The sequence below is a fragment of the uncultured Anaerobiospirillum sp. genome (assembly GCF_902485895.1).
Lineage (GTDB): Bacteria > Pseudomonadota > Gammaproteobacteria > Enterobacterales > Succinivibrionaceae > Anaerobiospirillum > Anaerobiospirillum succiniciproducens.
Window position 1 is genome coordinate 1 of sequence record NZ_CABTML010000012.1, and the last position, 57,671, is coordinate 57,671.

Sequence of the window (57,671 nt, forward strand, 5' to 3'; positions counted from 1 at the left end):
TAAGATTAATATCATTAGAAAAGTATTCAAAAATGCTTCTGTAAAGAAGCTATTTGATAGCGGCTGCGTGTTTCAGCCGATATGGGTAACTTGTTAACCGTATGAGATTTGGCGCAACGACGCCATGAAGCTCACGCCATAATCGTAAGATTTGGCTGGAGCAATTCACGGTGCGTAAGTAAGGCATTGCAAAGGGAATGACTATGAGCCAAGTAACTCGTCCAAACATTATTTTCTACTTCACCGATCAGCAGCGTGCCGACACCTGCGGATGCTTTGGTCAACCTCTTAACATCACCCCAAACTTAGATAAGCTTGCATCTGAGGGTGTAAAGTTCAACAAGGCTTTCTCCCCACAGCCAGTTTGTGGTCCATGCCGTGCTCTGTTCCAAACCGGTAAGTACGCCACCGACACCAACTGCTTTAGAAACAACAAGATGCTGCCTCATGACGTTAAGACCCTGGCTAACTACATCGAAGAGGCCGGTTATGAGACTGCCTACATCGGTAAGTGGCACTTAGCCTCTGAAGGCGAGCTTGAGCAAAAGCCTACTGTAGACCACACTGTTACCGCTATTCCTAAGGAGTACCGTGGTGGCTATACTGGTTTCTGGCGTGCCGCTGACGTATTAGAGTTTACCTCTCACGGCTATGATGGCTTTGTGTTCGACGAGAACAACAATCAGATCGACTTTAAGGGCTACCGTCCAGATTGCATCACCGACATGGCCTTAGACTTCTTTGCAGTGCGCGACAAGTCCAAGCCTTTCTTCATGACCATTTCTCAAATTGAGCCACATCACCAGAACGATCACGCTCACTACGAAGGTCCAAATGGTTCTAAGGAGAAGTACAAGAACTTCACATTGCCACACGATCTTGAAGTATTAAAGGGCAATGCTGCTGAGGAATATCCAGATTACTTAGGTCAGTGCGCATCATTAGATGAGAACTTAGGCCGTCTCGTTCAGAAATTAAAGGATGAGGGTATCTACGATAACACCGTTATCATCTTTGCCTCTGACCACGGCTCTCACTTCAAGACCCGTAACACCGATGCTCACTTAAACGGCTACGATGATTACAAGCGCTCCTGCCACGATGCTTGCCTGCGCGTACCTTTAGTTATCGCTGGCGGCCCATACAAGGGTGGCATTAGCTTAGATGACGTAGTTTCAACCGACTCTCTGCCAAAGACCATCTTATCCTTAGCCGGTGTTAATGTTGGCGACAAGATGATTGGTGAAGACCTCATCGACGTAGTTGAGCACAAGGATCCAAGCCGTAAGCAAGAAGCTTTTGCTCAGATCTCTGAAAGCCGTATCGGCCGTTGCCTACGTACAGACAAGTACACTTACTCAGTCTACGCTCCAGGCGTTAACGGCGGTGAGAAGGGCTCAGCTGATCTTTACCGTGATGACTTCCTCTACGATCTTGACAAGGATCCATATCAGCTCAATAACCTCATTGCAGATCCAGCTTATAAGGACATTAAGCTTGAGATGCGTGAGCGCCTGCTTGCATGGATTGAGAAGGCTGAGCACACTCGCCCAACCATCGAGGACTAATTCCTTTTCTTAATAACTCTGAGTAGACCTCTTACTCAGTGCAACTACCCAAAGCCCAGATCGATTAATCGCTCTGGGCTTTCTTATCTAGACACACAACAACAGCAATCATCCCAGGCCCAGTAATCAGCAAGGACCAGCAATCTGCCCATACACAACAGTCTGGTAAGGTACAGTAATCGGCAGGGCTCAGGAGTCTGCCTAGGCACAGTAATCAGTCAGGATCAGTACTCTGCCAGGATCAGTAATCTGCCATGGCTCATTACATCGCCACAGTAACAGAGCAAAAGATCTTGGCTTTGAAATGATTTTATCAAGGGAGATTGGGTTGTATTTGTCGTCGTCTGACCCTTAATTAAGGGCTCTATCTGTGTTTTAATAGCTGCACGCCTTTGCCGCACAGACATTGCCCCTGCATTGCCACAGCATTGCTGTTGTTGCCTTTAAGGTCACTCTTTCGTGACCGCTTTTGTCATTTTGACCATCGGAGACACTCATGGCCCACCTGCAGTTTTTAGTGAAACCAGTCTCTTCACTGTGCAATTTAGAATGTGAGTATTGCTTCTATCTTGATTTGGCAACTCATCAGCACGATAAACCACGCAAGATGACCCGTGAAGTGTTATCTCTCTTGATGGATAGAGCCGCTGAGTACTTTATTCAAGAGTCAAATGGCAAGGAAGGCACTCAGGTGACTGCCAATGGCGCAGCTACTGCTGACAATGGCTCTGATATTAAGATCATGGATGGTGAGCACTCAATAAGTTTCTTGTTTCAAGGCGGTGAACCTACTCTAGCTGGTGTCGAGTTTTTTAAGGCGGTAATTGAAGAGCAGCAACGCGCTTTTGCTAAGTTTAATGGTCGTGTTCCGGTATTCAATAGTATTCAGACTAATGCCTGTCGCTTAAGCGAGGAGCTAGTCTCATTGCTTACCGCCAACCACTTTTTCTTTGGTGTCTCCTTAGATGGCCCTGCTCATGTCCATGATGCGATGCGCTTTTACAAAAACGGCCGAGGCTCCTTTGACGAGGTCATGAAAGGCATTGAGCTCTTACGCCGCTACCATGCTGAGTTCAACATCTTATGTGTGGTCACCGATATTGTGGTTAAGCATATTACAGAGGTCTATGCCTTTTACAAAGATCACGGCTTCTACAATATTCAGTTTATTGCCTGTCTTGACGCATTTGCTGCCATGCCACCGCATCCATGCACCACTGACCCCAAGCCAAGTGCCATTCCATTTAAAGCAGTTGAGCAAGCAGAGCACTACCACGACTGCAGCTGCGCAAGTAACAGCTCATTAGGTGCAGCCAATCATGCATCCCACTCTTGTGGCTGTGCAGATAATGCCACAGCTCTCGAAGTTGCTTCTAATACGCCAGCTTCATGCGCTAGCGATGCAGCTAAAGACGCGTCAGCGGTATCTGATGGCAAGCGCTTCTTGTCAGATGAGGCCTATAGTGAGTTTTTGGTCAAGGTCTTTGACCTCTTCTATGATGATCTCATCAACAAAGGCGAATACGTCTCTATTAGGCATATCGAAAACTATATTGCACTTTTGCTCAATATGGAGATCAACGCCTGCAATATGACGGGTGTATGCCGTATTCAGAATGTTATTGAAGCATCAGGCAAGGTCTATCCATGTGATTTCTATGCCCACGATGACTTTGTGCTCGGCGATCTTAAAGATAATACTCTTGCTCAGATCATGAACTGTCAAAGGGCTCAGCAATTTATAAACACCTCACGCATTGAAAACGGCTCATGCCTCAAGTGCGACTACTTTAAGCTCTGTCGTGGCGGTTGCGTACGTGAAAGAGAAAACAACGTCAACATCAGATGCGCTGCCTTTAAGAACTTCTTTGCTGCTCGTCTACCTAAACTACAACACGCTGCAGCTATCCTTAGCGGCATGCAAGGCTAAAACAAAAGGCCAGATACTTAGAGGCAATGCGTAAGCTTACTCATGATCTTTTCTTTGGCTCATGATCTTTAGTTTAGCTAATGAGCTTTAGTTTGAATCATGAGCTTGCAAGGATGTGCTGTACATTAAGCTGCGTAGTGTCGAGCCTATGAGACTGTGAAGGCGCTTTTTGAGGTGGTTTTGCAGGGCTCGTTAGCAATTAGCCTTAGTCGCTGAGGGGTGCTTGCAGCGCAATGAAGCAGCACGATAGTGCAGCGCGATAGAACGGTGCGATGGCGCGGCGCTGCAGGAGCAATTATCAGCAATCACAATATGAGTATTTAAGGGGTTTGCTACTTCGTTGGCTCTGGTAGCTTGCCTTCCTTGATGAGCTTACGGGCAATACGAATAGCAGTTTCGGTTTCGCATCCGGCAAACTCTGCTACCTCACGGTATGACCATGGGTACATGGGATAACGAGTTTTCAAGAAGTTAAGAGCATCGGAGACTCGTGTTAAGCTCTTATCGTATGACATATGGGCCAGACGGCTTTCGGCATTAGCAAGCTCATCTGAAATTGCAGCCATGAAATGCTCCATGAGATCGGTATTATCAGCTAAAAAATTGCTGCCATATGGAGTAATGCGCCATACCTTTGCAGGAATTAACATCTTGGCTGAGCAATGATAAGTTTTTTGACTAGAAAACCAAGTTCTATAGCCAAAGAACTGTCCGCTTTCGTATAGACGAATCAGACTTTCCTTACCGTTGTCAACAACATGGTATAGACCAATCAGTCCTGACTCAGCAAAGAAAAATGCATCTGCAGTATCACCTTGATGGTAAAGATAGCTGCCCTTAGTTAAGTTTTCACAAACACTTACATCGCAGGACTTAAGTGACTGCAAAAATGAGGGGTCTAAAGTAGTAACGTTAACTTTAATATCGCTCTTTTCTAGCGTCATAGTTCAACCGACATTCATAGACAAGAAAACATAGCCAAAGCTTGTGCTCTTGTAATCACTCACACTCAAATACTGTCTTATGTACAGACTGTCATTAGTATATAGGCATAGCGCTATGCTGCAAGAGTAAATTTAGTGATCTAACAAGCATGCATGCTCATTAATCAAAAGATCCAATAACATTTTGTACTAACATCATACCTACCTTGATCTAGTTGAAGCTATGTATCCCTCACAGTACTGTACACTTCCAAAAGAACAAGCTACGCCAGCTCTGGTTAGCTATCTACCCTGTTGAGCTTGTTTTAGCACTTACCTACTTTTAGCATGCATTAACACAGCATTATCAACGACTTGTGCTGCATGAAAGCAATATTCTTATGCCTATCAACGTTCATCTTGATACTGCTTATGCGCACACTATGCTGCATCGCTTTGACGCTGCCTAGATTCTTTGCTTAGGCTAAAGCTGCACAGCCTAGATCCTTTGCTTAGGCACTTGCCGTTGCCTTGATTTCTTGGCCTAGACGCTTGCTGCGTTGTGTAGGTTGCTGCGTAGGACACTGCCTACGGCGCTGCTGAGCTTATTGACCCAAGTGCGCTACGTAGGCTCATGCGCTCTGCTTCCAGCTTGCGGTGCTAGTTGCTTATTTTGCCTGTGGCCTTGTTTATACGTATCTTGTATCACGGGCATTATGAGAGCTGTTCTTATCTTTGTTGGATTACAAGTTAGCACAGAATCTCTAAGGCAAAAGTGTAGATGCCGATAGATAAGAGAATGCAGCCAAGGATGATATTGGCAAGTTTCGGAGATAATAAGCGCGAAATACGAATAGAGAAGAATGAGGTTACAAATGAGGCTGCCACCACAGTCATCACTACGGTAAGGTTGATATAACCAAGCTGCCACATGCCCTCAGCTACATAATCAATTGGCTTAGTGATGTAGCCGTACATAGAGCCAAGACCACCGATCACCATCATGTAGTTGGTGTATACCGGAACCTGCTTTTTGGTAACAAAGTTCAGCTGATTGATGAGTGGAGCCATAATGGAGCCACCGCCAATACCAGTGAAGCCAGCTATGGCACCGCCTAAAGCGCAATAACAAGTACCTTTAGCAGTCTCACTTTTTGTTGGATTTGCAGACTCCTTTTCTGGACCTGGTCGTTTTAAGAAGGTCTTAATGGAGAGGACTAACATAGTAAGCACAAAGAAGCCTACGATGTATTCGCGCTGCACATAAAAAGACAGCTCAAAGCCTGCCTGAACGCCAACAATCATGGCAACACACCAAAAGGCAAGGCTCTTATAGCTAAGTGGGATGCGCAGTCTTACAAAGTTCACGAGGTTAATACAGGCCGTTGCAATCACAATAGACAGTGAAGTAGCTGCAACCATCTGAATTGGAAACATTGGGAACAAGGTCAAGAAGATCGGCACCATCAGCACACCGCCGCCAATACCAAAGACGGCCGACATCATATTGGTAACTACGCCACAAGCAATTAAAGTAGCTATAAGCATATAGTCCATAACCATGACCTCAGAAGTGCTAAACCTAAGCTCAGAAGCTGACTTACAAGCTAGCTAATGGGCACTTGTTAACTGGTGTCTTCTCAAACGACATGGTTATTGTTGCATATGGATTCTAAATACTCTTATGACCTTTGTCATATAAGGCTTGATAAAGCGACAAATCTCGCTGGATTTTGTATTTTGCTACCTCAAGATACGCAAAAGCCCATCATATGATGGGCTCTTTTCATCTTGTAGCGTATCTCTTAGCGCTAGATAGCTGCACATAATAGGCTCAATAAGTAGCTGCCTTAGGCTAGAGCTACCATGGCCTTATCTGCCTACGAAGCTTTCATTGCTACATGCGCACATGCAAAGACATTAGGCTGCAGCGCTGTATTGACTGCATCATAGCCTCTTGCATCTTTCAAAATGCACGCTCTGGCCTACTGCCTTGCTAAGCTCTGTGGCTATTTACGTGGGGAGATGGTGTAGGCTGGAGAGGACAGACGTACAAAGTTAACCTCTTGGTAACCCTCTTCTCTGTCCTTTGGCATGTAGTCAGTGAACTTTAAGTTAGTCTTAACCCAGCCGCGCTTAACCTCATCACGATCGCTTGGCTCTAAGCTGCAGTCATGATAGACAAAGACCTCGTGAATATCGTTAGCGCCTTTTAAGATGACAGGGCTTTCTTCACCAGGCACAAATACATACCAGCCAATGGTGAGCCACTTGGTTTTATCGATGCGAGCATTGAAAGCAACGGAGCAATCTTCAGAAGTATCGTTCTTAACATCAATGCGAACATCCGCAGCTGCAAAAGGCATACATAAGAGTGATGCGCAGGTTAAAACAGCTGCTGCCACTGTCTTCTTTAACAGACTCATTTAAAGGAAATCCCTTGAAACACACCTAATAATATGGAACTAAGCATAGCATCTCACGAGCTAGCTTAGATTGCTAACAATTCTAGCATTAAGCATCATTCAAAATCACGCATCCTTGCACATATAGCCCAAAACTTAGTGATTATATTGATACTTGTCCCATTAGTTGGGCAAAGATGATGGCGGCAAAGCTAGCACTATTTCACAGTTTGTATGTGCTAGCTTGTATGTTGCTGTGCCTAAGATGATGCAAGAAAAGCTAGCACTATTTCACAGTTTGTATGTGCTAGCTTGCATGTTGCTGTGCCAAAGATGGTGTTGGCAAAGCTAGCACTATTTCACAGTTTGTATGTGCTAGCTTGCATGTTGCTGTGCTTATGGAGCTATGGTCGGAGCTATTTTTATGAGCTCGCTTGCTTAGCTACCTTTGGAACATTGGCTATGCATTTGAGCAATGAGTTCGGTATCGATATAAACAATCGCATCGTTACCTTCCCCCTCAAGCTCAAGAACCGGCACATCATACTCATCGTATGTGTAGTTATTGATCTCCTCAATTGCATAATTGCCTGAGAGCAGACCATGGCTTACACAGATACCGTTAAACTCCGAGAAGACCATAGCATCGGTACCTTGAACTGCCACTGCACCAATCACTTCACGCAGCTTTGCGTTCAAGATCTGATTGATCTTGTGCTCGCCTGCAGCGCTATCAGCTGCAGCAGATGCGCCACTTGCGCTTTGATCAGCAGATGATGCACTTGTGTCGCTTGCGTCTGCTGATGATCCTTTCGCGTCTGTGGCATCAGATGCGGATGCATCATTGTTTGCAGATGCGCTGTCATCTTTAGCGCTTGCCTCTGCTTGTTCGCTGAGGATTTCAAGCTTGGTGACGAGAGCTTCAGCGGCGGCCTCAGAAATGGCAATGGCCAGGGCTGATGCTCGCTTAACAGGAATCTGCTCTTTTGATAAGGCCTCGAGGTCTTGTTTGATCTCGTCATTTACGGTGGTGAGAGCGGCCTCTGCGCGGTTGGCATCCATCACACGCTTAATACGCTCAGCTCGTAGAGCTTCCTCTTCTTCCTTTTCTCGTAAGGTAGTGATTACCGCTTGGACTTGCTCACTTTCTTTGATCTTGGCGCGAATCTTATCCATGTCAAACTTGACTGGCTTTGGAATATTGCCGGCGACCTCATCAAATGACTTAAAGTTCTGCTCAGATCCTGATGATGTGCTATTTGTGAAAGTGATAAAGCGCAGCTTAGCCATGAGTAAGGTAAAGCGACGTGCATCTAGTTCACTGCAGCGATTGATGGCGCACTCATAGCCAAAGGCCATAGCGCTCAAGGGACGCAGACGAGCTGGCTTTTGTCCACCCACTAAAATGGCTTGTAAATCACCCTCTACTTGGAACCAAGCATTAAAATCAATTGGTTCTTCTCGCTTTATCACCTCAAAGCAAGCAGCTAAGTACTCATAGACAAAGCGGATGCAGTTATCAGAGCCCTGTATTTTGTGAATACGCACTATCTCACTTGCTAACAGAGGCACTAATCCCTTTAAATCGGCCTTTGGAATGATGGATTGAACCATCTCTAAAGCCATATATCCACAGTAAAGAGTGTAGGTTAAGTCTATATGCTGAACATTGCCATCAGCCGTTCTTAACTCAGCTGGAATATTGATGAGTTTGATGCAGTTATATCTTTCTCTTAAGAAGGTGAGCTTACTGCATAAGATAGCAGTGGTGGTGGATGGTACGAGCTGTAAGTTGAGATTAGCCCTAAAAAGAGCACTTGCCTCTTTAAGTCCTTCCATCTCAATGCCATCAGCAAAACCTAAATCATAGGCAGTCTCTGCATGCAAGGCAAAATCAATGAGCTCAGCAAATCGCTGCTCATCGCTTTGATAGACATAAGAGTCAATAATAAAGCGATTGAAGCATAGACCCTCAAGCTGATACTCACAGTTATCAGCATACTTGCGTTTAATCGCCTTAAAGTCAAAGACCTCAGATAAATCCACGCCAGCACTGAGGCTGTAGTAGCTTAAGTAATCATCACAAAGCATGGTACGCAGCACTGGCTTAACAAAACCATCGTAAAGCTGACCAATATGCTCATCGATAAAAGGTGAGTTCTTATCGTCGTAATGACTATCGTAGCAGTTATTAACCAAAGTAGGATTTGGCACGCACACCGCATCCTTAATGACAGCTACATCCATTTCTTGGCTGCTAATGGCAGAGAGCTTATCTACATACTTTAAAAGGCTTAAGCAAATACTGCATGAGGTCAGTCTAGAGATAATGTGCTCATCGATGTCTTTAACCGAAGTTATCTCAATCTTATTGGTGCCATTATTAACATGGCTGTACTCAAAAGAGGCCTTACGGGTCATGTCTTTTGGAATAACTAAGGACTTAGTTTTCATAAGTCCTCGCAGCGCTACCGCCACATTAGTAATAAACTTCAGGGCATACTTTAACACTAATGGCGAAGAGGACAGACGTGCATTACTAATAGAGCTTGAGAGCAATAATAAAGTGAGTAAAGCACCACCCTCTTGATTTGGAACCAAGCGGTTCAGGATATTGCTAGCACTTAAGGCCATATCCTTAATTAAATCAGGATAACGAACTGCGCCTACAGTGCATAAGTTCTGAATAAACTCAGTATCCTGAGATCCAAAGCGATCGGTCTCAAGGCTATTAATATCAAAAGCCTCGCCTAATTTGATCTCTTCATTAGCGCTGTTTTGGAAGATGAAATTGAGTGTCGACTCATCAAACTTCACTAAGCAATCATTAAAGTTTGGGGCGTCGGACATCTTGGCAAAGACCGAGGCTAACAAAGATGCTGCATCAGTAATAAAGCTTGCTGCAGTCTTTAATGCAGCTGAGTGATTGCCCTTGAAAAACTCATCAGCAAAACGAGCACAGCCTGAGATATAGACACGTGAATTGTCCTTATCTACAACATCTGAGACTAAGCTTGTAGACTCATCTAATAGCTGAGTTTCTAGCTCACTAGCATGTAGTACGCACTCAAGCATTGGCTTAGGCAGTAGTCTTAGCGCATTGTTAAAGACCTTTTTAGCGTACTTGTCCTTAAGCTCTTCATACTCGCTATATGTAGCATCCTCAGCAATATCTTCACTGCTAGCATTTGGGTTTTCTGGAGGAGAGGCATTGGCAACTAAGTTTAAGCATAAATCCTTAGCTTCATCATGCTTATGCTCCTCTACCCACATGTACAGTCTATGAGCTAACTCTCTCAGCACTAAGACATTGTGTAGCTGAGTGTGTTCACTCCCTCCACGGGTCTTTAAGAGGCTTAGTAAGTCTTGCGCTTCAACCACTTGATCAGCTTGCGGAAAGAGCAACAGCCACAGAGCAAGCAATGAGTAGAACTCTTTTGGAATGTCCAAAAGACGATTGCCATACTTACGAGTAATACGACTTAAGTACATGTTGATGGCAAACGGTTCTTTAGACAAGAGCGCAATATAGAAGAGCTCATTGTTAAAGTGCGTATGCGGAATCTGCAGATACTTATCAAAGTAGATGGTGCTGTGATAGTACAAATATGGCAGCGGATTAGCTTCACTAAGCAGAGCAAAATCACGACTGGTTAATGAGAAGAAACGCTGCAGCTCACTAGCATCTGAGTCACCCGCATTATTAAGCGCACAAGCAAGACGCCCATAACCAAAGAAGTTACGTAAGATAAGCTCAAAAGAGGCAATCTTATTAAAACGTTCTTCTTGAGAGATTGGATTATTTAAGAAGCGCTCAATGCTATAGCCATAGTCTTCATCTAAATTGATCTGAGCCTCAGATGGGTTATTGAGTACCACATCCTTTTGGCTCGACCATACTAAATAGCTATGGTACAGATGAGTTAAGCGATCAAAGACAAAAGGCACAATACGATATTTGCGTGCCTTAGAGTTATGGCTAGGCTTTGATGCTTGAGTTTTCTTAGAGCCTTTAGACAGACTATCTAGCTTATCGTTACTAGTATTACCGAAGCTTGGCAGAATAATGTTTTCTACCTCGGCAGTAACTGTACTCTTAGATTTATGTTTATTGGCTGCTGCCTTCTTATACTCAGGCTTTCCACCCTCATAAATATCAACTTTTGCAAGCTCAGCTAAAGAAGATAAAGCGAGCTCATCGCTTGATTTAGCGCGTCCATTTAATAAGGAGACAGTGTTTTTAAAAGAGATTAAGGCCGCATCAGTGTACTCACCACGCTTTTCAATTTCCTCTTCACTAGATAAATTAGCTTTAAGCTTGGCAACGAGCTCATCATTCACCACAATGCTTGATGAAGAGCTATCAAACTTACTACCGCCTTTAAAATGGCCCTCTGCAGATTCTAAAGTTACATTCATAGCCGCAAAAGATGAGGCATCCTCATTAGCTACACGCGCAGAGCCATTGTATGCGCGAGCTACTAACTCACTCTTGCGTGTGTCGTTATCTGCATGAGAGCGATTTGGGGTATACACCACCAGACGTGTTTGCGAAAAATCAGGCAGCATCAGACGTGTCTTTTGATCGTTCTTAAGCTGATTATCTAGCTTGTGTACGAGTTTAGACAAACGATCGGATGATGAGATCGAAAGCTCTTTTATCGAGTTTAAGAATGACTCTGAATAACCCATGCGCTGTTGTAAATGCTTAGCGCGGTCATAGAGATTTGGGGTAACATCTTGATGCTTACTAGAGGCAGCGGCAGCATTGGTCTGTCCCTGTCCATTTTTCTCAAGCTCACTAATAAAGCTGGCAATCTTGCTACGTAATCTAGTGCGACGTTGTGCTGCAGTTAGAGCGCTTAAAGGACGATCGTAAAGCGGTACACGCACTGACTTTTCGCGCACTACAGTGCTTGAATCAGCGTATACATCAGGGCAGTACAGATTGTACAAACGCTCAAGGCGAGCTTTGTATGGGAAGTCCTGAGGCACATCAATAGAGTGATGTGAAGGTGCAATCGTCTTAGCGATGATAGTGAGAATTTGCTCAGTAGCGGTTTGATCTAAAGGCTTGGAGACATACTTAGGATTGTCAAAGTGGTAGTTAAAAGAACCACAATCACAAGCATAGGAATATAAAGAGCGCACATGTCGATCACAGTCATGTGGCAGCATCAGTTTAGAGATGTACTCGTTTAACACTGAGCGTTGATTGGCATCAAGTGGACGTAATTGCGCAGCGCCTAAATACTCAAAGATACGGATAGCTACATTGTAGTTGTGCAGCTTAAGTTGAGCTCTGGCAATAGCATCACGCTCACGATTGGTATGCGCACTTTTCTTTTGCGCAATGAGTTCTTGTACTTTGCAAATATCTGAATCAAGCTGCAGTGATGGCTTACGCATGAGATAGACAACATTGTTCTCACCAATGTTGCGAGGCACCTTTGGTGGAATCATGGTGACCTCAGAGTTATCTAAAAGCCATAAGAGCTTGTATAAATACTCACAATCAAAATAGCGGCTGTAATCACCCACCATTTCGCTTGGCATCTCAAGCTTTAATGCTTTAATTAAATCGCCAAGTCGTACGGTATAGATACCACGATTGTGAGCTGTATTAACTACAGTACGCAGTGCTCTAGAAAACTCAAATGGTAGAGGCTCCTTGCGATTGAGCAATGCAAGAATATTATCAATAGAAAACTCCACCTTTCTACCCCCATCCATAGAGCAGTTTGCATCCATAGGATCTAAGATAAGCGCCACATGGTCTTATCCTATTGCATACAACTACTGTACAAATCGTCTACTACACTTACAGCTCGCAACGTAAGTTAGTCGCTCATGTGAGCGCTATTTCTTATGCCAACAAGAAAACAAGCCATACTGACCTAGCAAAACAGCAGCGCAACAGCCACCTTTCAAGCAAAGTCAGCTCCCGCTCAAAAAGCGGATCCTTAAAATTGTAGCAAAGAAATAGCACTATCTAAGATTCATGCTCAGCTTTTCACTGTTTTTTGTAGCAAAATCCAAAAGCTTGCCCCAACGCACCCTCTACCACCTCAGATTGTGATAAAGTTATACCTTTTGCCCAAACGCCCCAAGCCAACCAATTCAAGCGCTATCAACCAGCGAGCCCTGCACTCAATAAGCTAGCATCGCACTCTCAACCAGATAGCACCTCCATCTCAACAATCTAGCACCGCACTCGCAAGAGGCCAGGCTCAGTGCTCATCAAAACGATAATCAAAGCGCCCACCGCACCAAACTACATACGATAAAGATGCAAACCTCAGCCGCAATACTACCTTGCTGACAGCAATCACAATGCGGCGCAGCTGATCTCTAATCAGCGTGACAGTCTCAATGATAAAGCGGCGCTACTGTAGTCTATTCAGCGTGCAGGTCTCACTGCGAAATTCGTGCGGAGCTGCTGTGGTCTATTCGGCGTGCATGGTCTCACTGCTAAATTTGTGCGGCTGTACATCAGTTACCTTTGAAGTAACTTTGTAGCCCTGCATCAAGGTGATGATGGTATCGCCGATTGCAAGATCTTCACCTTTGACGCTGTGCTTGCCATCTTTAGTGGTAAACGACAGGCCTAATTTGAGCTGATAGAACGGGTCTAATGTCACTAGCTTAGACTCAAGAGCAATGATTCTTGTTTGATAGTCATTAAGCTTGATGCTCAGCTCGCGATCGTAGTACGAATTGAGCAAACTATCGACACGATTGAGCTTCTCCTCACGCGCACTAATAGCATGAGTAATTGCGTTACTCATACGTGGCAGCAAGTTAGCATCTAAGGTGTAAGTATCCTGCTTGAGCTTTTGGTCGATATTTACAATATGCTGCTCAAGCGCATTAGTAAGACTGTAAGCACGAGACTTGGCAAAGTTAATTTGATTGCGCACCATCTCCAATTTGTTCATGGCATTATCAAGACGCAGTCTTATATCATGCACACGCTCAAGACCTGCTGCTTGCTCTAATCTAACTTGGGACTGATCTAAGCGCTCACGACGAGCATTAAAGAACCTGTCTTTAGCATGATCGATTCGAGCTAAGAGCTCAAAGAGTCTTGCCTTACGTCTATCTAAGTCAGTTGCTAATGGAGCGTTAACTAAACGATTAACTAAGTGCTCATAGCGTGATTGCAGATTATCAATGCGACGTAGCACACTATCTTCAGCTCGATTAATCTGGCTTTCTAAGAAAGCTAAGAGATCATCACGAGTAATCGGAGTAATAGTCTCAGCTGCAGCAGTTGGAGTACTTACTCGTAAGTCAGCAGATCTATCGCACAGAGGACAATCCTCATCGTGGCCTACTGCAGAAATGATTGGCACTGGTGACATTGCCACCTTACGTACCACACGCTCATCAGAAAAGCACAGCAAGTCCTCAAAAGAACCACCACCACGACCGATGATAATAACGTCGAGTTTCCACTTAGCAGCATTAGCATATGCATATGACAGTGCATTTAAAAGCTGTGGTACTGCCTCTTGTCCTTGTACCTTGGTATCTAAGAAGATAAGTTCCACTAGAGGATTACGACGATAAGCATTAGTTGCAATATCATCAATAACACGTCCATCCACCGAAGTTACGATGGCCACACGCTGAATGAGCGGCGGCATTGGCAGCTTACGATTAAACACGCCCTCTAACTCAAGCTTACGCTCAAGTGCTCTTAACTGCTCTAAGATCATGCCGCTACCAGCTAAGGCCATCTTAGTAACAATGAGCTTGAATTGACCGGTCAACTTGTACAAAGAGCTCTTGCCTTGAGCAAAGACCTTTTGTCCTTCAGTTGGAATAAAGTTCAGAGCTCTTCTGTCTCGACTAAACATCAAGCAGTCAACTTTAGAGTTCTGATCTTTAAGTGCAAAGTACATATGGTTGCGATCGCTGATCTGCGAGATTTCACCAGAGACAACTACCTCGCCTAAATTAGTGAGGAAGTTATGGGTTACATCCACAAAGTCAGAGACGCTTAATGCCTTAGCACGAGGGCCAGCCATATTACGCACAATCTGAGCATCGATCTCCGCCTCTTGTGCTGCAGATACATTACGATCTAGGCCATTAACCCCACTACGCTCCGGTGGCAAAACTTGATTGCCAGGCATAGGAGCTCCCATGCCTCTTTGACCACCATTAAACGCCCCAGGCTCGTTACCTTGCCATGGAGCTTGCGGCGCACCAAAGTTACGACCAGAATGCATAGCCCCATGCCCAGAAGGCCCACCGCGCGAGCCAAAACCACTAGGCTGGCTAAAACCACTAGGCTGGCTAAATCCGCCCTGCGGCGCAACAGCGCCATTCATCTGATTAAAGTTACGGCCTGGCTGTGCAAATGGAGGCTGCTGATGAGCAAAGCCGCCTTGCTCAGAGACATGAGGTGCTGATGGTGCAAAACCACCTTGACCAAAAGATCTATCTTGCATGCCAAAAGCCGCACCTTGATGAGCAAAGCCACGATCTTGCTGCCATGGCCCATCCTGCTGCCCCATGTTCATATTACGAGGCGCACCGCCTTGCCTTGCATGATGTCTAAAGGCACGAGCAGACTCTACAGGATCAACATAATCGTTAAATGGTGGCACATGTTGCTCAGCCATCATCGGAGCATGACGCGATGCCATGCTATTAGCACCAGCCATCCCCTGATTAACATTAGGCACAGCCCCATGCTGGACATAAGGCGCACTACCCTGCTGCAATGGAGGAGCAAAGCCCGGCTGATCCTGCGGCCCAAAGTGCTGAGGGCCATTTGGAGCAGCACCTCTATCATATGGAGGTACACCCATGCCCATATCATATGGCGGCGGAGCTTGATCGTCGTAAAAGTCGCTTGGTGGTGGAGGCACTACAACACCATCAAAAATATCACCGTCCATCTGATTATTAGCTTGTGGACTTTGTACTTTAGATGCATTAGACCTTGTACCTTTAGTGCTCTTGCTCATGCGCACACCTTTGCGCTTAGGTGCATCCTCACTGTGGCTTGGCGCTACTGTTGTATCATTGCTATCGTCAGAAAGGGCTGACAAGATCTCATCAAGATCGGCGTCCTCATCAATTGGGAATGCGCTAGTCTCAAAATCGTCTTGCATAAAAAACACTCCGAATAGCAAAAGCCATTACTGTTCAGTACCAGGGTTAAGTAGGATGCATTGAGAGAAACTATATGGCTACAGCATCAAGCCATAGCTTTGCAGTCACTCTTGTACCTGCAAAATGCGATAGCACAAGTTTAGCACCCAATAGCCTAGTTCCATACAAAGTGTGCAAAAAGTGCCTCAAGCCCTATCTAATGGGAAAATTACAATTACATCGTGGCAAACGATGGTGCTACAGCCCTCAAGATAAAGCGAGGCATTTTAGTTACTCTATCCTTAACAAAGCCCATATACATGCCTAATATAAGCATGTATTGCTAATTAATGAGTCTGCTTGCTGCCTCGTTTTTGGCAAAAAGTTAAGATTGTATGTTGACACCTATATGCAAATCCTTATAATGAGCATCACTTACAGCGAACCAAGTAGCAGTAAGTAATTTTTGGCGACTTAGCAAAGCGGTTATGCAGCGGATTGCAAATTCGTGTAGTCCGGTTCGACTCCGGAAGTCGCCTCCATCACAACTCATTTACGAGTGCCTTAAAGGCGACTTAGCAAAGCGGTTATGCAGCGGATTGCAAATTCGTGTAGTCCGGTTCGACTCCGGAAGTCGCCTCCATCCAAGAGCTGTTAAAGCTCTTTTTTTATCCCCTCATGTTGTATCTAGCAATAGCATACACACACTAATCTAAAAGCCCCATTCTCACAGCTACAAGATCAATGTGCAATTGCGCAATCCTATGACCTTGCTTTGATTACAGCGCCCGCACAAACTGCATAAGAACTGAAAAGCCCCGCAATTGCGAGGCTTAAATAAGGGATTGAGCTCAATTAATTGAGCTTAGCAATTAATAATTATTAGAGGCTAATGCGGCCTTCAAGCTTGGCAGAGAACTCACCACGGCTATCAGCTACACCCTTGAGACCTACCTTAATTTGCTTAAGGATCTCAACATCAGCGCCTAAGGAAGTAGTAAACAGACCGCCATCACGAGCGGAGTAGAGCTCACCAATGGAGTCGTACTTACGCTCTACAGACATAGAACGATATTCCTCATTCCAGTCATCAGCATCAGCAAGATCAATTGCGTACTTCATATCACCGTTGAAGGTAAGGTTAGCAAAGTCACTTAAAGCAATTGGCTTGCTGTTCCAAGCTGCCTTAACAAAAAGTTCGTGTGACTGCAGGTTAGATGCACGAATGGTTGCATTGTTAGCGCCTAACTGACCATTCTCACCAATACCCTCACCGCCTACTTCACGGAAGTCCTCGTGAGTAAAGAAGGTATTCACCATACCACCAGTCATTTCAACGTTGCCGTAGTTGCTTAAGTCGAAGTCTTTAAACAGCTCAGTTGAGAAAGATAATGAGAAGCTATCAAAATCAGCGGTCTTACCTAAACCTTCCTTGTTGTTACGCTTGAAGCTGTTATCAGAACCTACTGCAGCAACACCAGAGCGAATACCAACATAGTCAGTATCAATCTGTAATCTGTAGCCAGCAATTAAGCTTGAAACATCGTTCTCTGAGCCGTTGGCATAGTCGATGTTGGAATTCATGTAACCGAGCATAGCAGTGCCCTTGATGTTTTTGGCAAACTGCTGATCGATACCTGCAACTAAAGCTACATCAAAGGTATCGTACTCAACTACACCAGCATTCTCGCTATCTAAGTCATCATTCTGATAAACAAAGATACCGCCCTTAAGCGCACCTGCTGAGCCGATGATCTGACCACCTGCGCTATCTGAGCCAAAGGAGCCAGAGATATAGCCAGTCTCTTTTGCAAACTTGTCAGCAATACCGTTAACAGTATTAGCACGGTTGCGAATCTGGGTATTTAAGTTTGCATAGTCACGATGCTTCCAATCAATTGCCTTGAAGAAGATATCGTGCTGATCTAACGCACCCTCATACATCACGTAGATGTTGGAGTCATCATGGGTGATTGAGGTATAGCCCTCAGACAGAACATTAGATAAAGTAAGCTTAATACCAGTATTAGTTACTAATGTCTGACCTTGTCTACGATCTGGATTATTTGGCTCTGCTGGATTTTTCTTATGAGATGTATATCCCACCAGATAGACATCTTCAGTTAGATTATGGGTACTGGTCTCTACAACTGCAACATTCTTTGGAATGTATGGCTCGTCAATCTGAGTCCAGGTATCAGTAGCCTCATCGTACTCAAAGCAGAGACGTCGCATAGTTGGATCTTTTGCAGGATCTTTTTCTGCCAACTCATTACGTACAGCTAGACGAATCTTACCTTTGTAATAGAAGATATTGCTCTCTGAAGTATTTGATACAGTTGGGGCATTCATGGAGGTATTAATCATCTTAGATACTGTCCATGTCTCGCCATTATCTTCTGATACCATAAAGCCAGAAGTACTTACAGAGCCTTTTGGTGCTGTGTCTTTAGTGGTAGCAAATGCCTGAATCGGCACATAGATCTTATTGTTATAGACCATACCGCCACCGGGACCTTGGAAGACAATTGAATAGTTATTTCCTGCGGCTTGTCTGTTAATTTGCCCCTTGATGTCATCATAGATGCTCTTGCTTGACCAAGTCTTGCCTTGGTCTTTAGAAGTAAGCATCACAAAATCAGATTCCTGCTTTGTTGTATTCACGCCAGTTAGATTATCAGGATTCTTTTGAGCAAAGCCGCCATCGCCTAAATGAACATTGTTACGAAGACCAAACATTAAGACGGTATTGGTTGCTTTGTTATAAACTAATGCTGGATCAGTGGCCAATGACATATATTTTTTGCTACTTGCGCCATCACCACCAGTTTCAGCGTCAATGATAGATAAGTCACTCCAAGTTAAGCCTCCATCGTAAGAGATCTTGGTTGATAACTTAGTTTCACGTACAGCTCTATCAGAGAAAAGATCTGACCAAATTGAGCCTGCGTAACGAACGTCAGCTGCGGTGATCAGAACGCCATTGCCCATAGATGCAATTGCTGGGATACGAAAGGCGATGTTGGGTCCTACCTCGCCTACTGCAAAGAGCTTGGCACCGGCTCCATGGTAAATATCCTGGTAATCAAAGTAATTGGCTGCGTGGGCAGATGAAGCAGCAAGAAGTGATGCTCCTAAAGCAAAGGCTAAACGTGATCTTTTCATGACAATACTCTTATGCAAAACTTGATGGAAATTTTTTCCAAATTTTTCAAAAAACTTAGCATAAGATTTCATGTAGCCATGCTAATTGACTATTGCTCATTACACATATCGATCAAAAGTGTTATCTAGATCTAAATTTTGAGATTAAATTTATGTCGCCCTACTTCTGTGCAATGTAGTGTAACACCGGATTTTGTGAAACGTTTCCAATTTGCATACAGATACAATCATTATGTATCCATCTAGCAAAATCCTATATCTAAGCGATTTAATGGATGTACCGGCAATAATTTTTACAAATTCTTAGGCCATCATGTGCCACAATATTCTAAATTTAAGCACACTGTATTTTATTGATAGTGTTCCATGCTAGTGCACATCATTGTGTGGAAATAGCTCTCGTCGGGAGCTTTTAAAAAATTTACAACTTTTGTTTGCTAAGTACCAAAGGCTTTGTTACATTGTCACTGTTAGCTACAGCTAACTTAAATTAGCCTTAGCAAACGTACGCTAACCTGCTACAGCTAAACAGACTGACATTGCGAACATAGGCGGTATGGATTAAAACGACTCCAGGTGACTAAATCCATATTGATAGCAACATATGCTCTCCTGAAACTAAGAGCAACTCATCTTTGTAGCTATCCGACCGATGTACAGCTGTAGCAGGCTTCTTTATTAGACCCTAACCTGCCTAATCCCTTGTCTATAGTCGAGCCTATCTTTTTACCTAGCCATTGGCTCTTACGCTTCTTAGCTTACTCGCCTACTGCAATAGCTACCTTTACAATGCCCTTGCACTTGCAGTACCTGACTTATTTTCTGTAGTTGTACACGACACTAGCCTTAGACACATGAATGTCTAAAGCTAATGTATTTGAGTACAACACTGCTGTGTTATGAGCCGCTTGACGCAGTGTAGTGCTTTTAAGTGCTGTGTGATTTTGGCCTATTGTTTTAGATGTCGAGGTTCATGGCTTTGACGAGCTTGATGCCATTTTCAGTTAGTAAGGCGACCACGGCAATGCGGCGTACCTTGTAGTTGGCAACGAGCTCGGCTGAACGACCTAAGACCTCGGCAAGAGGATTATTGACGGTCATAATCAGCGACATCGCTCTTTTTACTGCATCTTGCACTTCAGAGAGATTCTTAATTGTCTGAATCTCTAAGATGATGGCACTATCGTTATTCCATACCGTAAAGTTGCTATGGCGCATCTTGCCTGTCTTAGGACCAGAGAAGACTGCTAACTGTCCTAATAAGCCTTGAGAGTCGAGCTTGCGCAGTGATTGCTGTCTACTATCATCAGTATGCTCGACAGGCTTATTTGAGAAGTTTAGTGAGTTAATCTTCACTGAGCTAATACGCTCTTGGAGTGCTCCTGGCTGCTCTATATCGATCTTCTCAATAGCTCGCTTAAGTACGGTAGCTGCCTTATCAAAGCAATCGCGGCGATTGTATTTACGCGCTAACATCATGTAACGGCGTAAATTCAAAATCTTATCGACCGACAATGGTAAAGAGTTTAAGTGCTCAAACTCAGCCTCAAGGTTCATAGTTGGCATACGCTTTTTAAGCAATGCCTCAACCACAGACTTCACTAAGAGCTCTTGCATACGACGACGCTCTTTGAGCTCTTCTTGTCGTGCGTTGAACATCGACTTAGATATTAATCGAGCATCCTTCAAGATGGTGTCGATATCAATATCTTCTTGTGGCTTATTGCTTCTAGCCTCGGTAATAGCGTACTTAACAGCTTGCGACAGATGGTACTCAGCCTCAATCGTGCTTAAGAAAGCTAAATGACTATCAGTTAAAGGCTCACCAGCTACACTTGCAGCCTTTAAGATGCGCCAAGTCTTGGCAATTCTAGCAATCGACTCTGGTGTTACCCATTTCATCTCTTGCTCATTTTGACGATCAAGAGGAGATAAGTCCTCGTAAGTAAGACCATTTATATCATCATAATGAGTCCTATAACCTACGATGGCATAGACGGCCTCTAAAATGAGTTCAAAGGTGCTTTCAAAATAGTCATCATAGAACTCTTCTACGAGATCTTCATCGGCATAAATATCATCAAACTCATAGTCAGCACCTGGCACTCCAACAATACGCAGATTGTTAGCTGAGATAGCCATAGATGCAGCCTTTTGTGAGCGATCATTGGCCTTGGCAATAGCCTCATCTTGAGCAATCGCAATCTCGCTTGGCAGACCCATGACATTATCATCAGGCTCATCTGACATTGCGCTATTGCGTGCAGCGGCTGTTATTGCTGAGGCTATAGCAGATGCTGTTGCTGCAGCATGTGCTGCTGCAGCAGTATGTGCTGCCTTCGCATCAGCTGTGGGATCAGCGGCAGTCAGTGCAGCTTGGGCGGTCTGCCCCGCTTTGGCTGGATTAGCTGCTTGTGCATGGCTTGCTTGGGATGCAAGAGCCTGGGCCTCGGCTTGGATTTGAGCAGAGGCTTTGCCTTGCTCAGCTTGCAGGGCCTTGGCGCTTTGATCTGAGAACTTGACGTACTCTTGCTGATGGTTCCAAATCCAGCCACTTAAGAAGAGTAAGCCTTGATTGGTAGCAATATCAGCGAGGTTTTGCAGTCTAAAGTACTTATCTTTAATGCTCTTAGAGGCGACGATCAGATGTACTTGATCCTCAATTACTGAGTACAAGTCACCACGATCACACCAATCAGGATTTCTATCACGCTCTAAGAACACCTCAATTTCAACCTGACGCTTAGACATGTCTAAGAAAGCATCCACGTCGATGGTATGGGCGATCTTATCTAGCATGAAATCTAGATAGTGAACTAATGAGAGCTGTTCTGTCTCCTGAGCTAAGGTCTTAAGACGATTTAACTCATAGTACAAGAGCTCATATGACTTAAAGTTCTCAAACAGATACTTAGCCTGACGACGTAAACCTAAGAATGGAGCATAGTCGATGATAAGTCTTTCTTCATCATTGCGTGCATGATCGATAATCTCAAACTGAGCATCAACATCTTCTTGCTCTTTATTAACCTCAGCTTCTAAGTTCACATACTCATATTCAGATCTAATACCTAAATTGCGGCACTTACGAATCGAGTTTGCTGCAATACCAGTACTTGGTGCTGTAGATGGATGAGCATTGACTGTAGTAGAGCTCTTTGCTGCCTCAGGCAGTGCTGATGGGGCTGCAGCTAAGCTAGTATCAGAACTTGCTAAATCCCTACTCTCTAATGCCATCTGAGTTGAGGCAGAGATGGCGGTGCTTTGAGCTTCTGTCTGTGGCTGTAGATTTGCAGCACTGTTAAAAGTGCTACCACGCTGTACACGCACACGACAAATAGTCAGATTGCTGTACTCATTAACTGGGTTAACGTTACTTGATTGACCTGATGCTGCCTCTTTAAGTGGGTTATTGGACTGAACCTCACTTACCTCAACTGAGTGGCCATTATCACCACTGTCGGTTGGTGCGGCAGTCTCCTGATTTTCACCCTTGATAAAGTCTTTAAGCAGAGCTACAGCAGTGTCATCCACGGCCTTTTGATAGACCGTATCTTTATCTTTGTCGCTTGCACTATTCTTTGCTTGCGCATTGACCTTGTCAGTGGCATCTGCTGATGCTGCTCCCTGATTGTTTGAAGCGTTTGATGCTAAGGCATTATCCGCATCGGACTCTTGAGTATTGATGGCCTCGCTTTGGTCAAAGGCAACGCCATCATTCTTTCTAGAGGCACTAATTTGCTCAGCAAAGTCTTTAAGAACAGTGATAGCCTCACGCAGATTGACGATCTTTTCAGACATAGCAATGCTGCGCATATGTGCGTCATGGGCCTCATCACGCTCTTTAGCATCGTCCTCTTCAGACATGGAGCTAGCAGATGCACGCAAGCTGGTATCTTGCATGTCAGGATCGGCACTAATCTCCATATGTGCCGAAGCGACGCCCTTGGAGGCTGTCTGCTCATGCTGGCGCTGTTGCTGGTGCGCATGCTGATTCTGGCGCTGAGGCTGCTTTGCATTGCTATTGCTGTTGCTATCGGCAGCTTGCTGGTCAGGGCTGTTTGCGCTTTGTGCAGCGGCATTGTTATCTACTGCTGGGGTATCAATGTCTTTAGCGTAATCGGCACCGCGCTTGAGGCGTGAAACAATGATATTGCCTAGTTCATTAATGGTGTTAACACCCTCTTCAACTATGGCCTCTTTTTCATTGTCGCTCTTACCATGGAGCTCTTCTTCAACCTTGAGAACCTTTTGGAATTCCTCATGGTTCTTGTTAAATTGCTCAAGGGTAAAGCTTGAAGCTTTTACGAACTTATCGTGCTCACTGACATAGTCTGCAAAGTTATCGCCACTAGCCACGAGCTCGCCTAATTGTTCTAATGCATCTAACTGAATAGCATCATCGGCACTACGAGCCTTCTTAGACTTACGCTTAGCGCTACGAACACGTTCTTGAGCACGGTCTTTAAAGGTCTCAATTACACCATCTTCAGGTACATCGACTACACGAGAAGCACCGGCGATATCGCTACGCTCTTCTTCAGCATTGCGCGTATCAAAGGCAATACCAATACTGCTAATCAGCCTCTCTAAAATGGCGTCTTGCTCATCAGAGACATTAACCTTACCTGAGTCTTTTAAGTTGGAATAAGCCTTCTTTAAGAGCTCTTTAATCTCTTGCTCTTCAGCTAGCAGCTCTTGCTTAGACATATAGCCTACAGGCATATCTGACTTATCGTCACTATCCTTATCTAAGCTCTCTTCTGCCTTGCCATCTGATAATTCGTCAAGCTCAAAGACTACAGGACAAACGACCTCATGACCTGCCTTGATAACATCAGCAAAAGCCTGGGCCTCTTGCTCTTTGGCAAGTAAAATCTCTTCATCCTTGCTTAAGCTAGAGTGCTCGTTACCAATAGCAGCATGCGCCATTGCTCTCTTGGAGTTAGCAGCATTACTCTTACACTTGCCATCTTGATCTAAGGCTTCATCATCTTGCTTGGCGGCATTAGCGTTTTGCTTAGCTCTTTGTTCGCTGAGTAAGACGATATCGCTTGCTTTGATCTTTGGATTATCCACAGCTGCGATAATTTCTTGGGCACGCTGATCATAAGCCTTAATATCTTCACGCGCCGCCTCAAGCATTTTGGCGGCATTAGCATCACCATTAGCCGCACGTTTAGCTAAAGCACGCTCTTGACGACAAGCATCATAAAACTCAAGCTTGGCATTAGCAGCAAGCTCAATCTTTAAGGAGCGATCATCGCTCTTATCATCGGTAGAGTCTTTAGTATCTGCTGAGTCTTTAGTATCAGCTGCAGCTTTGTTTTTGCCTAAGCGGTCATTGAGCTTACGCTGAATCTCCTCGTCATCCTTTAAGATGCGATCGGCTGCTTTCTTGGCAGTAGTAGAGACGCTATCGGCTAAGAATGGCACATTAGCACCAGTGGCAATACTTGGTGCAGTAGCGTGGTTCATGGCGTAATAGAGATTTAAACAGGCAGTGATGGCCTGAGAATCTACAAAGTCAGAACGTCTATAGCTAAAGCTATGCACCACAGTACGCAGATTGTTTAAGAAAGCCTTGAGATCGCCATTAAAGACAGTCTCATTATCTGCAATCTTTGGCAGTCGCTTGTAATCACTATGAGCATATAAAGTCTCTAATACCGCATGCTTTAACGACATATAGCTTTCGTAATTAGGCATTGTGGATAAGAGCTCATAGTTTTCGTAGCGACAAGTGGTTAAATAACCAAAAGCTACCATCAAATGGCTTAGCGTCATGCCTAAAGGCATACGACGCATCATCTCGCGCTCTTCAGGAGACTCCATGTTCTGGCCATTGCGGCCACGTACTGGCGCAATTAAATCGATTTTGCCATCAGCAAGCTCATCGGTGATAACACCCATGGTCTCTTCGCTAAAATCGCTTTGAGCGGCATTATCCTCATCCTTTACGGATGCATTAGACATGGCATTGTTGCTAGCGGCTGCTTGGCCATCTTGTGACTTGGCACTATTGGCACCACTAGTTTGTGCATTATCACTAGCAGATGGAGCTGCAGCTGCGTCTTGAGCGTTAGCGTTTGAGTCACTTGGCTCATTGGTCTTGTTGGTAGCAGCTGTGCCGTTACCCTCATCGATAGCATTGGCCTCTTGCACGTCTAAATTTGCATTGGCCATGGCTGCAGCGGCTTGTTGCTCGATTGCCTCAATGCTCTCACCAACTTCATCTAGATAGGCTTGGATAGTGTTGCTAGAACTATTGGTATTAGATGGCGAGCTCTCTTGATTTTCTGTTGCCTGTTCAAGTTCATCCTCATCATCGATGATGGCAAATGGACTCTTGTGGCGCGGGGCGCTCTTTGACTCGCTCTCTTTGCTTGCTTGTGAGGATGACTTGGCGGCAGCTGCAGCACCCTGTGCTTTTGCTGCATCCTGTGCACTTGCAGCGTCAGGTGCTGCAGTATCATCGGCGCTTTCATAAATGACTGAGCCACCTGAGTTTGAGGCATTCTTTTGTGGCAATACCTTAGCGGCTAATGCCTTGGAGACACTGCGCTCAGTAGGCATTTGCTTTTTGATTTCGTTGAGGCGATCTCTAATATAGATCAGACGCTCGTTAATGAGCTCAATCTCTTCGCCCTTGTAGCCTTGGCCTTTGGCCTTGATGATTTGCTCTTTGAGCTCTTTGAGGCGATATAAATTACGCTGCAGCTTAACAATGCGGTCAATTACTGAATTTGGACGCAGTGCATTTGGCAGTGTGGCGTTCTCAAGTAAGACGCGCTCCTCACCTTTAAAGATATTGGAGAGCACCTGCATAAAATCAGCAATACTGCTGCCGCTAATATCAAAGGCATAGCGAACATCAAGCGGAGCTGAGCCATAGCGATATGGGGCAAAGCCATACTCAGGATGGCGCAGGAAATTCACCACCGACACGGCTGCCATAGTGCGGGTCATACGGTCAAAGCTAAAGTTGCCGTAAAAAGATGACAGCAAGCTAGCAAGCTCTTTAGTGCTCTGAGGACAAGAGCCTGAGACAAAGAGCTCTAACATGGATAGTGAAATGTGTCTAAAGCTACTACGCGCATCATCATGCATGGCAGCAAGGTCTTTGTCCTTGTACTTAGCATGAATAGCCTGCATATAGGAAAGTGCCTTAGACATGTATTTGGACAGCTGAGGAGACAATAAATCTTCTTCAGACACACCAATCATTTTGGCGCATTTAGCTGAGTAGCTAAACTTCATGTCCAGCTCTAAATCATTTGGATTGCGCTCGCGCATGCCGGGGCCAAAAGATTCATACGGCATGGTGCTAGTAATTATGATATGTCTAAAGACATGAGCATATGTGCCTAAGATGGTGAACAAATAATGCATCACCTGGCTTCTACGATTGTAAAGGGCTGGCTCATAGGCAGTAGCTAACAGTGGCGCATCAAAGTTATCGATGAGCAACACACGGGAGCGGTGCTCACAGCGTGAGAGTAAGTGCGCAATATAAAACAGCGATGACTTTTCAGAGGTCTGGCTTGGGATATAGGAAAAGTTCTCGTTGATTGAGTCTAATAAAGCCACACCACCATCACTAAGCGCATCTTGCTGCTCAAAAGAACCATTAAGCTTATCTTGCACAGCACCATGGTCTTGGCCAGGCTTGCTAGATTTATTTGCTTGATTAGCACTGTGGAATGAACCACCTTTAAGCGCATGCTCAGTGCTGATATAAGAGGCCTTAGCCTCGCCTCTACCAAGCTCATCAATGCTCTGATAGTAAACATCAGTTTCACCATTATCAGCATCACGGCTAGCATCATCTCGAGCACTAGCCTCATCCTGAGCACTAGCATTATCTTTAGCACTAGCCTCGCTCTTGTCGCCATTAGTTTTAGCACCTGCACTAAGAGTTGAGAGCGCCTCTAAAGAGGCAATTAATTCCTCTTCATAGCGATCAGCAGCACCCTGAGAGCCCGCGCTGTGCTTATCACTGCCTGATGCTAAGGATAGATCATCTGCAGTAGACTCAGATAAGTTAGATCCATTAGCTTTGCTGCCTGCAGCTGCAGCACGGCGTTCTGCATCAGCTTGGCTCTCTAAATTGTTGTGCTCTGAGCTAGTGGTGCGGCTTGGTTTGATAGCTTGCTTGCCAGAGGCAATTTGCTCGTAGAAAGCGGCAAAGAGAGCTGAGCCAAAGTCGTCTTTTTCTTTGTTATTTGGTGAAGAAAGGAGCTTGAGATTCTTAACGCAGGCGGCGGTCTTGGCGTTAAAATCGAGCTTTACTGGGAATGGAAAAGCACCAATGAGCTTTTGCATGTCAATACGAATGACAGGCAAAGACTCATCAAAGCCCTCTTCATAAACTTTAGTGCCCTTGAGGCGCTCCATATCGGTATACATGGCCTCAATGATGTCGAGCAAGGTGCTCTTACCAAAGCCATGCGGGCGCAAGATATAAGTCTTATGGGACTCTTCGTCCTTTAAAAACTCTTTAATGAGCAAGGTCTTATCTATAAAGAGACCTTCAGTAATTAGCTTAGTTAAAGGATCATGTACAGTCTCCTCCTGAGCCTTATCAGTGGCCATGAGTTCATCAACCTGTACTGCTAAATCTTCCTTGCTCACTTTTTCCGCCTACGACTGTTTTGACCACTAGATTCATCACAGCGATGAATCTTTACCTTGCACTATGCTCTCAGTAGCTAAAGAAAAAGCTTTTAGCTCACCACACACTGCGTGCACAAGCACTCATATTAACCTATGAGTTCATTAAATAGTTACTAGATGTAAACAAATTGCATCAAGCCTTATTTTACCTAGCTTTTGACGCACAATCTAACCTTTGCTCACTATCTTTTTCACCAATAAAAAAGCCGCATCAAACGATACGGCCTTTTTAAGCGAAAACGCAGCAAATTAAACTAATTAGCTTGCCTTAGTGGTCTTGCTAGTTTTGGTTTTTGCAGTAGTTTTCTTTGCAGTTTTCTTAGCTGCAGTGCGCTTAGCGGTGCTCTTAGCAGCGCTCTTAGTGCTCTTAGCGGCACTCTTGGCAGCACTCTTAGGAGCAGCCTTGCTTGCGCTCTTAGTTACACTCTTAGCTGGGCTTTTTGAGGCACATGCTTTGGTGGTCTTTGCACAAGTACGCTTTGCAGATGCGGCCATCTTAGAGCTCTTTTGCTCAGCACGACGGGTCTTGAAGAAATCAGTTAAGATTTGACCACACTCAGACTCTAAGATACCACCCATGATCTCAACACGGTGGTTGTGACGATCGTCATCAGCTAAGTCAAACACTGAGTTGCAAGCACCAGTCTTTGGATCCTCAGCACCGTAAACGATAGCCTTGATACGTGCGTGAATACATGCCATGACACACATGCAGCATGGCTCTAAGGTCACGTACATGGTCAGATCGTTTAAACGATAGTTGCCCATGGCAATACCTGCACGACGTAAAGCCACGATCTCAGCGTGTGCAGTAGCATCATGGTCAACGATAGTACGGTTGCAACCACGAGAGACAATAGTACCGTCGCTAGCGACGATAATTGCGCCTACTGGTACTTCACCTAACTCTTTAGCCTTGTTAGCCTCTTCAAGAGCCATGGCCATGTACTTTTCATGGGTAGCTTGATCTACTACCTTAGGAGCCTTTACCACCTTAGCTGCAGCACTCTTAGTGGTGCTCTTCTTTGCAGCAGTAGCCTTGGTTGCAGTGCTCTTTGCAGCAGCCTTGCTAGCAGTTGTCTTTGCAGCAGCCTTTGGAGCTGCCTTAGCAGCTGTGCTCTTTGCGGCGGCCTTTGGAGCAGCCTTAGTTGCAGTTGCAGTTGCAGCGGCGGCCTTTGGTGCATCCTTAGCAGCAGTGGTCTTAGCAGCAGCCTTTGCAGCGGCGGCCTTTGGTGCTGCCTTGGTGGCAGTTGCCTTGGCTGCAGTTGCCTTTGGAGCTGCCTTGGTGGCAGTGCTCTTAGCTGCAGTTGCCTTTGGAGCTACCTTGGTAGCAGTGCTCTTTGATGCAGTTGTCTTTTCTGCGGCGGCCTTTGGTGCTGCTGGCTTTGGTGCTGCTGGCTTTGGTGCTGCCTTGCTCTCAGATACGGTATCTGCCTTTACCTTAGTCTCAGTCTTCTTGACTGTCTGGTTCTTGCCGCGTGGCTTTCTTTCGATCTTGGCATTGCCGCTCTTTGAAGTCTGCTTAGCGTGAGCAGCAGCCTTGATAGCACGGCCTGCGGCTAAAGAGGAGTCGCCATCTTCACCAACAGCAATAATTGGAGTCTCTGACTCTTCAAAGACTAAACCAGTCGCGGTGCGAATGATCTTGATAGTACGGAACTGAGGGAACATCTCAACAAACTTCTTTGATGGGATGACCTGACCGTAAGCACCAGTACGAATCTCGCCAATACGGTAACCATCGTGGGTACGAACTTTACCGCCCACAGTCTCGCAGATAAATGAAAGGACAGTGTATACAAAACCGCCCTCACCGCCATTGCCTGGTTGACGATTGAATTTTAGACGCCTATCGGTTCCGATCAGTTCTCTGAATTGTTGTTCATCCATAACTTTTCTTCCCAACTGACTTGTTCCTTGTTCTGCGGACAGGCGTTATTTACGGTAAATACCCTGTCTGAGGTAGTGTGATGAGAGCTTAGAAAGCTACTCATACTTTAGTGAAGGGTTTACGGCTTAGTGCTAGTTAAACGCATAGCCTCAAAGGCTTTAATGTGTTCTAGCAACTCATACCAGGTTATTGCTTTTTCTAGTAGCACTTAAGCTCTCTAGATTAAGACTTGTTAATTGATAAAAACTTAGAAGAATAAGATTGCAATCCAAGTTAAAGCGGTTAAACACAGCATCACAAAGACAGCTGCTGAACCGATGTCTTTAGCTCTACCAGAAAGCTCATGGTACTCATCGCCAATGCGATCAACCACAGCCTCAATTGCAGAGTTTAATAACTCCACAGTAAAGGTAAGCCAAGGCATGATTACTAAAAGCAAAAACTCTACTGCACTATCAGCAAAGACAAAAGCAAGGATGGTTAATACTATAGAAAGTGCCAGCTCTTGGCGCAGCGCTGCCTCGTTCTTAAGTCCTGCTTTAAAGCCCTGCATACTATACTTACCTGCATTAAAAATACGAGTAAGTCCTGTAGCACCAGGTTTTGCCATTTGATGTAATCCTGTATCAATCGAAAATCAATATTGCATCAGGCACACGAAAACTAAAGTTAGTCTTACAACTTCAAGCAAGAGTAAATCGTCATTTAAATAGCGCACTAAAGGCTATTCAAGGCAGCAAAGTTTAAATACAAACTGAGTGCATACTCATGTATATACAGCACCTTAGATATCTTAAATTAAGGCGCGATCATCACTCACACCATCTAAAATAGCTAAATCTAAGCGCTATATACAAAAGCCAGGATCGCTAAGATCCATATATGGCTTAGCCAAAGTCGTTATCGTTGCACTGATAACGTCTTAACCGCATATACAAGCGGTTTTTACGTACTCAAGATCAAAGATCTGATCTTCAAAAACAGCTTAAAGATCATCAAGATCACTGATCTCATGGGCTGATTATAGCAAAAGATAACCGATCACAGGAAATGCACATACCATCGACGCAAAATTTTTGTGAACTTCAGCTAATTAACGCCTAGGATCAGTCCCCATGATCCTACCCATACCAGGATCAGTCCTTACGATCCTGCCAACACCACATATACCCCATGATCCTAAGTAATCTCCACAAGCCTAAGCCGCTCAGAGCCGCCCCGCGATCCCAATAAGCAGCATCTTTCCGTGCAAACGTTCTGATCCCACGCCACGTAAATATGCATCGCTTAAGCTTCATGATCGCAGTCGATATGCCACTTGCTTCATAAGACATATATGTTCTCAGCGATCACGCTCTCATACCGTTATCTAAACACGAGGCATAAACGCAAGAGCGCCCGCACACACCTGCTGCTACGACAAGCGAGATCAGAGGCTCTGCATTGTGCCCCAAAACAACAAAAGCGATCAGCGCTTGTACTAGGATCATGCAATCCATAGTCTTAGCCTCTGATCGCTTTGAACATCCTTTGCCTAAGTCACGGGCATAGCATCGCGCAATTGCAAAGGAGCATAGCCTAGCTACATGCTTAAGCTAGGCACTTACACTAGCTTAAGGTACTGCTTGCGCTTGCTTTATGGCTAGCCTGGTACTTGCTTTATGGTTAGCTTGATGCTTGGTACTTAGATTTGGATTTTTACTGTGATTTGGACTCGGTTTTGACAAACTCTGATAAGGCCTTTTCGAGCATCTTCATGCCCTGATGGATTTGTCTATTGCTAATGATGAGTGGTGGAGTAAGTCTAACCACATCAGGATTGGCAACTAAGACAAAGAGGCCATATTTGGCACACAGCTTCTGAATAGCACCAGACTTGCCTAAATATTCCTTGCTAAGGTGAGCTCCCACCATTAAGCCTTTGCCACGGATCTCATCAAAGACACCATACTTTTTGCCAAGCTTGGTAAGGAGCTTGTGAATAAGCTCGCCCTTTTCTCTTACTGAGTGTAAAAACTTTTCATCGCCTACGGTATCGACTACATATGAGCCAACGGAACAGGCAAGAGCATTACCACCGAAGGTAGTACCGTGAGTACCAGGGGTAAAGTGCTTGGCAAGCTCATCGCTAGTTAAGATCGCACCGATTGGCAAACCTGCAGCTAAACCCTTAGCTGTGGAGAGAATATCAGGACGCACGCCTACTTGCTCAAAAGAGTAGAAGGATCCTGTTCTACCCACACCAGTCTGTACCTCATCAAAAATCAGCACCGCATGGTATTTGTCGCACAGCTCTCTAACCTTTTTGATAAAGTCGATATTACCCTCAATAATGCCGCCCTCACCCTGAATAGTCTCTAAGATAACGGCACAGGTCTTATCGCTAATGGTTGAAGTAAATGTATCGATATCATTGTATGGAATATGGGTAATGCCACCAGGGATTGGACCAAAGCCTTTAGAGTATTTCTCCTGACCACCAACGGATACAGAAAAGAGAGTACGGCCGTGGAAGGAATGGTAAAAGGAGATAATCTGATCTTTCTCTTTACCATAGTTATCGTAAGCAACACGACGAGCAAGCTTGAGAGCAGCCTCATTTGCCTCTGCACCAGAGTTAGTAAAGAACGCTCTGTCAAAGCCACTAATGGCAGTGAGCTTTTTAGCTAAAGTTAAGGTCTGATCGTTTACAAAGATGTTACAAGCATGAATAAGCTTGCTGCATTGCTTCTTGATGACCTTGGTAACGCCCTTGTGATTATGGCCTAAGCAATTAACTGCAATACCTGCAGTCATGTCTAAATACTTATTGCCATCAGTATCGTAAAGATAGCAACCTTTACCCTTCTCAAGCACCATTGGTAATGGGCTATAACAAGGAATCATGACCTCATCAAATGTCTTTCTTGTAACTTTCATCGTTATTCTCTTCTTAGCTGCGCACTAGCTTTAGACATACTCATCAAACTATCAGCCACCGCCACTCAAGGCTAGCTATACGCCTTACTTGGCGTGGTCGCATGTATCTTCTTTAGCGGTTAATTGCTCCGCCCGCACCCTCATGCTTTATTTGCATGTCTTGGCTTCATGGATTAGCTCATCCACAGTGGTTATCGCTTGGCTGCATGAACACTAATACTCATGCAGCTGTGCAGTGCTTAGGCCCTCATCTGTGATGAGCGGATTTGTATGTGTTAGCTTTGCTGTTTGTTTGGCTTAGTCTATAACTCGTAGGTTAAATGTATTAGCTGGTGATGATTGTTTTGATCTTTTCTTTAGAAGTTGAACTCATATGCAACTTCATCACAGCAATGTCGCTTTGGACATTTGTCGCAGTCTTTTAAAATCTTCTCTGGCAGAGCATCAATGGTGGTTTTGGTAAAACCTACCTTGCTAAAGAAATTTGGATTTCTAGTCAGAGCAAAAACCTTCTTGAGCTCAAAGAGCTGAGCTTTATGAATGAGGAACTCTACAATGGCTCTGCCTTGACCCATGCGTTGAATATCTGGGCTAACGCCTAATGAACGGATCTCAGCAAGACCAGTATCGTAAACGTATAAACAGGCACAGCCTAAGACCTCGCCGTCTTTTACGCATACAGCAAAAGACTGAATGTTTCTAATGAGATCTTCTCTAGAACGAGGCAGATTCTCACCCTTTTGAGCCCAGTAGTTGACCATCTTTTGCAGTGAATCGATGTCAGAAAGTCTGGCCTGACGTACGGTGAATCTAGCGGTATTGTGAGTTGCAAGAATGTCCTGCACCTCATTCAAAGCAGCAGCAATATGCTGCAGCTTCTCATCAGAAAGGCTGTTGCTTGCATTAAGCTTGGTGGCGTATTGATAGAGCTCATCAATGCTTGCACCATGAAACTCATCGCGATAGACAAAAGGGATCGCTTCCATGTTCTTATTATTTGCCATAGTAGACACTGCGCTTAAGTGGTTGCTCATTCTTAAAATCCTGTTTGTTTGATTGTTACCCACTTCAAAACCATACTTGCATCAACAGAGAGCGTGCTTAGAACTTGCTTCCAAAAGTAGCTGCACTGTGTTGCTTTCTTATGTGCTAGCTACTTGCTGCTCATGCTCCCTTGCTCTTAGCTACTTTTCTTGTCCCTGTTCTCATGTAACTTAGACATCTATGTGCTGCTTATAATGCCTATCTTATGTAGCTACTCTTAACAGGGCGCGTTCTGTGGCCATGCTATAAAGAGAACTGCCATGCCTTAGTGGCACTGACACTGGTATACAAGCTTGCATCATGAGCTTAGATCTAAGCAGTGCCGTATTTGACTTGCCCTTAACCTTAATGACGCTTATTTGATGATGGGCTTTGTGCTTGTGAAAGCCCATTTGGATAAAGCCATCGGCTCTAAATAGTTAAGCTGTCTTAAGATCATGCTGTCGTTGGCACGAGATGCTCAAAAGGTGCTTTGAGTCTATGGTTTTGGGTAAAAAAATGTTTTGGAGCTTTGGTTGCTCTATAAACCTAATGCCTTAGCTGCTGCCTTGTTCATTAGGCTGAAGTGAGTCTGATTTTTCTTACTTAAGCTGTTTGCTTGTGAGTGTGAAGCTGCAGCTAAAGTCTATGTTTGAGGCAAGATGTCTAATGCGATTTAAATACTTGGCTGCTATCGTCATTAGAGCTCTTGCATCTTTAGATAATGTAGAGCTATCAGACCTGAACTGAGGTTCCGATTCGTCGGAGCTTGGAGAGATTGTGGCGAGCTTGCTCATCGAAGATGGAGGCAATGAAAACGCTGTTGTTGCTTTGCTCGGCAACAGCTAGTGCATTTTTAACCTTGACTGCCATGCCATCAGTAATAACCTTAGCGGCAATCAACTCTTCAATGTTCTTAGAGTCAATCAATTCGATTACCTGACCGTTTTGGTCGAGTACGCCTTTTACGTCAGAGAAGAAGACGAGTGGGGCTTTAAAAGCAATAGCAATAGCCGCTGCTACTTCATCTGCATTGATGTTGTACAGCTTACCTTGCTCATTAATACCAATGGAGCAAATGACCGGAGTAACGCCCTCATTAAGAAGAGACTTTACTAAGGAGCTATCTTTAACGGTGCATGAAGCAACTTGACCAAATTTAGCCTCGTATGGGGTTAAGGTACACAGATTAAAGTCAGTACACAACAAACCCACTGCATTAAGACCATGTGCAATAGCCTGAGCTTGCAATACCTTATTACACTGACCTGCCAAAGCTGCAGTGATGTAAGGCATGTGCTCAGATGGGCTTACTCTAATGCCATCAATCTTGCTTGATTGAATGTCAAATGCACCGAGAATTTTGTCGACTTCAACGCCGCCACCATGCACGATGATAGCTTGCTCATTATGAGTCTTAAGTTCCTCAAAAAGAGCGCCTAATGCTTGAGAGTCATTTAGAGCCTTGCCTGAAAGCTTAACAATTAACATCTTTAAATCTTCCTACGCCAGCTAGCGATAAGTAACAACTAGCTATCTATTGTGTCTAAGCATTTGTACAACTAGAGCATGGCGTAATTAAGATGGCCTAAGTTACAACCTTTTATTTAGCCTATGTAGGCCTTTTAGTGTGGCCAACGTTGGACTTTTAGTATGACCTTAGGCTTACCTAAGGTGGAGCCATCAAATACCTTGCCTAGCACTGAGTTTGATTACAACAGGCATCGGCATCGCGGAAGTTTAAAGTGAATGTTCATAGCTTCAATAGCCTGAGAGGCTGCTCCTTTCAAGAGGTTATCAATAGCTGAGGTGATTACGATGTAATCACCATCGCGTGTGTATGAGATATCGCAAAATGGCTCGTGCTGCACATCCTGAAGCTTTACTGTACCGCTCTTAAAACGGACTAAGGAATTAAGCTTGTCACAGTTAGCACTGTCCATCTGACCATAGGCGCTCTCATAGGCATTTTTAAGCTGCTCATCAGATACACCGCTTACAAGTTTGGCGGTGATGGTGGCTAGAATGCCTCTTTTGAAATTGCCTAAATGAGGATTGAAAATCACCTTGGTTTGAGCGTACTCAGCGATCTCTGGCATATGACGGTGATTGAAAATACCGTAGGCATTTAAGCTCACCTCACAAAATGAGTTGTTGAGCTTTGCTTTTCTACCAGCACCTGAAACGCCTGAAACTGCGTTAATTACCACCACCATGGACTCATCTAAAAGACCATTGGCAGTTAATGGTTTGATCGCAAGCTCTGAGGCAGTTGGGTAACAACCTGGCATGGAGATTAAGGATGCCTCCTCAATCTTCTTTGCATCTACCCAATCAACAAGGCCATAAACACGCTCTTGTAAAAGCTGAGCTTGTCTTTGACCATACTCAAAACCGTAGTATTTTGCGAAAGTATCTTTATCAGACAGACGGAAAGCACCAGAAAGGTCAATAACTACAATACCGTTATCAATAAAAAGTGGTGCTAAATCGTGACTTACCTTGTGGTCAGTAGCAAGGAAAATTACGTCACACTCGTCTTTGCTTAAGCCCTGAGCTACTTGTTCATCTAAAGGCTCTAATGACAGCGCACACTTTCGTCGCAGGTTGCCATATAACTCACAGATAGCTTTGTTTGCATCAACACTCTGAGCTGATACGAACAAATGAGTAATGACTACGTCAGGGTGATTTGACAGTAAGCGAACTAATTCACCACCTGCGTAGCCGCTTGCTCCTGCAATGGCAACTTTAATCATCAGATAATATCCACAAGGCAATCTACAAGGGTTTAAACATTCAACAATCAGCTCAAAACGAAGTGCTAGGAAAGCTTGTATGGAAACTCATGCACTTATGAGCAAACACAAGTAGTGTTTAACCAATTTCAATGTGAACCCAGCACTTCGAGGCTTCTATTGTCTGCAAATCAGCTTATACTAAAAATCCCTAGTCACCCGCTAGATGCATCAAAACAAGGCATAATCAGCTAAATTTTTATAAAATGCCCACAAAAAGTGCACAAACTCCACTCAAATCCGATATATATCGCAATTGATGCACAATAATCCTTACCTAGCAGCCCATCACCCGAAACATATCAAAAACGGCCTTTCTGCCACCATAATGCTGCTGTTGCTCTTAAATATGGGCATCTAAGTGGATTGCTGACTTGCTGCTAGAACTACTTTGCCATCATCACCAAGCTTATCAGCTCGATATTCAATAATGGTCTTTTTATGCTCATCAACTCTAGCCACACCGCCTACTTTTCTTAACTCATTAGAAATTACAATGCAGTAGCGCAATGGATTAGCATTGAAAAGATCCCCCCCATAGCTTTTCTGTACAATCTGATCACAACCTAATTTTAGTTTGCGATCTATACTCTCGCCCTTCCTAGCAAGCTTAAATTCTACTATTACATCCATAACTAAAGGGTCAGAATTTTGTTTATAAATAACAAAATCCATCCTACCAAAAGCAGAACTTACCTCACGAGCAGCCTTTACACCTGAATATTGCAGAGCATTGACAATAACAAAACTAACCACATTTTCATAGTTATTGTCAGCAAACAACTCCCAAGGAGCTGGACTCAGAATAAGGTCTATTAGCGCAGCAACTGCACTGCCACCTTGGTAAAAGCTTTTAAAGACTTCTTGATAGTTTTTGAAAAGATAAGCATAAACATCTCTAAGACCAGACAGAGCGTTGTTTGAGAAACCATGCTTATATATAAGTTCTGCCAGAGTATTAGATACCTCATAATTGGCAAATCCTAACCAAGCTTTCCCACCCTCAATTTGGCGAATGCTTAGATAACCTGACTGAAAGAGGACAGCAATGGCATTTTCGAAACTAAGATCATCAAAATTCTCTAATTCGACAGTCAGATCTCCTAATAAGACCTCAATTAATCTGGACTTGTCTAAGTATTTTTCTTGCGCACAGATAGATGCGTTAAATACAACATACAATGACGCCAAATAATCTTGAACGCTCGAGCTAAGTGTAGGTTGCTCATTATGTACATCGCCATAAAGTACTTTAGATAGATTCTTTATTACTCCTATCGAACAACACTTGAGCAGTTTGAGTAGAAATGTACTTTTGGCACCTGTGTCAACCCAATAATTTTCGAATCCTATCTCCGGCATTTTAAGGAACGAAGTAACACTAACTGGGGAAAAAACTCTTGTTTGACACAGACTATTGTTAGAGAAAAGATATCCATCGTAGCTGTGTGAAAGACGTTTCATCAGCTCAGCACGACTTAAATTTAGTACCTGCTCAGCATGACTAAGCTCCTTATCAAAGTAGTGCTCAAGCTCGTCGTGAGTAAAGCCGCAACATGTAGCATACTTATACTGCAATGATATGTTGGCAAACTGATTTGCTCCAGAGAAAATGGATGTCTGAGCATACGAGCTAACCCCAGTAATCAAGACGAAACGGAAATCCATTTCTTTGATAGTTGAGAAGAAGTTAGCATATACCCGCAATAAATCATCTACAGACTTACCGTTCTCAATGCTATACGTAAGCGGGGCATCATACTCGTCAATTAGCAATACCGCCTTAGTTTTGCAAAGAGGTCGATCACCATTGAAGAGCTCTGTATGCTCTTGCATAAATTGCTGATCTGAAAGCTTATCTAAGCTTTGAGTAAATAAGTAATTAGCTTGCTGCATCAAACCGACATTGCTTGGCAATTCAAGACCAAAGTAATTGGCATAAGTATTTAGCTGCCAAAGCAGACCTCTTTCCAACTCATCAGCAGATAAAGGTCTAATATTGTTCCAGGAAAACTTGAAGACAAAGTAGCGATTAGGATCGTCCCATTGAGTGTGGCAAGCTAGGCCTTCAGTTCCCACTGTTCCTTTGGAAAAGAGATACTCTAAAGTTGAGACTAAAGTGCTTTTGCCCATGCGACGTGGGCGAGCTAACAAGCATGAACCTTGTTCACGAGCAAGCGTACACAAAGGTGCTGTCTTGTCGACATAGACCATATCGCCTGTTATAAATTCTTTGAAGCTTGCAAATGAACCTGAGTTTATCTTACGTTGCACCATCTTCCATGCTCCATTTACTGATATATAAGGCCATTAACAGCACAATAGTTACTCATGTCAATACCAAAAAGTGATCATCTTGACCACACCATGATACAGCTTATAGAAATGAAATGCGCGAACTTTGATTCACCTTGCAGTTAAAAGAATTGAGTTAGATCTAACTAATCAGGCGTGGCTCTTTGCTATTTGCCAAAACGATCGTAAGTTGTGGATAAGAGAGACAATCACAAATATCTATAGCTTTTTGGCTAACTATTGATTGAAAACAAAACACAGTTAACAAACTAGATACTGAACGACAAGATAATTAGGCAAAAACGGCTGGATCGATTATCATATTGATATTATTTTTCACTTTCGCTTCAATCTAATGCCTCTAAGCTAAACAAGACCTCAATTACGTGCTCTTAGATCTTGTATGACTTCACAAAACTCTTTAAGCAACTGTATAGCGCTTATGTGTTTGTGATGCATCTTGTTAGATGCTTGGTATTTAGGCTAACTAAACTAGGACATTACAGATGGGCAACATTCTACGCTACTCTACAACCATCTTAATTTTGCTAGGCATCGCTCCAATGCCTGATATCTACTATGCAGTGATGGGCTACACAGTATCTATGCTCTTTGTCCTCATCGCAGCTACAGATATCAAGTCAGGCAACATCATCGGCGTCTTCTTATGCTTAGCACTTGCAGGTGTGTACCAGCCGTTCTATCCAATTGAGATGAGTAATGTATTGTGGATTGTGGTTTACTCTGTCTCTGCTCTGTGGCTCTTAGTTGAAATTGCTTTTATTGCAAACCAAAAGCGCCGCAAAGAGTTTTGGGATAAGCGCCAGCGCGAGCGCAAATATCAGTCAAGCACCTTTGACGAAGACTAAGTAAGCTTCATCCCTTTCTAGCGCTACGCTATCGCCGTAGCGCTCCATAAACAAACCTCACTCATAAATCCCACTCCCTTGCCCAAACCTTAAGCACTATCTGTACTGATCTCAGCCCACCTTTCTTTAGCGTATGCGATTTATGGCGCTATAAGTTCACTTTGCTAAACAGTAGTACACGCCTGAGTTTTACTGCAGCCCATGCTCGTGAGTCCATATTGGTCAATGGCTGAGTGTGCTTGTTTTGGTTGGTCTCTTAGTGTGACCAAATTGTTCAATTGCCTAGTGTGCCTAAATTGGGCGTGGGCTGATCACATTTTGCTCATATACAAATCTTGATGATCTTGCAGCTACACTGTATGGGCGCTGCTGTAGGCTGCGCTATGTAATGGTTAGAAACTGTGCCTGATGGGAGATAAAAGATGAGCACATTGGAGCATTTAAAAGCATTGGTTGGTTTTAATACTGTCTCAGCAACTAAGGCTGAGCTCGACCAGTCAAACTTAGCCATGCTTGAACATATGGCAGCTCATCTAAAACGATGCTGTTTTACTACAGCTTTGTATGAGGTTCAGGCAGGCAAGTACAATCTCATTGCTTTAAGTCCAGCCTTTGATAAGAAAACGCTGCAAACTAGCGACAAGCTTGGCCTGTTACTCTCAGGCCACTCTGATACTGTGCCTTTTGATAACAACAAATGGACTAATGATGCCACTGACCTTACCGTGCGTGATGGTAAAGCCTATGGCCGTGGCTCTTGCGATATGAAGGCATTCTTAGCTTGCTCGATGCAAGTGATTGAAGATATGCATGCTAAGTTTGGTAATGACTATGCTGCCTATCCTCGTGTTTGTCTCATGGCCACTTGCGATGAAGAAAACTCCATGTGTGGCGCTATTGACCTCAAACGCCTCAAGCATACTCCTTTAACTGCGAATAACTTTAGCAAGCTTGAAGTTTCAATCCCTGAGGGCCTAGATTTAGGTGCCGATGATCTTGCTGATGCTTTTGTTAATAAGAGTTTTGAGCTCATTATCATTGGTGAGCCAACACTGCTGCAGCCTGTAGTGGCTCACAAAGGCTATATCGCTAGAGAAATTTGCATTAAAGGTGTGTCCACCCACTCATCTAATCCATCTTTAGGCATTAATGCCCTCGAGTTCTCATCTACAGTGATTCAAGAGCTCAGTGCTTATGCAAACGAGCTTAGCAAGACCAATCGCGACTCTAACTTCCTCGTGCCTTATGCCACCTTAAATCTTGGCTACGTCAGAGGTGGTCATAGCTTAAACTCAGTATGTGATGAGGTAGTAATTGGCTTTGATATGCGTCCAATGCCATCTCATAGTATTGCCAAGCTCAATGAACAAACAGATGCACTCTACGCTAAGCTTAATGACAAGGCTCAAGAGCTCTTTGCATCTAAGTTAAGCACACCATCCATTCGCGCCAAGATTCCTAGTGCCAATGTAAATGCTTGCAAGAGTGAGTTAGTAGGAACTGCAAAGGCTCAGGCAATTAGCGCTAAAGATGGAGATCTTAGCGGACAGTTCATTTCCATGAACATTCCTTTTGCTGACATTCCATCCTTTGCCAATAATGATGAGCACAGCCTGAGCATTTTGCGTCGACATCTACCTGAGGATGTTACCTTTGACTACGTCAATTACTGCACCGAGGCCTCTTTCTTACAAGACCTTGGCCCTGTAGTCATCATTGGCCCTGGCTCTATCGATCAGGCTCATGGTGTCGATGAGTATGTCGCTCTTAGCGAGCTTGATCGCTACGATACTTTCCTAAGCGCCCTCGTTGATGACTTTCTCTAACAGTACGGCAGGGCTAACTGCATTGCGCTAGTTGTGCGGCCAGCTTATATCCTTGCGTTAGCAGTGCGGCCGTGCTTATAGCCTTGTGCTAGCAGTATGGCCGGTATAACTGCATTGTGCTTGGAGAATGGCCGTGCTAACTGCCTTGTGCTAGTTGTGTGGCCATGAGCAAAGGCAATGCATACAAATGTGCACTAGTATGCATTGTTGGCTGCTGTTGATGCGCTTTGCGGGTGGCTTGATAGATACGAGATGGCTATGAGGGTGATTTAGCTTGTGGCTAGATCCACAGTGGGCCCATGTCCTCATCGTGGATTGGTAAGTTCCAGTGATCTTCGTAAGTTACCTTAACTAAGTACAGGCCCTCGGCTTGGGCTGTTGGGCCGGCGAGATCGCGGTTGCGTGCATCAAATACGTCTTGCAGCCACTGCTTGTCCTTTTCTCCATTACCCACTAAAAGTAAGGAGCCTACGATATTGCGCACCATGTGATGCAAGAAAGCATTGGCTTGAATATCAAAGATGATGTAACGACCACGACGCATCACTTTCACAAAGTGTACATTACGGCGAGCATGAGGATTTTCATCCTGCGCAGACTTGAATGAAGAGAAGTCGTTTTCGCCTAAGAGGATTTGTGCAGCATCTTCCATGGCCTGAACATCGTACTCTCCACGATATAAAGACACACCAGCACGTAAAATACCTGGGCGATAATCAGAGTTTTGCAATATATAGCGATAGCGACGAGCACGAGCAGAGAAACGCGCATGGAAATCATCAGGTACATGACGCACCCAAGTAACGGCAATATCATTAGGCAGTTTAGTGTTAGTGCCTAAGAGCCAGGCTCTATCATTACGCTCATTGTTCACATCAAAGTGAATCACCTGACCTGTAGCGCTCACGCCTGCATCAGTACGTCCTGCACACTTAATCTCAATTGGCTCTGCAGCGATGATGGAGAGGGCCTTTTCAAGCTCATTTTGAATAGCCGGTGCATGATATTGACGTTGAAAGCCTGAATACTTCCAACCTGAATACTCAATTCCCATTGCAATGCGCATTACTATTTTTCTCCTGCTGCAAATACGAAAAAAGCGGCCTTAGCCGCTCTTAAATGTCTCTAAGCGCTCATGGCCATGCCACCTGATTGCATCAAGTAATCGAAACTAAAGTCCTCGAAAACTGTATACAAAGAATCTGGTGGCGGCACATTATCGCAAAAATAAGCGCTTTGCAAAAGCTATCTAAAACACCCGCATCAGCTTATAAGCATTAGTAGCTGATGTAGCATCGATGCAGGCGTTCTTTTAATAACAGCTTGATGTTGAGTGCTTTAGTCGACGGTATGATCGCCTATAGACTCAAGGTTAACCGCGCTGCTCTTGTCTAAAGTGGCCTAATCTTGGGCATTAACTTTAGATGGTGTGGCTTCAGCAGCGGCTGCATTAACTTTAGATGGTGTAGCTTCAGTAGCTACAGCATCGCTCTTTGGTGTTGAGGCAGTGGTAGTGACGGTATTGCGAGCCCTGTCATTGAAGTAGATACCAGAGTTGACGCGGTTATAGCCCTCATTGAGACGATTTGAAAGCTTGCCCTCAATCTTTGAGACTACATATACAGGACGTCGCTTAACCTCTTCACTGACTCTTCCTAAATACTCGCCTAAAACGCCAATGGAGATAAGCTGAATCGAGCCTAAGAAGAGCACGACACACATTAAAGAGGCATAGCCTGGAACCCTAACACCAAAGATCAGAGTCTCAAGGAGAATGTATGCCATGTAGACGAATGCAACTACGCCAACTAAGCTGCCGATATATGACCAAACGCGAATTGGCAGAGAGCTAAAAGATACGATGCCATCGAGAGCAAAGTTCCACAGCTTCCAATAGTTCCACTTAGTGGTGCCAGCAGAGCGCTCAGGACGAACATATGGTACGCCCTTAGACTTAAAGCCAGGCCATGCGTATAAGCCCTTCATAAAACGATTGCTCTCGTTTAAGTTACGCACAGTCATAATGACCTTGGAGTCAATAAGACGGAAGTCTCCAACATTCTCAGGGATCTTTACCTTGCCAGAAAGCTTGTTAAAGACGTAATAGAAACCGCCTGAGGAGATACGCTTAGTATCAGAATCAGAGGAGCGATCTGCACGAATACCATAAACAGTATCCACATCCTCACTACGCCAAATCTTAATGAAATCTAAGATAAGCTCAGGAGGGTCTTGCAGATCAACATCAATCGGCACCACTGCATCAGCATCGCACAGGTCTAAAGCTGCAGTCATAGCAGCCTCTTTGCCAAAATTACGTGACAGCTTGATAAGCGCAATACGCTCATTGCTCTGCATCATTTGCTCGATGATCGCAGCTGAATTATCCTTTGAGCCGTCATCCACAAAGACAATCTCAATATGCTCCAGTACATCGTGGAGCTTTTCTTCTACAGTGGATACGAAGGTTGCTACTGTCTCTTCTTCATTGTAGACAGGTACAATCAAAGCAACCTTGTAATCATTATCATAGCGAGCCATACGACTCTCCTTGCTATTAATCTTTGATCTTTAGCCCTAGCTTTAATCATCTGCCTTTAGCTGCATATACCTTAACTGCAGCCTCCTTGGCGATGAGTTAAAAATTTGGTGCTAGTCGTCAGTTAAGAACTCATGACGAGATGATGGATTGTTCTTAAAGTGGCCACCGAGTGCAGTGGTGGTGGTAGATGAAGTTGGATCTTGTACACCACGGGCCTTCACACAGTAGTGAGTTGCAGTAATGGTTACTGCCACGTTCTGAGTATCAAGCAGAGTTTGCAGTGCCACTAGAATTTGTTGAGTAAGGCGTTCTTGCACTTGAGGACGCTGAGCAAAGAAACGCACAATACGGTTAATCTTAGACAGACCAATAATCTTAGTCTTTGGCATGTAGGCTACTTTAGCCATGCCATCGATAACCATAAAGTGATGCTCGCAAGTTGAGGTAAAGGAAATATCCTTAACCTTGATCATCTCATCGACCTGCATCTTGTTTTCAATCACAGTGATGTCAGGGAATTTAGAGTAATCAAGACCAGAGAAGATCTCATCTACAAAGAGCTTGCCCACACGCTTTGGGGTCTTAATTAAGCTGTCATCGCTTAAATCAAGGCCTAAAGTCTCCATCATGGTTGTCATGCACTGAGCGATACGCGCTCTTTTCTCGTCATCGCTAAGACCGTTATCTTTAAGTGGTGTCTCAAGACCATGCTCGGTCAGTGCTTGTCTAACCTTGATAGCGTGCTCATTTAACAGCTCATTACTCATTACCTGCCACCTCTTGTTAACAAAATGGCCAGCATGGAGTTGGCCTGTTTAGACTCGCTTATATAGCTTGATTGTATTTTGCTCAAAACGCTCTCTAACTCGCCGCCGCTTAACTAAGTCTATTCAATGCGCTCTAAAGTTAGCTCTGCACTGAATGGTTAAGTTAGCGCATTCAAAGCGCTCTTAAGTTAGCCGTGCACGCATGGTTAAGTTGGCGCATTCAAATTGCTGTTAAGTTAGCCCTGCACAGCATGGTTAAGTTAGCGCATTCAAGGCGCTCTTAAGTTAGCCGTGTACGCATGGTTAAGTTGGCGCATTCAAAGCGATCTTAAGTTAGCCGTGTACGCATGGTTAAGTTAGCAGCTACGAGAGAGATGCATGAGCAAGTGAGATAAGTGAATTACGCAATAATCTATACACGAGAGTATGCATAATACAACAAAGCTCACATTTTCACACAGATTATACGCGCCAAAACCTTGCCAAAACATAGCAATGATATTAGTGCTCAATTAGCTAGTGATAAAAGCGAAGCAAAAAGTGTTTTTGCACATGATGTGCGGCGTTAGCATGAAGCGCTAATACTTGTTTTTGCGTGAGGGCGCGGTCTTTTTAGAGCTTATGGTTGGCTTGAGACTGGGTTGATTTGGATTGGATTTTGTGGGGCGTGGTTCTTGGATTGGATAGCAGTAAGAGCGCTAGCTCTTACTGCAGTTATGATTTGATTTGCTTGAGCTAAAGTTGCTTTTACTGATCTGGGTCAGCTGCAAAAGTTGGCACTGCCTTTTCGTAGGCAAAGTGAGTAGCAAAGTGCTTGAGCTTAAACTTCTTGGCTAAGTGGTCGCCTAAGAGGTTAATCGCTTCTTGCTCGGAGGCATGATGGCCGCAGACAAATACTACGGTACCAGTTTCATTTGCCATGTGGAAAGTTTGCTCATTAACATCACCAGTTACTAAAGCCTGGAATGATGGGCACTTGTCATCATCAAGTAAGAATGAGCCTGAGCCTGAGCAAATAGCTAAATCGTCGATCATCATGTCCTCAGTGATGTTACCAAGTACAGAGATCTTAGTATCTAAACGATGGCATAAAATAGCCACAATCTCTTGAACAGTTAATGGCTCATTGAGCTTGACGCGCATGCCAATAGAGTCTTTTTTGCCTGGCTCAACGTAATCAACAACATCACCGCCTAAGATATGGGCTAAGAAAGCGTTGTTACCAAATTCAAGGTGAGCATCCATTGGCAGGTGATAGGCAACAAGATTGATATTGTTGTCCATCAGAGCCTTAACTCTCTGATAGTAGTTACCAACTAAGCGTGGATCAGCACCTTTCCAGAATAAGCCGTGGTGCACAATTAAAGTATCAGCGCCAGCTTCAACAGCAGCATCGATGGCCTCTAAAGATGCAGTGCAAGCAGTTGCGATCTTCTTAACCTCATCAGAGCCAGCAACCTGCAAGCCGTTGTATGAGGCATCACGAAATGCTTTAACGTCTAAAGTTTCATCAAGATAAGCAATCAGTTCTTTAAGTTGCATGTCAATCCTCACTCACATATTAATTTAGCCATCAAGCAGCTAATTTAGCGTTTTCTAGCGCTCCATGTTAAGCAATTGTTATCCACGTAGCGCTAGATTGGTGCTTGAAAGTAAGCGCCAAGCAGTTAATTGTTCTTTAGTTCTTTAGCTGCAGTCGATGAGCTTGTGGCGCTAAAAACTAAAGAGATACGACCTTACTTTGAGTACCGCACAGCTTGTTAATCTGTGGCACTAAGTTATTGAGCTCATTTCTGTTGTTGGAACGACCGGCATAAACGCGGTACAAGGTGCGATTGCCATTGCTATCAGCAACCATGTAGTAAGAAATACCAGCACCCTTGAGCTTTCTTACGATATTGTCTGCATTCTCTTTCTTGCCAAACACGCCTACCTGAACTACAAAAGACTCAGATGGGCGAGTACCTGCTACTACCTTAACACCCTGAGGGATTGGCTTTTGAGCTACAGGAGCTGCTGGTGCTGCAGGAGGGTTTTTCTTAGCATTATTAGCAACTAAAACCTCGGTCTTTGGAGCTGCTGGCTTTACCTGTGGAGCAGGCTTTACTGGAGCTGGAGCTGCAGCTGGCTTTTGAGCAGGACGAGAAGCAGTTAAGATCTCATGAGCACGCTCAGCCTCTGACTCTTGCTTTTTAGCTGGAGTATTGGCTGAGAAGTCATTCATGACTACACCATTTCCAATGGATGCATTCTGACTCTTGCTTGGAGCGCCTAAAATCTCCACACCCTGATTTGGCTGAGCATTGTCTGGCTTTTTGTTGCTAGCTAAGTGGTTTTGCTGTTGAGCTGATGGCTGCTTTTGTACTTGAGGAGCTGTCAGAGTGCCACTTTGACCGCCTAAGGCTAAAGCTTGCTCTAAATCAGGAGTAGATTGAATCTGCAGCTGACCATTTTTGTCCTTGATAGCGCCATTTTGATCGACTGCTACGGCCTGATTGTTCTCACGGGTCATCATATCCTTAGACAGGATCACAGGTAAGAAGATCAATACTGTCGAAGCAATGATTAAAAATCCAACTATTCGGTTTCTCAAACTAGTACTGATAGCCATATCAAGCTCCGCTGCTCAGACGAATCAACAATCTACTAAAAAATCTAAGGTTTGCGCCTACTAAAATCAGTGTGACGCCACTAAGTGTGGTACATGTGTTCGTACTATCAATTTCATCAAGCACAACACATCTCTACAAAGAAAAAGCAAAGATCTTAAATGCTAATGCCACGATCTTTAAGATCATGCCCTTGTGGCGCGATCTTCTTTGTAGTTATATAGTTTAGCGCACCGCGCCCTGATCCGCATTAGAAAATCTCTACTGAGTACGTATTTGCAAACTTTAGCACAAAGAATTACCACGATCTGTCAGTCAATAATCTAGATCTGTAAGTCATGCTCATATAACAAGGCCTCAAGTGCCTACTTGATCATAGGCAACCTTGAGGCCTGTTTAGCTAGTCCATACACCTTGCTTGTAGCCTTCTTCCAATACGCAGTGCAAGGTGAGTGGTGGCGTAGCGTGCAGCTAGCTTAATGCTTTGTGCATTGTGCTTTGCGCCTGGTTGCTTTGCTAATTGCGGATGTGCGCTAGGCAAGAGCGCGGCTTGCCTCGGCTACGGTAACAAATGAGCCCATCACGATGATGGTGTCATCCTTAGTCGCATCACTCTTAGCCTGCTTAAGGGCATCAGCTACGCTATCAAATGACTGCACCTTAGCTGCACCATTGGTAAGCTTAGTTAAAGATGCTGCTAAGCGCTCCTTACTCTCACCACGTAAACCTGGCAATGAGGCTACGTAGAAGGCATCAAAGCTTGAGCTAATGACCTCAAGTACGCCCTCAATATCCTTATCTTTGAGCATACCAATTACGGCAATGCGCTTGTGATCTGAAGCTTGCTGAGCTTGATTGGATTGCCAAGCTTGCTTATCTTGCTCAGCGTGCTCACCTTGCTTTGCATTGTCATCATTGGAGATGGTGGCAAGGAGGCGGTCACGTAAGTGCACGGCGGCTGGGACATTGTGGGCTACATCTAAGTAGATGTCTGGCTCAGATCCTACGTGCTGCATACGACCTGGCAGTACGGTGTCCTTGACTGCATCCTCAATGGCCTTGAGCGTGCGGTAGTCATTTCCAATGCCAAACATAGCATTAAGCATAAAGATAGCCTTTAATGCTAGTCCTGCACAAGCTATTGGAACCTTTGGATAAGGGAAGAAGAGCTTGAAGCTCATGGACTTGTCGCGATAGCAGATCTCATGGGTACGGCGCATTGGAGGAGCAGAGATATCGTAATCTTCACTTTGCTCACCACCATCTTGCTTTTCCACCACTTTAACGTAGAACGAGTCATTCTCGTAAAAGGCGGTAGCGTCCTGCTTCTTGACGTTAATCATGATCTCGCGACGAGCATCATCGTCCATACCACTACCCACGATCACGGAGCCGTAAATATTGATAATGCCGGCTTTTTCATGAGCAATCTTTTGGGTGGTGTCCCCAAGTACCTTCATATGGTCAAGGCCAATTGAGGTAATGATGGCAATATCGTTGTAGAAGATATTGACGCAATCTAAGCGACCGCCTAAACCTACCTCAAGCACTAAGAGCTCACATCCTGCGCGTAAAAATGCTCGCATGGCCGCTAAGGTGGTGATCTCAAAGTATGACAGCTCAACAATGTCATTCTCTAAAGGACGAGGCATGCTTTGAATGGCCTTGAGCGCCTCTTTAGTCTCATCGGCAAAGCTTGTTTCAGATGAACAACAAGAGCATGACTTGTTAGCACTAGAAGTCGATGAGTTAGCACCTGTCTCTTGATTATCATTGCACTGAGAGTCGCAAGTACCAAAACCGCAGCTATCAGCGCCTAAGTACTCGCGCTTGTGATCCTCACTGTTAAAGGAGTCGCTGTACTTATCACTTTCGCTCTCTTCTTGAGCTTCAGCCTCTTCACGGGCATCAATATAAGCCTCATCATACAGTGCTTTGACGCTATTATCGCTAAACTGAGCCTGAATAACCTCGCTTAAGCACTGCGATAAGAGCTCATCACTGATGTCAACACCAGCAATCTGTATGCGCTCATTGAATTTAAATAAATGAGGTGAGGTAAACAGACCTGTTTTGACATTAAGGTTGTTCATCGCTGCAGCAATTAAAGCTGAGGTTGAGCCCTTTCCATTAGTGCCGCCTACAGTAACAATTGAGGTCTCGCTTACGATTAAGTCCTCAAAGAGGTGCATACGCATGGCCACTTCACGAATACGATCATGGCCTAAGCTCATGCAATTTGGATCAATGGCATTAAGGTAGTCTTCCCATGCCTTGATATCCCAATTGCTACAGGTGCTATGAGCTTGCTTTAGAGCATCAAGTAATGCTTTGGCATCACGCTGAGCTACCTCACCACCGATAGTTTCATACTGAATCATACGCAACCCCTAAAAAATGACATAAATGCCGGCAAGCAAATATAAACACCATGTGCCCAATGTTGGTAGCCATCAAGCACGTACCTAAACCTAAACTTGTAGGCTGAGCATACCCCGCCAATTAAACAGCTAACACCTAGTCCTAGTGCGTTATAGACTAAGCATTTGGACTATGCAAACATGCTACATTACGCGTCAGCAGTCATAACGCATTGTGCGCTGCGAGTGGTCAGGCATGCTAATGCATGGCGTCCTTAGCAATACGCGTTATGCGCTGCGCGTTATCAGCTGTGATAACGCATGGCGTGCTGTTCTCTGTGCATTAGCGCTGCTATCTGCGCGTTGTGGGAATTTAGCCTAAAAAAAGCAGTGTTAACTCATTGAGGATAACACTATTTAAACCTTTAGAACTTAACTATAGCCATGGCTCTATTGTGCCGTGACTTTGTTAAATTTTGTAGGCTAAAACAAAAAGAGCCGCATAATCTGCAGCTCCTTAGTGACTGCACTGTCGCAGTCTAATGATAATTAGTTTAAGAACAAATTATCTTAGTCTTTCTTGCTTTCACGACGACGTGACTTGCTTGGCTTGTCATCAGACTTTTGTGCATCGTCTGCATCAGCCTTAGCAACAGCGGCGCTCTTCTTGTCGCTCTTCTTAGCCTCAACACTTAAAGCTGCAGGAGCTTCAGTAATCTGAGAGTCGGCCTTAACAAAATTAGAGCCATTTAAGGTGTAGCCCATCATCTTAGCGATGAGATCAGAGATTTGATCACGCATGTCCTTACGGGCAACAATCATATCGATAGCACCCTTTTCAAGTAAGAACTCAGCGCGTTGGAAGCCCTCTGGTAACTTCTCACGTACGGTCTGCTCAATTACTCGAGGACCAGCAAAGCCGATAAGAGCATTAGGCTCAGCGATATTTACGTCGCCTAACATAGCTAAGGAAGCTGATACACCACCCATGGTTGGGTCAGACATTACAGAGATGAATGGCAGATGTGCATCATTCATCTTAGCGATAACAGCAGAGGTCTTTGCCATTTGCATTAAGGAGAGTAAGGACTCCTGCATACGAGCACCACCGGAGGTGGAGAAGCAGATAAGAGCACGGTTCTCATTAATACACTCATGAGCTGCTTGGCAAAAACGTGCACCAACAACTGAGCCCATGGAGCCTGCCATGAAGTTGAACTCAAAGGCACACACAATAACAGGGATACCCTTTAAAGTGCCTTTCTCAACAACAATAGCATCCTTCTCGCCAGTGGCTTTCTGAGCTGAGGTATAACGCTCCTTGTAACGCTTTAAATCCTTGAAGTGTAAAACGTCATGCGGCTCAAAGTTTGCGCCGATCTCTTCACGATTACCATCGTCCAGGAATGCATTAATGCGAGCACGAGCCTTAAAGCGCATGTGATGACCGCACTTTGGGCACACATTGAGATTACGCTCCAGCTCTGAGCGATACAGCACTTGTTCACAGGAGTCACACTTAGTCCAAACTCCTTCAGGGATCTCGTGCTTGCTATTGCTGTTAAATAACCCCTTGGCACCTTTGGCAATTTCATCCATCCAGCCCATAAAAAGCTACCCTCTTTTCTGACCTAAGATCTGGTCTACATGCAACCTAGATAGTCTAAAAGTAATTGAGACACTTAATTAAGCTTCTACTTGTGCTTAACTGTGTCTTTTAGACAGCAAATAGTTTGCAAGGTTAATTGAGTTACCGACGTACTGTGGTAACAGAATACTTTAAGACAGCCACATAAATACCGTCTTTAAGGTGCTCTATCTTCTGATTTACATCAGGACTTACCTAATTTAGGCACTAGCACCTAACAAATTGCAAACACTGATTATATACAAAACCGAGCAAAAGCGCACCTATTGTGCAACATGCACGACAAAAGCCGATAAACAAGCCATTTTGACAAGGCATTTCAACCAAGAACAGGCAAGATGGCATCTAGCGCACAAATTAAACATATATCACTCAATGTTGCGCTGTGATTGTGACAAACTAAGTGTAATTATCATCCATTTTTTACAAGTTTAGGCAAAGCTCTTATGTGGCTGTGTCAGTAACAACTCATTTTTGTAAGGTTGAGACTATGCAAAAACTCTATTTAGCAGGCGCTGCAGCACTCTTTGTCATTGGTATTAGCTCAACTGTAGCCTATAACTATCGCTATCATCTGTACGACTTATTACCATCAACTGATGAAAGTGAGCTTACTAATACTGATGGGCTCATCTACGATAAAAATGGCAAGTTGTTCACTGGCCGTGTTAAGGACTCTACTGACACAGGCTATAGCATCTACAGCTACAAGGATGGCGATTTAGATGGCCTCAATGTCGTGTTTAGCGAGGGTAAACTCCGTGAAATTGGCCATTGGGTGGATGGTAAGCAAAATGGCCTGTTTGAATCATGGAATCAAGAAGGCATCCTCATTGACCACGGCACCTTCAAAGATGGTGAGCGTGATGGCCAAACCGTGCAGTACTATCCTGATAGTGGCAATCTAAGAGTCAAAGCTCAGTACAAGGCTGGCAAACTAAATGGCATGGTAGAGCAATACTATCCATCTGGCAAATTGCAGTTTAAGCACAACTTTGTCGACAATCAGCTGCACGGCACCGCTCTTGATTATTACGAAAACGGAGTGCTCAAAAGTAAGGTTAACTTTGAGCTTGGAGTGCAAAACGGCCCGTACCAAACTTTCTCTGAAAGTGGCAAGCCACTTGAAGAAGGCTCCATTCAAGATGGCAAGCGTCATGGCCACTATAAGACATACTTCCCTGACTCAGACAAGGTTGCTATGGAAGCAAACTTTAAGCTTGGTAACTTAGACGGACAGATGATTAGGTACCGCCCTGACGGCGCTAAGGTCGTGCAAAACTACGTCAATGGCAAGCCTGATGGATATCAAAAAAACTACAGTCCTGATGGCAGACTCATGGGCGAAGTTGAGATGAAAGATGGTCGACCAACAGGCAGATTTAAACTCTATGACCAACAGGGCAATCTTGTAGAAGAATCAGAAGGTATCAAGAACTAAGATAGAGACCTTTTAGAGAATACCGAATACGAAATCATCATCGATGATGCTTCGAGTGTGCGCTCGATTAGTAGCATCTAGTGAGAGCACGATTAGTATCGATGACGCATCTAGTGAAAGCTCGATTAGTATTAATGAGCTTGATGAGGGTAAGTGATTCAGCGCTAGATGTGCTATTAGATGCAAGAGCCCTGATTGTCGCCAATGCTGCAGCATAAATGCGAGCACGTCATGATGCCAGGGCTGATGATGGATGATCTTCAAGTTTAGAGCACGCTCATGGGCGAGGGGAGCGTTTATTTGTTTGTTATTTTTGTGGGAGTATGAAGTAAGAAGGCAGCCGAAGCTGCCTTAAATCGTCTAAGGGAAAAGATATTAAGGGTGAGGCACATAAGTCCCTTGTGCTTATGTGCCTGTGAAGTATTACCGCTCGATGAGCTGTAAATCGGCAACTACAGGGCGATGGTCAGAGATGGAGGCCCAGTTAATCTTGTTTTCTTTTGAGGTAGGCACGTGTACAGTGCGAATATGCCATCTTTGACCGCGCGAGGTGAAAATATGGTCAAGATCAGCCATTGGATTTAAGGCTGGCCAAGTGCGCATCTTGTAGGCCTCTTTATCCACCACCGGATCCCAGTAACGCTGCAGTTCAGCGATGTTTTCTGAGTTGTAAGTATCGTTGAAGTCGCCAGCTAAAATCTTAACTTTGGTAGTGAAGCTTTCGATATTCTTTAAAGTGATATTTGCAACAGCTAAGTCATTAAGTCTGGTGATTTGGCGACGCTGCAGTACGTGATCTTCCTTGTAGTCAAGATGAGTATTCATCATCACTACAGGGCTATCAAAACGTGGATGGTCAATTTCACAAATCAGCACAATACGTGGCTCATCTACCCCCTCTTGGCCGTTAGGTAGATTAACTACCTCAAAATTCTTAATCGGGTGCTTAGATAGAATAGCCATTCCATACTCGCCACCATCAAAATCCATGGTCTTGGCAAAGGCATATTCCATATTTAATTCTTTGGCGATAAATGCAGCCTGATCTAAATTGCCAGAGCGTACTGTGTTTCTATCCACTTCATTAAGGCATATCACATCTGCCTTTAAGGACTTAACGGCCTTAACTACATCCTCAACTGAAGAGAGCATAGCTGCGCCAATATTGTATGTAGCCACACGAATACTTGGCTTTTTCGAGGTGTAGACCTTATCGGTAATACCCATCTTGGCTGATGCAATTACAGGAGCTGCCGCCTGGCTATCACCAATATCCTGAGCAAAAGCACTAACAGAGCACAATGATGCCGCCACGAATGTTGATACTAAAAGTTTTGAAAGCTTGCTAAGTTTCATACCACACAACCTTGAAGTCTTTTTAGCTCGACAAAGCAACACCCATGTCGCTTTAGCTTAGCTATAACCACCTTTAGGCAAATGGACTACACAAAGAAGATCGTTAAGTGCTTTTGCAGTATCGCCTTGCAATATTAATTTGCTCTTTAGCTACCTGCTTTTGCCTAAGTAATGGCATCAGGTTAGGTCTATAGGCGCTTTATGTCCTTGGCTCTCATCACAGATTTGTATTGAGCTAACTTACATCTGTGGCAAAACTGTATACTAGGTCACAACAAGCAGTGCCGCCAAAGGCCCATGTATCTAGGGCAGAAAGCTCTTTTGCACTGAAAATGTACATGCATTGCTAATAGCTATGTACAAGGTAGAAAATTACTCACAGTAACTTAGAATTTATGAGCTGTTAATTAAGATTTCACACAGTTAGGTATCACATGTCTGAGCTAGATCTAGATAAGTTTCTAGTATCCATCGAGCACTATGATCACTCACGTCATTTTGACAAGGTGTTCTGTTTAGCTTGTGAATACCTCTCATCTTTTCGCATCTACAGCTCCTCAAGCCTCTACTACAATGGCGCAAGTTCCTGTAAGCAACCTAACAGCACCTTAGTGCAAGCTAACAGCTCACGGCTGCAAACTAATAGCTCATACAGGCAACAAAGCGGCTTAAGCTGCAGCAACTGTGATGCTCCTCTTGAGCAAACTAGCACGTGTCTGCAATTGTGTGAGCAGTGCTTTGTCTCTGAGAAAGCTTACTTAGTCATCAAACAGTCTAAAGAAATCTGCGAGCGCTTGGTTAAACGTTGTACGGCAATGCAAGTAGCATCTGAGTTTTTAGACAACGCCAAGCTTAATGCGCTCATTGATGCCGAGCTTAAGCCACTCTATTGTCAAGAGAGCAGTGATAAGCGCATCCCTCGCAAGCTGCTGTGCGAAATCCTTGCTCACATCATCCATTTACTCACTGCTGGCCATTGTCTTCTGGCCACTGTAAGTCCTTTAGCAAAGTCTACAAACGGCACCGCCGAGCATTTATCAAGCTCAGTAGTTGGTCTACTGCACTATGAGACAGGCAATTACAGCAAAAACCCTGCATTGCTCTTAGAACAAAGTGGTAGTGATTTTGATTGCAGCTCTCCTCATATCAACAGCTATTGCTATATATCTAAGGTCTACGTGCGCCCCGTATGCCGCCGCCAAGGTATTGCAACCGAGCTCATCCATGCCGCTGGCGACTATTGTGCACAGCAAAACTCAATAGAATCACCAAATCCTAGGCAAGCAAAAACACTGCTCTTCCTCGATACCATCCGTACTTTTGCCCCTGCTATCAGTCTCTACGCATCGCTATCTTTTAAGCACTTGCCTGCCACGCTGCTTCCTGACAACTTTGCCTTTGACTCGAGCAAAATGTACCTCTACACCCTGCGCTAGCCCATGCCATGCTATGGCATAGCATGCAAGGCATGGCATGGCATGGCAAGGCATGCTATGGCAAGGCATGATAAGGCACAGCATTGAAAGGTATGCAAAAGATCTGGCTGTCATAGCAATGCATGGGGTGTTCTAGAGCAATGAGCAACAGCATAATGCAAAAGAGCGTGGCATTAAGACAAACTGTGTCCAAACTGCCACGCTCTTGAAGAGAGCGAGATTGTCTGCTTATTTGAGCAAGTAAGTGTCTCAAACTAACTTTTGTCTTGCTTACTGAGCTTTTCTTGCTCGGCTAGTTCGGCATATTCAGCAGCACGTGCTGCATGGTACTCACTGAGCGCCTGATTGGACATTCCAAAATCATGAGAAGGTGCAGCAGTTGATGGAGCCATGGAGATACCGTCTTGATTGTTCTCGTTTTCTTCTACCTCTTTGAGGTCAGCAAAGTAGCTCTCGTGCTTTGTGTAATATAAGAACAGAGCATAAGCACCAATGGCAGCTAATACAGCACCGAAAATGGTGACATAAGCAATACTCATATCGTAATCAAAAGGCACACCACCGACATAAGCGCCCATGGCATTGCCAAGATTAAAGGCTGCCTGAACCATAGAAGCTCCTAAGAGGAGACCGCCAGGCGCACAGCGTAAGATCGATACCTGCTCTGGTGATGAAATCGCAAAGAGCATACCTGCAGCTAAGCACACCAAGATAATACAGGCCACAGGATTGGAACCAAAGGCGCTGATAGCAAGCAAAATGAAAATGGTCATAAACTGGCAGACAAAAGCTACCTTGCCTGGAGTATAGCGATCGCACAGACGACCAGAGACTAAGTTAGCAATCACCATGGATCCCCCCATAGCCGCCATAATCACAGACACGCTTTGTAGTGGCAGCATAGCATAGTCAGTTAAGATTGGGCTGATGTATGAGTGCATACAGAAGATACCGGCATTACCAAACATGGTTGCAACCAGCACTAACCACGGAGCAGGATGTCTTAAGAACAAAAACTGTCCTTTTAGTCCAGTATCTTTTACCTTACCAACATCTCTAATCCACAGTATGGCTGAGAGTAATACGAGCAGCCCCCATACAGTCACGATGTAGAAGATGCTGCGCCAAGACATGGAATGAGCTAAGGCTGTTCCTAATGGCACACCAAAGATATTGGCCACCGTCATGCCTGCCACCATGATGGCTACTGCTGAGGTTCCTTTACCCTTAGCAGCAAGGCGCTGCGCAATGATCGAGCCCACTCCAAAATATGCACCATGAGGCAGGCCAGCAATAAAACGAGCGCCGAGCATAGTCTCAAAGGTTGGAGCAAAGGCCGTTAGCACATTGCCTAAGATATGCACCAAGATAAGAGAAATTAAGATGCTCTTAAGCTTCATCTTGCGCATCACAATAGTGACAAAAGCACCCACCGCCACGCCCACAGCATAGGCAGATATAGCATGACCACTTTGCGCAATTGAGACATCAAAGTCTTTAGCCCAATACGGTAGCAATCCCATAGCTACGTATTCGGCAATACCTAAACCTAAAGTGCCGAAAGACAAAGCAATTAAGCCTTTGATGACCATAGCGCCTCTCCATTACTAAACAAGGCAACAAGCATAGACCAAAGCCGTGCAGAAACTACTTAGCTAGTCCATGTGAAAGACTAATGCGGCCTATTGTACATGAGTGCTGGACTCAAATTATCTACTCAAATGCTATCGTTATTAACAATCTGAGCCTTGCTAACACACTTGTTTACAATCAAAAAGCGCTTGGGGGCTCTATCCAATCACGTTTTAAGCAATACCACTAGCAAGCGCTCGTGCAAGTGATTTTTGTTCCTGCCAAAATGAACAACGCCCCAAGAGTTAGACCCTTGAGGCGCTGCTTTAAAATTTGCTATGCCTTCGTCAAATGCTATTTCTTAGCCTTAGACTCAGTGGCTGCTTCAGTGTTCTGAGGCTGCTCAACAATGGCTGGGCCTACAGAGCGTACTGAAACTTCCCAGATGTATGGCTGACCAAACTCTAAAGAAGAAGTACGCCATAATGGCTGCTCATCTTGTAAGTTGGTATCAAATACGAGCTTAACGTGATCGCCCTCAACG

30 protein-coding genes and 2 tRNA genes (1 of these 32 running past the window's edge) are annotated in these 57,671 nt (G+C 44.4%); 8 read left to right on the forward strand and 24 right to left on the reverse strand.

The window, feature by feature from the left end:
* Positions 1 to 203: 203 nt before the first annotated feature.
* Both RDO37_RS01245 and RDO37_RS01250 read left to right on the forward strand, forming a co-directional pair.
* The gene (locus tag RDO37_RS01245; RefSeq protein WP_308497838.1) at positions 204 to 1,568 is read left to right on the forward strand and encodes a sulfatase-like hydrolase/transferase; all 1,365 of its coding nucleotides are present in this window, start codon (positions 204 to 206) and stop codon (positions 1,566 to 1,568) included.
* Positions 1,569 to 2,064: 496 nt separating this feature from the next.
* Positions 2,065 to 3,498, forward strand: a complete 1,434-nt coding sequence (locus RDO37_RS01250; protein WP_308497839.1) for an SPASM domain-containing protein — start codon at positions 2,065 to 2,067, stop codon at positions 3,496 to 3,498.
* 332 nt (positions 3,499 to 3,830) lie between these two features.
* On the opposite strand, the gene RDO37_RS01255 is transcribed toward RDO37_RS01250, so the two are convergent.
* From RDO37_RS01255 to xseA, 5 genes are all read right to left on the reverse strand, one after another.
* Entirely contained in the window at positions 3,831 to 4,442 is a 612-nt protein-coding gene (locus RDO37_RS01255) for a Crp/Fnr family transcriptional regulator (protein ID WP_308497840.1), read from the reverse strand.
* A gap of 729 nt (positions 4,443 to 5,171) precedes the next feature.
* Complete coding sequence (locus RDO37_RS01260) at positions 5,172 to 5,978, reverse strand: sulfite exporter TauE/SafE family protein (protein WP_281710106.1); 807 nt, start codon at positions 5,976 to 5,978, stop codon at positions 5,172 to 5,174.
* A 452-nt stretch (positions 5,979 to 6,430) separates the two neighbouring features.
* Entirely contained in the window at positions 6,431 to 6,847 is a 417-nt protein-coding gene (locus tag RDO37_RS01265; protein ID WP_273319682.1) for a hypothetical protein, read from the reverse strand.
* Between the two features lie 417 nt (positions 6,848 to 7,264).
* Complete coding sequence (locus RDO37_RS01270; protein WP_308497841.1) at positions 7,265 to 12,598, reverse strand: hypothetical protein; 5,334 nt, start codon at positions 12,596 to 12,598, stop codon at positions 7,265 to 7,267.
* Positions 12,599 to 13,272: 674 nt separating this feature from the next.
* A complete protein-coding gene (gene xseA / locus RDO37_RS01275) occupies positions 13,273 to 15,954 on the reverse strand; it encodes an exodeoxyribonuclease VII large subunit (RefSeq protein WP_308497842.1) in 2,682 nt (893 codons plus the stop codon).
* A gap of 448 nt (positions 15,955 to 16,402) precedes the next feature.
* Between xseA and RDO37_RS01280 the strand changes: the two genes are divergently transcribed.
* Positions 16,403 to 16,476 (forward strand) — tRNA-Cys (locus tag RDO37_RS01280).
* A gap of 27 nt (positions 16,477 to 16,503) precedes the next feature.
* A tRNA-Cys gene (locus RDO37_RS01285) sits at positions 16,504 to 16,577 on the forward strand.
* Positions 16,578 to 16,816: 239 nt separating this feature from the next.
* Here the strand turns inward: RDO37_RS01285 and RDO37_RS01290 are convergent.
* The 9 genes from RDO37_RS01290 to RDO37_RS01330 all read right to left on the reverse strand — a co-directional run bounded on the left by RDO37_RS01290 (position 16,817) and on the right by RDO37_RS01330 (position 38,683).
* Positions 16,817 to 19,099, reverse strand: coding sequence for an autotransporter domain-containing protein (locus RDO37_RS01290; RefSeq protein WP_308497843.1), 2,283 nt, complete (start codon positions 19,097 to 19,099; stop codon positions 16,817 to 16,819).
* 957 nt (positions 19,100 to 20,056) lie between these two features.
* A complete protein-coding gene (locus RDO37_RS01295; RefSeq protein WP_308497844.1) occupies positions 20,057 to 27,733 on the reverse strand; it encodes an AAA family ATPase in 7,677 nt (2,558 codons plus the stop codon).
* Positions 27,734 to 28,033: 300 nt separating this feature from the next.
* A complete protein-coding gene (gene tadA, locus RDO37_RS01300; protein WP_308497845.1) occupies positions 28,034 to 29,665 on the reverse strand; it encodes a tRNA adenosine(34) deaminase TadA in 1,632 nt (543 codons plus the stop codon).
* Between the two features lie 248 nt (positions 29,666 to 29,913).
* Positions 29,914 to 30,276, reverse strand: coding sequence for a diacylglycerol kinase (locus RDO37_RS01305; RefSeq protein ID WP_027938794.1), 363 nt, complete (start codon positions 30,274 to 30,276; stop codon positions 29,914 to 29,916).
* Between the two features lie 1,088 nt (positions 30,277 to 31,364).
* Positions 31,365 to 32,585 (reverse strand): acetylornithine/succinyldiaminopimelate transaminase, encoded by a 1,221-nt coding sequence (locus tag RDO37_RS01310; protein ID WP_308497846.1) that lies wholly within the window; start codon positions 32,583 to 32,585, stop codon positions 31,365 to 31,367.
* A 356-nt stretch (positions 32,586 to 32,941) separates the two neighbouring features.
* Entirely contained in the window at positions 32,942 to 33,619 is a 678-nt protein-coding gene (locus RDO37_RS01315) for an N-acetyltransferase (RefSeq protein ID WP_169726105.1), read from the reverse strand.
* A 724-nt stretch (positions 33,620 to 34,343) separates the two neighbouring features.
* Complete coding sequence (gene argB, locus RDO37_RS01320) at positions 34,344 to 35,099, reverse strand: acetylglutamate kinase (RefSeq protein ID WP_308497847.1); 756 nt, start codon at positions 35,097 to 35,099, stop codon at positions 34,344 to 34,346.
* Between the two features lie 221 nt (positions 35,100 to 35,320).
* On the reverse strand, positions 35,321 to 36,367 hold the full coding sequence (argC, locus tag RDO37_RS01325) for an N-acetyl-gamma-glutamyl-phosphate reductase (RefSeq protein ID WP_303074842.1): 1,047 nt from the start codon (positions 36,365 to 36,367) through the stop codon (positions 35,321 to 35,323).
* 396 nt (positions 36,368 to 36,763) lie between these two features.
* A complete protein-coding gene (locus RDO37_RS01330) occupies positions 36,764 to 38,683 on the reverse strand; it encodes an AAA family ATPase (protein WP_308497848.1) in 1,920 nt (639 codons plus the stop codon).
* A 524-nt stretch (positions 38,684 to 39,207) separates the two neighbouring features.
* On the opposite strand from RDO37_RS01330, the gene RDO37_RS01335 reads away from it, so the two are divergent.
* Together RDO37_RS01335 and RDO37_RS01340 are read left to right on the forward strand one after the other, a co-directional pair.
* The gene (locus tag RDO37_RS01335; protein ID WP_308497849.1) at positions 39,208 to 39,570 is read left to right on the forward strand and encodes a DUF6804 family protein; all 363 of its coding nucleotides are present in this window, start codon (positions 39,208 to 39,210) and stop codon (positions 39,568 to 39,570) included.
* A gap of 422 nt (positions 39,571 to 39,992) precedes the next feature.
* Positions 39,993 to 41,396: a M20 family metallopeptidase gene (locus RDO37_RS01340; RefSeq protein WP_308497850.1), complete on the forward strand. Its 1,404-nt coding sequence runs from the start codon at positions 39,993 to 39,995 to the stop codon at positions 41,394 to 41,396.
* 280 nt (positions 41,397 to 41,676) lie between these two features.
* On the opposite strand, the gene truA is transcribed toward RDO37_RS01340, so the two are convergent.
* The 7 genes from truA to accD form a co-directional block, all read right to left on the reverse strand.
* On the reverse strand, positions 41,677 to 42,462 hold the full coding sequence (gene truA / locus RDO37_RS01345; RefSeq protein WP_027938789.1) for a tRNA pseudouridine(38-40) synthase TruA: 786 nt from the start codon (positions 42,460 to 42,462) through the stop codon (positions 41,677 to 41,679).
* A gap of 335 nt (positions 42,463 to 42,797) precedes the next feature.
* Positions 42,798 to 43,937, reverse strand: coding sequence for a glycosyltransferase family 2 protein (locus RDO37_RS01350; protein ID WP_308497851.1), 1,140 nt, complete (start codon positions 43,935 to 43,937; stop codon positions 42,798 to 42,800).
* A 111-nt stretch (positions 43,938 to 44,048) separates the two neighbouring features.
* The gene (folE, locus tag RDO37_RS01355; protein ID WP_027938788.1) at positions 44,049 to 44,705 is read right to left on the reverse strand and encodes a GTP cyclohydrolase I FolE; all 657 of its coding nucleotides are present in this window, start codon (positions 44,703 to 44,705) and stop codon (positions 44,049 to 44,051) included.
* Positions 44,706 to 45,452: 747 nt separating this feature from the next.
* Entirely contained in the window at positions 45,453 to 46,247 is a 795-nt protein-coding gene (locus tag RDO37_RS01360) for a Nif3-like dinuclear metal center hexameric protein (protein ID WP_308497852.1), read from the reverse strand.
* A gap of 178 nt (positions 46,248 to 46,425) precedes the next feature.
* Positions 46,426 to 47,316 (reverse strand): SPOR domain-containing protein, encoded by an 891-nt coding sequence (locus tag RDO37_RS01365; protein ID WP_308497853.1) that lies wholly within the window; start codon positions 47,314 to 47,316, stop codon positions 46,426 to 46,428.
* Positions 47,317 to 47,847: 531 nt separating this feature from the next.
* The gene (locus RDO37_RS01370; RefSeq protein WP_308497854.1) at positions 47,848 to 49,695 is read right to left on the reverse strand and encodes a glutamate ligase domain-containing protein; all 1,848 of its coding nucleotides are present in this window, start codon (positions 49,693 to 49,695) and stop codon (positions 47,848 to 47,850) included.
* A 549-nt stretch (positions 49,696 to 50,244) separates the two neighbouring features.
* Entirely contained in the window at positions 50,245 to 51,282 is a 1,038-nt protein-coding gene (gene accD / locus RDO37_RS01375; protein ID WP_308497855.1) for an acetyl-CoA carboxylase, carboxyltransferase subunit beta, read from the reverse strand.
* A gap of 530 nt (positions 51,283 to 51,812) precedes the next feature.
* Here accD and RDO37_RS01380 point away from each other — a divergent pair.
* Positions 51,813 to 52,763, forward strand: coding sequence for a toxin-antitoxin system YwqK family antitoxin (locus tag RDO37_RS01380; protein WP_308497856.1), 951 nt, complete (start codon positions 51,813 to 51,815; stop codon positions 52,761 to 52,763).
* A 423-nt stretch (positions 52,764 to 53,186) separates the two neighbouring features.
* Here RDO37_RS01380 and RDO37_RS01385 read toward each other — a convergent pair whose 3' ends face one another.
* The gene (locus RDO37_RS01385; protein WP_308497857.1) at positions 53,187 to 54,119 is read right to left on the reverse strand and encodes an endonuclease/exonuclease/phosphatase family protein; all 933 of its coding nucleotides are present in this window, start codon (positions 54,117 to 54,119) and stop codon (positions 53,187 to 53,189) included.
* A gap of 434 nt (positions 54,120 to 54,553) precedes the next feature.
* Between RDO37_RS01385 and RDO37_RS01390 the strand changes: the two genes are divergently transcribed.
* The gene (locus RDO37_RS01390; RefSeq protein ID WP_308497858.1) at positions 54,554 to 55,555 is read left to right on the forward strand and encodes a GNAT family N-acetyltransferase; all 1,002 of its coding nucleotides are present in this window, start codon (positions 54,554 to 54,556) and stop codon (positions 55,553 to 55,555) included.
* Between the two features lie 254 nt (positions 55,556 to 55,809).
* Here the strand turns inward: RDO37_RS01390 and RDO37_RS01395 are convergent, their stop codons facing one another.
* Both RDO37_RS01395 and RDO37_RS01400 read right to left on the reverse strand, forming a co-directional pair.
* On the reverse strand, positions 55,810 to 57,147 hold the full coding sequence (locus tag RDO37_RS01395; protein ID WP_308497859.1) for an MFS transporter: 1,338 nt from the start codon (positions 57,145 to 57,147) through the stop codon (positions 55,810 to 55,812).
* A gap of 334 nt (positions 57,148 to 57,481) precedes the next feature.
* On the reverse strand, positions 57,482 to 57,671 hold the 3' portion of the coding sequence (locus tag RDO37_RS01400; protein ID WP_308497860.1) for a hypothetical protein. The gene runs 770 nt beyond the window's last position; only the last 190 of its 960 coding nucleotides appear in the window; its start codon lies off the right edge, out of view — the gene reads right to left on this strand; it ends in the stop codon at positions 57,482 to 57,484.

Excerpts from the sequence above, each read along its gene's own strand:
- RDO37_RS01245 (WP_308497838.1), top strand. The coding sequence starts at position 204 with ATGAGCCAAGTAACTCGTCCAAACATTATTTTCTACTTCACCGATCAG.
- RDO37_RS01250 (WP_308497839.1), top strand. The coding sequence starts at position 2,065 with ATGGCCCACCTGCAGTTTTTAGTGAAACCAGTCTCTTCACTGTGCAAT.
- RDO37_RS01255 (WP_308497840.1), bottom strand. The coding sequence starts at position 4,442 with ATGACGCTAGAAAAGAGCGATATTAAAGTTAACGTTACTACTTTAGAC.
- RDO37_RS01260 (WP_281710106.1), bottom strand. The coding sequence starts at position 5,978 with ATGGACTATATGCTTATAGCTACTTTAATTGCTTGTGGCGTAGTTACC.
- RDO37_RS01265 (WP_273319682.1), bottom strand. The coding sequence starts at position 6,847 with ATGAGTCTGTTAAAGAAGACAGTGGCAGCAGCTGTTTTAACCTGCGCA.
- xseA (WP_308497842.1), bottom strand. The coding sequence starts at position 15,954 with ATGCAAGACGATTTTGAGACTAGCGCATTCCCAATTGATGAGGACGCC.
- RDO37_RS01290 (WP_308497843.1), bottom strand. The coding sequence starts at position 19,099 with ATGAAAAGATCACGTTTAGCCTTTGCTTTAGGAGCATCACTTCTTGCT.
- tadA (WP_308497845.1), bottom strand. The coding sequence starts at position 29,665 with ATGGATGAACAACAATTCAGAGAACTGATCGGAACCGATAGGCGTCTA.
- RDO37_RS01305 (WP_027938794.1), bottom strand. The coding sequence starts at position 30,276 with ATGGCAAAACCTGGTGCTACAGGACTTACTCGTATTTTTAATGCAGGT.
- RDO37_RS01310 (WP_308497846.1), bottom strand. The coding sequence starts at position 32,585 with ATGAAAGTTACAAGAAAGACATTTGATGAGGTCATGATTCCTTGTTAT.
- RDO37_RS01315 (WP_169726105.1), bottom strand. The coding sequence starts at position 33,619 with ATGAGCAACCACTTAAGCGCAGTGTCTACTATGGCAAATAATAAGAAC.
- argB (WP_308497847.1), bottom strand. The coding sequence starts at position 35,099 with ATGTTAATTGTTAAGCTTTCAGGCAAGGCTCTAAATGACTCTCAAGCA.
- argC (WP_303074842.1), bottom strand. The coding sequence starts at position 36,367 with ATGATTAAAGTTGCCATTGCAGGAGCAAGCGGCTACGCAGGTGGTGAA.
- RDO37_RS01330 (WP_308497848.1), bottom strand. The coding sequence starts at position 38,683 with ATGGTGCAACGTAAGATAAACTCAGGTTCATTTGCAAGCTTCAAAGAA.
- RDO37_RS01335 (WP_308497849.1), top strand. The coding sequence starts at position 39,208 with ATGGGCAACATTCTACGCTACTCTACAACCATCTTAATTTTGCTAGGC.
- RDO37_RS01340 (WP_308497850.1), top strand. The coding sequence starts at position 39,993 with ATGAGCACATTGGAGCATTTAAAAGCATTGGTTGGTTTTAATACTGTC.
- truA (WP_027938789.1), bottom strand. The coding sequence starts at position 42,462 with ATGCGCATTGCAATGGGAATTGAGTATTCAGGTTGGAAGTATTCAGGC.
- RDO37_RS01350 (WP_308497851.1), bottom strand. The coding sequence starts at position 43,937 with ATGGCTCGCTATGATAATGATTACAAGGTTGCTTTGATTGTACCTGTC.
- folE (WP_027938788.1), bottom strand. The coding sequence starts at position 44,705 with ATGAGTAATGAGCTGTTAAATGAGCACGCTATCAAGGTTAGACAAGCA.
- RDO37_RS01360 (WP_308497852.1), bottom strand. The coding sequence starts at position 46,247 with ATGCAACTTAAAGAACTGATTGCTTATCTTGATGAAACTTTAGACGTT.
- RDO37_RS01365 (WP_308497853.1), bottom strand. The coding sequence starts at position 47,316 with ATGGCTATCAGTACTAGTTTGAGAAACCGAATAGTTGGATTTTTAATC.
- RDO37_RS01370 (WP_308497854.1), bottom strand. The coding sequence starts at position 49,695 with ATGATTCAGTATGAAACTATCGGTGGTGAGGTAGCTCAGCGTGATGCC.
- accD (WP_308497855.1), bottom strand. The coding sequence starts at position 51,282 with ATGGGCTGGATGGATGAAATTGCCAAAGGTGCCAAGGGGTTATTTAAC.
- RDO37_RS01380 (WP_308497856.1), top strand. The coding sequence starts at position 51,813 with ATGCAAAAACTCTATTTAGCAGGCGCTGCAGCACTCTTTGTCATTGGT.
- RDO37_RS01385 (WP_308497857.1), bottom strand. The coding sequence starts at position 54,119 with ATGAAACTTAGCAAGCTTTCAAAACTTTTAGTATCAACATTCGTGGCG.
- RDO37_RS01390 (WP_308497858.1), top strand. The coding sequence starts at position 54,554 with ATGTCTGAGCTAGATCTAGATAAGTTTCTAGTATCCATCGAGCACTAT.
- RDO37_RS01395 (WP_308497859.1), bottom strand. The coding sequence starts at position 57,147 with ATGGTCATCAAAGGCTTAATTGCTTTGTCTTTCGGCACTTTAGGTTTA.